This window comes from Crossiella sp. NPDC003009 (assembly GCF_053591555.1).
Genome location: NZ_JBSFUA010000001.1, coordinates 219,648 through 275,675 on the forward strand (window position 1 = coordinate 219,648; position 56,028 = coordinate 275,675).

A 56,028-nucleotide genomic window follows, 5' to 3' on the forward strand; every position below is an offset into this window, starting at 1 on the left:
GGTGGACATCGCCGAGGACGCCTACCGCGGCAAGCCCAACCCGCACGCCTGGATGTCCCCGCTGAACGTGCGCACCTACGCCGACAACATGGCCAAGGCCTTCGGCAAGCTGGCCCCCGCGCACGCCGCCGAGTTCACCGCCAACGCCGAGCGCTACAAGCAGCAGCTCACCTCGGTCCAGGAGCGGCTCACCGGCGCGCTGGGCGCGCTGCCGAAGGAGCAGCGGGCGCTGGTCACCTGCGAGGGCGCGTTCTCCTACCTGGCCAGGGACGCCGGGCTCACCGAGCGCTACCTGTGGGCGGTCAACGCCGAACAACAGGCCACCCCGCAGCAGATCGCGGGCGCGATCGAGTTCGTCCGGCAGAACAAGGTGCCCGCGGTGTTCTGCGAGTCCACCGTCTCGGACGCGCCGATGCAGCAGGTCGTCTCGGCCACCGGGGCCCGCTTCGGCGGGGTGCTCTACGTGGACTCGCTGTCCGAGGCCGGCGGCCCGGTGCCGACCTACCTGGACCTGATCCGGCACGACGTGGACACCATCGTCAGCGGCCTGACCAAGGCGGCGGCATGAGCCCGTCGGTCCGGGTCACCGACGTCACCGTGCACTACGGCGAGGTGCTGGCCCTGGACGGAGTCAGCCTGACCCTGGAGCGGGGGCGGGTGCACGCGCTGATCGGGGTCAACGGCTCCGGCAAGTCCACCCTGTTCAAGACCATCATGGGCGTGCTGCGGCCGGACTCCGGCACGGTGGAGGTCGATGGCGGCAGCCCGGCCAGGGCGCGCAGGTCCGGCGCGATCGGGTACGTGCCGCAGAGCGAGACGGTGGACTGGGCGTTCCCGCTCTCGGTCCGCGATGTGGTGCTCACCGGCCGCTACGGCCACCTCGGCTGCACCCGCCGCCCGCGCCGCGCCGACCACGAGGCGGTGGACGCCGCGCTGGCCAGGGTCGAGCTGACCGACCTGGCCGACCGGCAGATCGGCCAGCTCTCCGGCGGCCAGCGCAAACGCGCCTTCCTGGCCCGCGGCATCGCCCAGCACGCCCGGATCCTGCTGCTGGACGAGCCCTTCGCCGGGGTGGACAAGCCCTCGGAGGCCACCATCACCCGGCAGCTGCGCGCGCTGGCCGCCGACGGGGTGACCATCCTGATCTCCACCCATGACCTGGCCGCGGTGCCCGGCCTGGCCGACGAGGCGCTGCTGCTGATGCGCCGGATCCTGGCCCACGGCGACCCGGCCGAGGTGCTCGCCCCGGACAAGCTGGCCCTGGCCTTCGGTCTCGACGTCTCGCAGGAGGCGGTGTGAACCTGATCGACCTGCTGGCCGAGCCGCTCAGCTACGGCTTCATGGTCCGCGCCCTGATCGCCACCGTGGTCGCCGCGGTGGTGTGTGCGGTGCTGTCCTGCTGGCTGGTGCTCATCGGCTGGTCGCTGATGGGCGACGCGGTCTCGCACGCGGTGCTGCCGGGCGTGGTGCTGGCCTACGTGGTGGGCGCGCCGTTCGCGTTGGGGGCCTTGGTGTTCGGGTTCCTGGCGGTGGCGCTGATCGGGGTGGTGCGGGACACCAGCCGGATCAAGGAGGACGCGGCCATCGGCATCGTGTTCACCACGCTGTTCGCCCTCGGCCTGGTGCTGATCTCGGTGACGCCGAGCCAGACCGACCTCAACCACATCGTCTTCGGCAACCTGCTCGGCGTGGCCACCAGCGACGTCATTCAAATCGGGGTGCTCGGCGCGGTGGCGCTGACCGTGCTGGTGCTCAAGCGCCGCGACTTCACCCTCTACGCCTTCGACCCCACGCACGCGCACGCCATCGGCCTCAACCCCAAGGTGCTCGGCGCGGCGCTGCTCGGGCTGCTCGCGCTGACCTCGGTGGTGGCGCTGCAGGTGGTCGGGGTGATCCTGGTGGTGGCGATGCTGATCATCCCTGGCGCGACCGCCTACCTGCTGACCAACCGGTTCCAGCGGATGCTGGTGATCGCCCCGGTGCTCTCCGCGCTGGCCGCGGTCACCGGCCTGTACCTGAGCTACTACCTGGACACCGCGTCCGGCGGCATGATCGTCCTGGTGCAGGGCTCGGTGTTCGCGCTGGCCTACCTCTTCGGCCCGGAACACGGGATCTTGGGGCGTCGGCTGGCCGCGCGTCGGCGTGCGGCGGCCCGGGTATGACCATGCGCGGATACCCTGCCCGCATGTCGGTGTCCGAGCTGTCGGAGAGCACCCAGAACTACCTGAAGGTGATCTGGGCGCTGCAGGAGTGGTCCACGGAGCCGGTCACCACCTCGGTGATCGCCCAGCGGCTCGGCCTGCGGCTGTCCTCGGTCTCGGAGTCGGTGCGCAGGCTCACCGAACAGGGCCTGCTGGAGCACCCGCGCTACGGCAGCGTCGGCCTGACCGAGACCGGCCGCGCGCACGCGCTGGCCATGGTCCGCCGGCACCGGCTGATCGAGACCTTCCTGGTCAGCGCGCTGAACTACCGCTGGGACGAGGTGCACGAGGAGGCCGAGCAGCTCGAACACGTGGTCTCGGACCTGTTGGTCAGCCGGATCGACGAGTTCCTCGGCAAACCCACCCGCGACCCGCACGGCGACCCCATCCCGGCCGCCGATGGCACCATCCACCGCCCGGACGCCCGCCAGCTGACCGGCGTGCCGCCCGGCGCGCGGGTGCGGGTGGAGCGGATCTCCGACGCCGACGGCGCGCGGTTGCAGTACTTCGCCGACAACGGCCTGGTCATCGACACCGAGCTGACCGTGCTGGCGTCGGCGGCCGGTTCGGACACCCTGACCGTGCGGGTCGACGGCCGCACCGACCAGCTGAGCCTGGGTCCCGCGGCCACCGACGCGGTGTGGGTGTCGTTGCGCTGACCCGCCTCAGTGCATGGTGACCAGCGGTTTGGTCTGATCGATGACGTAGGTGGAGAGCATCTGGGTGCGGACCGAGCCGACGTTGCGCGCGTTGTGCACGACGCCGTCCGGGATGAGGAACGGGTCGCCGGTGTGCAGCCGCAGCGGTTCGCGGTCCTCGAACTCGATCACCACATCGCCCTGCACGATGTAGCCGACCTCGGGTCCGGGATGGCTGTGGCGGCCGGACTCCTTGCCCTCCGGGATCTCCACCCGGGTCTGCACGATCTCGAAGCCCTTGGCCGGGGCGGTGGAGCGCTGGAGCTCGACCCTGGTGACGCCGTCGGTGGGGCCGGGACCGATCGTGCTGGCAGGCGCGGTGCCGCAGCCGCCGAGGACGGCCAGCCCAAGCGCGGCGAGTGCGAGGATTCGAGTGATCATGGCGTTGAGTGTTCGCCGCGGCTGCGGACGAACTGTGCACGTATTGCGGACGACCGGAGGCGTCAACAATTCGCGCACAGCACGTAGACAGCGCCCTGCCAGGGTCGAGGTGTGCTGAACAGGCGAACTTTCACCAAGATCCTCACGGCCGGGGCCGCCACCGCCTCCCTGTCCGCCGTCCCGGCCCCCGCTTCGCCCGCCCCGGAACCGGCTCGCGCCGACTGGCGCGCTCTCGGCCCGATCCGGCACGTGCGCACCGATTTGCTGGAGATCGCCTACCACGAGGCGGGCCCGGCGGGCGGACCCGTGGTGCTGCTCGGCTACGGCTGGCCGTACTCCCCGCTGGCCTACGCCGAGGTGGTGCCCGCGCTGGTCCGCCGCGGCTATCGGGTGCTCATCCCGTACCTGCGCGGCCAGGGCGGCACCCGCTTCCTGTCCGCGAGCACCCTGCGCTCCGGCCAGCAGGCGGCGCTGGGTGCGGACTGGATCGCCTTCATGGACGCGCTCAAGATCCCCAAGGCCATCTTCGGCGGCTACGACTGGGGCGGCCGGGGCCTGTGCGTGGCCGCCGCGCTGTGGCCGGCACGCTGCCTGGGCCTGGTCTCGGTGAACAACTACCTGGTGCAGAACCTGGCCCTGGCCAAACAGCCGCTGATGCCCTCGATCGAGTCCGCGCAGTGGTACTTCTACTACTTCCTCACCGAACGCGGCCGCGCCGGGCTGACCACCAACACCAAGGAACTGACCAGGGTGGTCTGGACCCGCAACTCGCCGACCTGGCGGTTCACCGAACACGACCTGGACCAGGCGGTCACCCTGTTCACCAACCCCGACTATGTGGACATCGTGTTGCACGTCTACCGCCACCGCCTGCTCACCGAACCCGGCGACCCGCGCTACGACGGCCTGGAGGCCAGGCTGCTCAAACAGCCGCGGATCACCGTGCCCACGGTCACCCTGGACGGCCTGGACGACGGCAACTACCCAGCCACCGACGGCAGCTCCACGGCGCAGTTCTTCGCCGGGCCGCGGGTGCACCACCAGGTCGCCGGAGCCGGGCACAACCTGCCGCAGGAGCAGCCGAAGGCCTTCACCCGCGCGGTGCTGGAGGTCACCCGCCTGCGCTGAGCCGGGCTGCGGGATGACCCCGGCACACCACCCTAGGCCGCCCCTGACCCGCCGGGGTCTCCCAGGCCGATCTCGACGAGGTCTTCGCGCTTGCCGGACCGGGAGGACTTCCTGGGCATCCCGCAGGAGATCATCGCGGCCCGGGACCGCCGCCCGCTTCCGCCACCGCCTTGAGGTGCTGGTTGCGGGTGCTGATCAGCCGTCGCAGGTAGCGGTCCAGCGCCACCCACTCGGCAACTCGTCCCAGCGGCCCAAGCGGCGCGGCGAACTCGACCACGTCCCGCATCAGCGTGCCACCCCGCCCGTCCGGCTCGAAGTGGTGCGCGTGCCACCAGCGCCGGAACGGCCCGCGCACCTGCTCGTCCACGAAGTAGCCAGGCTCGTCCAGCGCGCTCACCCGCGAGGTCATCCGCCACGGCAACCCGAAGTGCCTGGCCTGCCAGGTCACCGTGTCGCCGAGCCCCAGCTTGCCCGAGGTCACCCCGCCCACCGCCCGCTCGGCGGACCCGGCCATCGACCCGGTGTGCACCTCCACCGCCAGCGAGAGCTCGAAGACCCGTTGTGGCGGGGCGGCGATGCTGGTGCTGACCTCGAACCGCGGCATACCGCGACCCTACGTCCGGCTGCGCCGACCGCGACCCTACGTCCGGCCGCGCCCAGCGGGACCCCCTAGGTTCGGCCGCGCCGGGTCGGCCGGTGCAGCAGCCCGAACCGCGCCCACTGCGCCTCGGCCGCTTCCACCGCCGCCTTGGTGCGCCCGGGATCCAGCATGGCCAGCTCGGCGACCACGGCCTGCACCAGCGCCATCGCCGCAGTGAGCGAGGGGAAGAACGAAATGCCCTCGGTCGGCACCAACAGGATCCGCTCGGCCGCCGTGGCCAGCGCCGGACTGGCCGCATCGGTGATCACGAACACCCGCGCGCCCTTGGCGGCGGCTTCCTCGGCGGCGACCACCGCGCTCTCGTTCAACCGCCAGAAGCTGACCACCACCAACACGTCCTGCCCGGTCAGCTGGGCGATCGTGTTGGCCGGTCCGCCACCGCCGTAGCCCGCGGCGAGCTGCGTGTCGTACCCGGCGAGCTGAGCGTTGTGCGCCAACGCGATCCCGACCGAGGTGTAGCTGCCGGCCGCCACCACCACTGTCCGCCGCGCCTGCCCGATCGCCGCGGCCAGCTCCCGCGCCGCCGCGATGTCCACGCTCCTGGTGAGCAGCGCGACGTTGTCCAGGTCCCGCCGCAGCGAGGCCGAGGCCGGGCTGCCCGTCACCACGGCGTCGGCGTGCTCGGCCGCGACCTCGGGCGCGCTGAGCGCGGAGAGGTATCGAGCCCGCAACTCCTGCTGCAACGTGGGCCAGCCGCTGAACCCGAGCGCCTGTGCCGTCCTGATCACGGTGGCCACATTGGCCCCGGCCAGCTCCGCCAGCTCGGCCGCTGAACTGTAGGAGGCCCGCCGCGGCTGCGCGAGCAAGGTCTCCAGCACCGCCGCCGCCTTGGCCTGCAACCCCCGCTCCGGCACCCGCCCCCGCAGCCATCCCTCGAAGTCATCAGCCTCGCTCGACCCGGCGCTCACCGCCACCTCCCATCCGCGGATGCAGCATCCATTGCATCTCACCCAGACGCAACATACGCTGCCTGAACCGTTGCCCTCGGGAGGCCCGATGACACTCCTGGCACGCCTGGACCGCCTACCACTGAGTCGCCCGCACTACGCCCTGCTGGTCATCGGCGGCCTCGGCTACACCTTCGACGCCATGGACGCCGCGATCGTCGCGTTCCTGCTGCCCAGCGCCCGCCAGGAATGGGGCCTGAGCAACGAGCTCCTCGGCCTGATCGGCTCCGCCACCCCCTTCGGCTACCTCTTTGGCGCCACCATCGCAGGCCTGCTCGGCGACCGAATCGGCCGCCGCAAGGTCATGATGTACGCCCTGGCCTTCTACGCCGTCTTCTCGGTAGCCGCCGCCCTGGCTCCGAACTACGAAACCTTCCTCGCCGCCCGAGTCCTCGCCGGCGTGGGCACCGGCGCCGAAAGCGCGATCATCGCCCCCTTCCTCGCCGAGTTCGTGCCAGCCGCCCGCCGAGGCTGGTTCATCGGCGCCCTGGCGGGTTTCTTCTCGTTCGGGTTCGTGGCCGCGGCCGTGCTCGGCAGACTCGTGGTGCCGACCTTCCCGGACGGCTGGCGAATCGCCCAGCTGATCACCGCACTGCCGATCCTGATGTTGCTGTGGTGGCGCCGCTCGCTACCGGAGTCCCCACGCTTCCTGCTGGCCACCGGCCGCGTGCGGGAGGCGGAGGAGGTGGTCGCCGACTTCGAACGCCGCACCGAAGCCGCAACCGGCAAACCCCTGCCCCCGGTAGTCATCCCGCCCCATCCCAGCCCCGCCCCAGATTCATCGCCGCCGGCCTCCGGCAACAGTTCTCCCATCGCCCCGGCGCGCGGGGTTGGGCTGGTCTCGGCGCTGAAGATCCTGTGGGGCAAGGAGTTGCGCAGGCGGACCGCGATCACCTGGCTGATCTGGTTCGTGATCACCTTCTCCTACTACGGGTTCTTCTCCTGGATTCCCACCCTGCTGGTGGAACGCGGCATCACCATCACCCAGAGCTTCGAGTTCACCATCATCATCTACCTCGCCCAGGTGCCCGGGTACTACTCCGCGGCCTGGCTCGGGGAGAGGCTCGACCGCAAGAACACCATCGCGCTGTACCTGGCCGGTTCCGCGGCCAGCGCCTACTGGCTGTCCCAGCTCAGCGATCCGGTGGCGATCACGGTTGCCGGGGCCGTGCTGTCCTTCTTCCTCAACGGAACCTACGCGGGCGTCTACTCCTACACACCCGAGGTGTTCCCGACCTGGATCAGGGCCACCGGCATGGGGATCTCCAGCGCGGTGGGCCGGATCGGCAGCATCCTGGCACCGTTGATCATCGGCACGTTCGCGGGCACCCTGGGCTTCGCCGGGGTCTTCGGCCTGACCACCGCGGTGCTGGTGGTCGGCGTGCTGTGCACCGTCGTGTTCGGACTCGCCACCGCGGGCCGATCACTGGAAGAACTCGCCGAACCGAGTGGGAGGTCCGACCGATGACCGATCTGCTGCTGCGGGACGGACTGGTGCTGGACGTGCGCACCGGCGAGTACCGCGAGGCCAGCATCCGCTGTGCCGACGGCCGGATTGCCGAGATCGCACCCCGGCTGACCGCCCCGAACCAGGTCCGGGTGCTCGACCTGGCCGGTGCGGTGGTGCTACCCGGCCTGATCGACGCGCACGTGCACGTCACCGCGGCCACCGCCGCCCTCAACGAGCTGCCAACCTGGTCTCCCTCCTATGTGGCCGCCCACGCGGCTCGGATCATGCGTTCCATGCTGTTGCGAGGCTTCACCACCGTCCGCGACGCCGCCGGCGCCGACTACGGCCTCGCCGACGCCCAGGCCGAGGGCCTGATCACCGGCCCGCGCCTGGCCTTCTGCGGTAAGGCACTGAGCCAGACCGGCGGCCACGGCGACCTGCGTGGCCGCGGCACGGCACAGGCCGACGACCACCCGTGCTGCGCCGGACTCGGCCGGGTCGCCGACGGTGTCGACGCCGTCCGGGTCGCGGCCCGCGACGAGCTGCGCAAGGGAGCCCACCACCTCAAGGTGATGGCCTCCGGCGGGGTCGCCTCGCCGACCGACCGGATCGACTCCACCCAGTACTCCCCGGCCGAACTGCGCGCCGTGGTCGAGGAGGCCGAGGCCGCCAACCGGTACGTGGCCGCGCACGCCTACACCGCGCGCGCGGTCAACCGGGCCCTGGAAGCGGGTGTCCGCTCCATCGAGCACGGCAACCTCATCGACGACCGCAGCGTCGAGCTCTTCCGCGAGCACGAGGCATTCCTCGTGCCCACCTTGGTCACCTACTGGGCACTCAAGCAGGAAGGCGCCGCTCACGGCCTGCCCGAACCCAGCCAGCGCAAGATCGACGAGGTGCTCAACGGCGGGCTCCGCGCGCTGGAACGGGCCGCCCGTGGCGGGGTGCAGCTGGTCTACGGTAGCGACCTGCTCGGCGGCATGCACCGGCACCAGAACCACGAGTTCCGGCTCCGACGTGAGGTGCAGCAACCGATCGACATCATCCGCGCGGCCACCACCACCGCCGCGGACCTACTGTGCCTGCCCGGTGAAATTGGCACAGTCGACGTCGGCGCCCATGCCGACCTGCTTGTCCTGGACCGGGACCCGCTGGTCGACATCGGCGCGCTGGCCGATCCCACACACATCATGCAGGTGATCCAGGGCGGCGCCATCATCTCCGACGGCAGACCCGCATAGGCGGAAAGTCGTACCCAGCTCCGCCGTCCCCGCCGATGCCCAACGCCCCGCAGAAGACGATCGTTGACCCCGGGCTTCGGACGGAGGACAACAGTGATCATCGCGCAGGGCTTGACCAAACAGTACGGCCACGACACCGGGGTGGCCGACCTGTCCTTCACTGTGCGCCCAGGCGTGGTGACCGGCTTCCTGGGCCCCAACGGCGCGGGCAAGTCCACCACGATCAAGCTCATGCTCGGCCTGGTGCACGGCGCGGGCCGCACCACCTTCGCCGACCGCACCTACGCCGAACTGACCGATCCGCTGCGCACGGTCGGCGTGCTGGTCGACCCCAGCGCGGTCCACCCGGCCCGCTCGGCGGCGGCGCACCTGCACATGATCGCGGCGGGCGGCGGCCTGCCACCGCGCCGGGTCCGCGAGGTGCTGGCCCTGGTCGGCCTGAACTCGGTGGGGGACAAGGCGGTCGGCAAGTTCAGCCTGGGCATGCGCCAGCGTCTGGGACTGGCCGCCGCCCTGCTCGGCGACCCCGAGTACCTCATCCTGGACGAGCCTGCCAACGGCCTCGACCCGGACGGCGTGCGCTGGATCCGCCAGTTCCTGCGTGACCTGGCCGCCCAGGGCCGCACCGTGCTCGCCTCCTCCCACTTACTGGCCGAGATGTCCCAGCTGGCCGACGACCTGCTCGTCATCGGCGCGGGCCGCCTGATCTCGGCGGGCCCACTGGCCGAGTTCGTCGACCAGCACACCCGCAGCTCCGTCGTGGTCCGCGGTCCAGCCGCTCCCCAGCTGCTGATCGCACTGAGCCGCCAGGGCTTACGCGTCCGTCAGGAGACCGCGGAGGAACTGGTCGTCGACACCCACGACACCGAACAGGTCGCCACCGCCGCCACCCACGCCGGCCTGCCGATCCGCGAGCTCTTCCTCCGCCGCTCCGGCCTGGAAGAGGCGTTCATGGCCGCCACCGCGCACACCGTCCGCCACCGAGGAGAACCGTCATGAGCGCCACCCCGCGCTGGTGGCGCCACAGCACCACTCCCGTTCCGGACCCAGGCGCGCACAGCCACCACCCCCACTGCTCATCCCCAGAGGGAGCCCCCATGACGACGTCACCACCGCTACCCAGCACCTCCCCAATCCCGGGCGAGGTACCCCCGCCACGGCGTTGCGCTGGAGCCATCCGCAGCCCCCGCGATGACCACCGCTCCGCCCCGCGAGATCCGTCATGACCACCCCCGGGAAAGCCAGATCCCGCATCCCGTTGCCAGGCACGCGAGGCATGGCGCTTGTGCGCACGGAAGACGAGCGTGCTCGCCACCGCATCGACCTGCCACCACCGTGGGGTGCCGTCCCGGCCGCTCCGGTGGCGGGGGATGCGGCATGACCACCGTCCGCCACAGGCACCAGGCAACCGCGCGCTCCGCCGCCGCCCGCCGACGAGAACCAGCATGATCCTCGCCAGCGCCAGCGCCCAGCCGATCTGCATGCAGACCCGGCCGCGGCGAGCCAGGGCCGCATCCAGCGGGGCTGCATCCAGCCCTGCTACTCCTAGTCCGGCCGCATCCAGGCCGGCCACATCAGCCTTGCCGCTCCCAGTCCGGCCGCGTAAGCCGGCGGTGGGCGGCACGGCGGCGGGCGGCCCTGCCGAGTGCGGCGGCTCGGCTGCGTGCAGCCAGGTCTGCACGCAGCTGGGCCGCACGCAGTCTCGTCCAGCCCAGCCTCTCCGCCCGCGCAACCGAGCGGAGTCGACCCACGCCGGAGCCGAGAGTCGCACCTGGTCCGCGTACGGATCCGGCCGGGCTGCGCCTGCTCGCCCGCGGCGCTTCAACCTGCCCTTCCCACTCCCGCGATCACCAAGGAGAACCGTCGTGAACACCGCTGTCGCCTATGAGTGGCACCGGGCCCGCAGTCTGCGCTCGACCTGGGTGTTGCTGGTCGCGGCCGGGGTGCTCGCGCTGGTCTCCGGGCTGTACTGGGGGGCCAAACGCGACCTGGGCACCATGGACGCCTTCGACTCCTCCCTCGGCATCGCCCTGACCCTGGGCATGGCGTTGGTGGCGGCGGTGGGGGTGTGCGCGTTCGGGCTGGACTACCAGCACGGCACGATCCTCACCACCCGCCTGGTGCTGCGGTTTCCGGCCCGGATCGTCGCAGCCAAGGCCGTGGTGGTCGGTGGGCTGAGCCTGCTCGGGGGTGTGCTGATTTCCGGGCTCGCGCTGGCCGGGGTGCTGCTCGCCGGTGGCACGGCCGGTGGCGGGGCGGGGCACGTGTTACTGCGCGGCGTAGGTGTGCTGCTGCTGGCGCTGTTGTCCGGACTGACCGGGCTGGCGCTGGGCGGGTTGTTAGGGCACACCGCGATCGGGACCGGGGTGTTCCTGGCCTGGACGCTGGTGGCTGAGACGGCGCTGGGCTCGGTGCTGGACGTGCCGACGTCACGGTTGCCGTTCCGGGGGACCGAGACGCTGTTCGCGGGTGGATCACCGCAGTGGTTGGCGCCGGTGTTGTTCGCCCTGGTGGCGGCGGCTGGGTTGACCGCGGTGGGATTCACCCTGGCTCGTCGGGACAGCTGAGCCGTAATGATCACTTGGCCGCCTAGAGTGTTCGTGATGCGGCCAGAGGAACGCGTGCGGCGAGGTCACCTCATCTGGTGGGACGGCCGGGTGAGTCTGCTCGTGCTGGACCTCGCGGTGTTCACGGCCGTGTGTTACCTCGAGCTGCACAGCGCCGTGGTGCAGGACAAGCTGAGCAGCCCGCTCTACCTGGCGGCGCTGGTCGCGTTCATCTTGACGTTCGCGCCGCTGCGTCGCCGGTTCCCGGTGTTGGTGCTGGTGGTGGCGCTGGCGGGCATTCCAGCCGGGCTGACCCTGGGGCCTGCCACGGTGGCGGTGTACACGGTCGCGGTCCGGCACGGGCTGGGCTGGATCACCGGCGGCTGCATGGTGCTGACGCTGATCGTGGAGTTCGGGCTCCGGTGGCGGTACCGGCTCGATGAGCTGCCCGCGGTCGCGCTCTCGGCGGCCCTGTTCGTGTTCGCGCCGGTGCTCGCCGGGTTGTGGATGAATCAGCGGGCCGCCCTGCTCGCTGTGTTGCGCGGCCGCGCGGAGGAGGCCGAGCGCACCCGCACCCTGCTCGCCGAGCAGGCCGTCTCCGCGGAGCGGCGGCGCATCGCCAGGGAGATGCACGACGTGGTCGCGCACCGGGTCACCGCGATCGCCTTGCAAGCCGGTGCGTTGTCGGTGACCGCGCCGGATGAGCACACCGGGCGCACCGCGGAGACCATCCGCTCGGTCAGCGTGACCGCGCTGGATGAGCTGCGCGGCATCCTGCGGGTGCTGCGCGACGAGGCCGAGGAAGGCGAACCACCGCCGTCGCGGCCGACCGGCGCGGGCCTGCTCGGCTCGGTCGAACAGTTGGTGGCCGGGGCGCTGGCCACCGGTGCGCGAGTCGAGCTTCAACTGCCGGACCCGCTGCCCATGGTGCCCGAACAGGTCGAGCGCGCGGTGTACCGGGTGGTCCAGGAGGCGCTGACCAACGCCGGGAAACACGCGCCGCACGCCGCCATCCAAGTCGGGATCACCGCGACCAAGGACTCGCTGATCGTGGAGGTGTGCAACCGGCTCAGCCCGCGACCGGCGAACGTGCCCGGTTCCGGCTACGGTCTGCTCGGCATGCGGGAACGGGTGGAGCTGGCCGGAGGACGGCTCACCGCGGGTCACGCCGACGGTGGCGTGTTCCGGGTGACCGCGCGTTTTCCGTTGGAGGAGAAGACATCGTGACGGTGAAGGTGCTGCTGCTGGAGGATGAGGAAATCGTCCGCAGCGGGGTCAGGATGATCCTGGAGTCGGCGCCGGACATCGAGATCGTGGCCGAGGACGCCGACGGTTCGCGGGCCGTGGAGCTGACCGACCGGTTCCGGCCGGACGTGGTGCTCACCGACATCCAGATGCCCAAGGTGGACGGCATCGAGGTCACCCGGCGGCTGACCGGGCGGCCCCAGGCGCCCGCAGTGGTCATCCTCACCACCTTCGACATCGACGAGTACGTGCACGCCGCCCTGCGTCACGGTGCGGCCGGCTTCCTGCTCAAGGACAGCCCGCCGCAGGAGCTAATCACCGCGGTCCGGGTGATCGCCTCCGGTGAGGCCATGATCTCGCCGCGCATCACCAAACGCCTGTTGTCCCGCTTCGCCGCCGGCGCCGCCGAAGAAGCCGCCCTGTCCCGCCTGGCCACCCTGACGGCGAGGGAACGGGAGGTCGCGATCCAGATCGGCCACGGACTGAGCAACGCCCAGATCGGCACCACCTTGTTCCTGAGCGAGTCGACCGTGAAGGTCCACATCGGACGGATCAAGTCCAAACTGAACGCGGCCAACCGGACCCAGGTAGCCATCCTGGTGCACGACGCGGGCCTGCTCTGACCCGACGAGCGCGCCGAGCGGCGTCAGCGGTGCGCTGGATAGGACCTGGCGTTGCCGCGGCCGATCAGGAACCACAGAACTGGGCCCAGGAACGGCGCGCAGAAGGCGAAGATGATCCAGACCAGCACCATGCCGCCGGTGAGGGGGCTGCGCAGCATGCTGATCAGGGCGGCCAGGAAGAACAGGAAGCCGGACAGGATGACCAGGATGATCGCGGCGGAGGCGCCGAAGGCCCAGAACTGGTCGGTCATGGAGTGTCTCCTTCACGGTGGGGACGTTGTGCCTGGGGGAGGGAAGGGGCGCTGGGGCTGGCCCGGTCGTCGGTCACGCGGAGACCGCTGATGAGACCGGAGAACCCGGGGTGGGAGCGCGGACGCCAGGCGAACAGCAGGGCCGCTACCGGGAGCAGGTTGGCCAGGCTCGCGGCGGCCGGTGCGTAGTGGCCGAGGCCAGTGAACAGGTAGTAGCCGAAGGTGCCGAACAGCAGTGCCGGGATGATCCTGGCTCCGGGCGCGGTGCCGTCGGGGCGGATCCGGCGGAGGCGGACTGCTCGTTGGCCCAGGGTCGCGGCGTTGGGGCCGAGGGCGGGCAGGGCCAACAGGAGTGTGGCGGGCAGCCAGGTGGTCAGGGCGGTCAGCAGGAAGTTGCCCCAGGGGCGCTCGGCCAGCCAGAGGTCAAAACCGTAGTGGCCCACCAGGTTCGCGGTGGTGCCCAGGACGCCGCCGAGGACCAGTACGGACAGCAGGTCCACCAGCATGCCGAGGAGACGGCGGGTGGTGGTGACCGGGCGGGGGAGCTCGGCGTTGGTCCCACGGCGGCGGTCGAACAGGCGCAGCACCGGAGCGCACAGGACACCGACGGCGGTGCCCAGGGTGTTGGTGAGCAGGTCGTCGACGTCGAACAGGCGGTACGGGCAGGGGAACAGGAACCAGTTGCCGGTGAGCTGGGTGCACTCGATCAGCAGGGACACCGCGGCGCCGAGCAGGATGATCACCAGGGCGTTGCGGCGGAGGTAGTGGCGCAGGTAGGCGCCCAGCGGGACGAACAGGGCCACGTTGAACAGGAGTTGCTGGACCGCCGGGTTGGTCAGCAGGCCGGTCAGGCCGGGGGTGCGCTGTTCCTTGGCGACGTCGGTGAGGAAGCGCAACGGGTTCAGCTGGGGCTGGGTGGCGGCGGCGTGGGCGGCGCACCAGGCGTCATCCAGTTGTGGCACCGGGAAAAGGGTGTAGGCGACCAGGGCCAGCGCGTAGACCAGGGAGCCGAAGGCGAGCAGGGCGTGGCCGGGGCCGAGCTCGCCGCGGCGTCGATAGCTGCGATAGACGAAGGGCGCGAGCAGGAGGACGGCGAGGACGATCCCGCCGACGACCGCCAGCACGGCAGGCAGCAGCCTGGTCGAGATCAAGCTCGGGGCTCCGTTTCGCGGGTTGGTGGGGTGATGTGGCCAGCATTCGCTGGTGGGGGAGGGGGCGCATCAGACGTAGCGGCAGGGTGGGTAGTACCAGAGTCGTAGGGGGAGGTGGCCTGGTGGTGATGTGTGGCGTGGGGGTTCACTCGTTGGGGCGAGGGGCGAGGGGCGAGGGGCGAGGGGCGAGGGGCGAGGGGCGAGGGGCGAGGGGCGAGGGGCGAGGGGCGAGGGGCGAGGGGCGAGGGGCGAGGCTGGGCGCACGGGAAGAGGCGGGGCGGGGCGCGCTGGGACCGGTCCCGGGTGGGGTTTTTAGGGTGCGTGGGGTGAGTCGGATGGCTGAGCGGGTGCCCGAGGGCCGGTGGACGGCGGGGCGGGTTGTGGTGTGGGTGGTCGGTGGGGTGATTACCCTGGCGGCGGGGACCGTGGTGGTGGGGCTGGTCCTTCAGTGGCTGTTGCCGGGTGTGTTTGGGCCCGGGGTGGGGCCGATGTTGCCGCACGGTGTCGGTTTTGGGCTTACCGCGCTCTACCTGGCGTGGCTGGTGGCCAGGGCGGTGCGGCGGGGCGGTTAGCCGGGCCAGTTGCCGCGTTCGGCCAGCAGGAGGACCAGGGCGGCGATGTTCCACGAGTCGTCGTCGCCGCGGTGGTGCCTGCCCTCCATTGGGAGGCCGGCGATCTTCAGCGCTTGTGCCATGCCTACTGGTCTGCGCAGCTCCAACGCGGCGGCGAAGACGGCTTTCGCGTTGGTGTGGCTGGAACTGAACGGGTAGGGCGTGGTGGTGCACTGGCGCTGGAACTGTTTGCGGTCGTAGTCGCCCCAGCTGGTCCAGTTCCGTTCGCCCGCCTCGTGTTCAGCGGTCAGCTGGGCGCAGGCTTCGGGGAAGGTGAGGCCGGTGTCCACTTCGGACTGGGTGAGGCCGGTCAGCTCAGTGCAGAAGTCGCTGACCGTGGACTGCTGGGGGCGGACCAGGATCCGGTGTTTGGCGAGGCGGGTTCGGGTGGTCAGGTCGACTACCGTCAGGCCGATCTCGATGATTTCGCTGACCTGGTCCGGGGGTGGGGTGCTGGGCCAGCAGGTGGCTTCGACGTCGATGACGTTCAGCAGGTGGGGCCCCCTCATGGGGGCAGGCTAGCGAGTGGGTGCTGTCCGGAACCAGTCAAATACGGGCCGACATCGCTGACACAGCGCGTGGTCCGGTTGAAAGCTCCGCTGGTGCCGGATCCGGCCGCCTACGTGGATCCTTTTATCGGCACCGGATTGGCCAACGCGGCCGCTGTTGAGATCAACAACTTTTCCAGTCCTTCGGTGCCGTTCGGCATGATGCAGTTCTCGCCGGACACCCTCGGCTCCTACGCCGGGTACCAGTACCACAATGACAAGATCCGAGGTTTCAGTCTCACCCATGCCAGTGTCGGGTGCAGTGCGTTCGGCGACGTGCCGATCCTGCCGGTGACCGGCGAGCTGGGCGCGAAGCCGTGGGAGCGGGTCGAGCGCTACCAGCACAGCAGTGAGCAGGCCGAACCCGGCTACTACGCGGTGGCCCTGGCCGGCTCCCAGGTCCGCGCGGAGCTGACCGCGACCACCCGCACCGGGCTGGCCACGTTCACCCTGCCCGCCGACGGGCACGTGCTGGTCAAGGGCCGGGCGAGCCTGTCGGGTAACTCCGGCGCGCGGGTCACCATCGAGAACGACACCACGGCCACCGGGTCGGCCAGCACTGGGACGCGGGGCGGGTCCGGCAGGACACCAGGGCGAAGTGGCGGGCCGAGCTGGGCAAGATCCGGGTGGCCGGGACCGGCGGGTTCGGCCAGGACGGGTTCGACGAGGGCAACGCGGTGCAGTACACCTGGATAGTTCCGCGCAACCCAGCCGGGCTGATCACCGCGATGGGTGGCCGAGAGGCCGCTGCGGCGCGGCTGGACGCCTTCAGCGCCAAGCTCAACGCTGGTCCGCTCCAGCCCTACATGTGGGCCGGCAACGAGCCCGCGTTCGGGATTCCCTGGCTGTACAACCACACCGGGCGGCCCTGGCGCACCCAGCAGGTGGTCCGGCAGATCATGACCACCCTGTTCAACGCCACCCCGGACGGCGAGTCCGGCAACGACGACCTCGGCGCCCAGTCCTCCTGGTACGTCTGGGCCGCGCTCGGCCTCTACCCGGGCACTCCCGGCACCTCGGACCTGGCCGTGCACAGCCCGCTGTTCCCGCGCGCCGTGCTCGACCTGCCCGGTCGCGACCAGGCCCACCGTCCTATCGCGACGGTGAGCACGACTTCCTGGCCAGTGCCAACAGCATGATCACCGTGGGCCCGGCGGCAGTGCGGAGCTCACCGTGTCGGCGCGCAGGATGGCCGGGAAGGACCGCGAACTCACCGTCACCGCGACACTCCCTGCCGGGATCACCGTCAGCGGGCCGGAGCGGTTCCGGCTGGATGACGGGCAGGCGCGGTACCAGGTGAGCGCGTCCGCGCCGGAGGGCTACTACGACATCCCGGTGACCATTGCGGGTGAGCACCGCACGGTGCACACCACGGTCACCGTGCTGGTCGCGCCGGAGGGCAGCCTGGTCATCCGTTACGGCAACACCGGGATCGCCGATGACAACGACAAGTCGCAGGCCAACCTGGACGGTGGCGGCAACAGCCACCCGCGGCAGGCCCTGGCCGAGGCCGGGCTCACCGGCGGCAAACAGGTCGAGGTCGCGGGCACCACGTTCACCTGGCCCGCCGCGCCAGCAGGGCGTCCGGACAACGTGGCCGCCGACGGCCAGACCGTCTCGCTCACGGGGCAGCCGCGCAGGCGGACCACAATCAGCTGCACCTGTTCGCGATCGGCACCGGCTGAACCAGAACCTACTGTTCAACCGCTCTTTCCGGGCGGTGCACCTTGTCCTGACAGGGTCCGGGCATGGACCGTAGATCGTTTCTGCTCGCCTCCGCCGTGGCCGTGGGCGCCACCACCGCAAGCGCACCGACGGCCACGGCCGGTGCCGAACCGCTGACCCGGTTCAACGTGATCAGCGACATCCAGGGCGACCTGGCCGACTTCGGTACCGCGCTGGCCGACATGCGCCGGACCAACCCGCGCAGCGCCGGGCTGGCGGTGGCCGGGGACATCACCCCGCGCGGCTACGACTTCGAGTACGCCCAGGTCCAGGCCGAACTGGCCAAGCACAGCCATCCCGGTATCGCCTGGGCGATCGGCAACCACGAGTTCTACGTGCCCAAGTGGCGCGATCCGCAGACCCTGGCCCAGGACACCTGGCCCAACGGCACCACCGAGGACTCGCTGTTCCGCAGCTTCTACCGCTTCGCCAAGCGCAACACCGTCTTCAGCGAGCACCTCTTCGGCGGCATCCCGGTGCTGTGCATCGGCACCGAGAAGTACATGCACTACCACGACAAGGCGCTCTGGGACGAGGTGTGGCTGAGCGAGGAGCAGTTCAGCTGGCTGGAGCGGCGGCTCGCACACTGGGCGCGCTGGCGCAAGCCGGTCATGGTGATCACCCACCACCCGCTGCCGAACACCGTCTCCGGTACCCGAAACAAGCTCTACCTGCGCGACTACCTCCAGGCCGACCGGCTGCTGAACCTGCTGGGGCGCTACAAAGACGTGTTCCTGTTCTCCGGGCACACGCACTGGAACCTGGACCTCTCCGACTGGTTCGTCCGCCGCGTGGTCCCCGGCACGGCCAACCCCGAGGGCTTCCCGGTGATCAACACCGGTGCAATCCAGACCGGGTGGACCGACAACGGCCAGGGTGGCGAGGTGACCGTGCCCGGCAAGTTCAACCAGGGGCTCCAGGTGGAGGTCTTCCTGGACCGGGTGGTGGTCCGGGCCCGTGACTTCGCCGCAGGCTCCTGGCTGAAGCAGGTCACGGTGCCGCTGCACACCTGGCTGTGACGAAGCCCGGCAACGCCTTCAGCTCGCCGAGCAGCATGGCGGTCACCGCCACCGGGTAGTCGTCGAGGGCGAACCGGTGCGGTCCGATGTGGACCTGCACCGGGGTGTCGCCCTTGTGTGCCAACAGGGTCTGCTTCAGCTCCAGCACGATCGACTCGGTGACCCGCTCCGGCACAGCCCGCAGTACCAGCGGTTCCGTGCCGGGGGCGGTGAGGTCGAGCGGAACCAGGTCGCCGCCGAAGACCGACATCCGGTCCTCCCGCCAGTTGACCCTGCCCTTGACCAGCACCGCGTTGTCCTCCACCAGTGCGGAGGCGAACAACGCATAAGCCTTGGGGAAGAACAGCACCTCCAGCGCGGCGTCCATATCGGCGACCGTGCAGATCGCCCACGGCTCGCCCTTCTTGTTGACCCGCCGTTCCAGCGCGGTGATCAGCCCGGCCAGCTGGAGCTCACCCTCGCGCGGCGGGTTGTCCAGGATCGCCGCGATCGGCTGCCGGGCGTGCCTGCGCAGGATCGGCTCCGCGCCGTCCAGCGGGTGCGCCGAGACGTAGAGCCCGAGCATCTCCCGCTCATAGGAAAGGAGTTGCTTGCGCGGCCACTCCTCCGCGCTGAACCGCAGGTGCGCCAACGGGGAGGAGGTGGCGGGCTGTTCCGGCCCGGGGCCGAACAGGTCGAACTGGCCCATCGCCTCCTGCCGCTTCAACGGGACCACCGCGTCCACCGCCTCCTCGTGCACCTGGCACACCGCCAGCCTGGTGTGGCCCAGCGCGTCGAAGGCACCCGCCTTGGCCAGCGACTCCAGCACCCGCTTCTGGCACACCACCAGCTCGGACTTGGCCAGGAAGTCCGGGAAGGACTCGTACTTCCCTTTCACCGCACGGGTCCGGATGATCGACTCGACCACGTTCGCGCCGACGTTGCGCACCGCGCCCAGCCCGAACCGGATCGACTCGCCCACCGCGGCGAAGCGCACCTCCGAGGAGTTCACCTCCGGCGGCAGCACCCGGATGCCCAGCCTGCGGCACTCGGAGAGGTAGATCGCCGACTTGTCCTTGTTGTCGCCCACCGAGGTCAGCAGCGCCGCCATGTACTCCGCCGGGTAGTTCGCCTTGAGGTAGGCCGTCCAGTAGCCGACCAGCGCGTATCCGGCCGCGTGCGACTTGTTGAAGGCGTAGCCGGCGAACGGCAGGATGGTGTCCCACAGCGCCCGCACCGCCTCGGCGGAGAAACCGTTGCCGCGCATGCCGTTCTCGAAGCCCTCGAACTCCTGTTCCAGCACTTCTTTCTTCTTCTTGCCCATGGCCCTGCGCAGCACGTCGGCCCGGCCCATCGAGTACCCGGCGACCTGTTGCGCGATCTGCATGATCTGCTCCTGGTAGACCACCAGGCCGTGCGTCTCGGCCAGGATCTCGCGCAGCGGCTCGGCCAGCTCGGGGTGGATCGGGGTGACCGGCTGGCGGCCGTTCTTGCGGTCGGCGTAGTTGTTGTGCGTGTTCATCGCCATCGGGCCCGGCCGGTACAGCGCGTTGACCGCGATGATGTCGGCGAACTCGGTGGGGCGCATGCGGCGCAACAGCTCCCGCATCGCGCCGCCGTCGAGCTGGAACACGCCGAGGCTGTCCCCGCGTCCGAGCAGCTGGTAGGCGGCGGGATCCTCGACCCCGAGGCGGTCCAGGTCGACCTCCTCGCCGCGGTTGGCCCGGATGTTGTCGATGGCGTCGCCGATCACGGTCAGGTTGCGCAGGCCGAGGAAGTCCATCTTCAGCAGGCCGATGGCCTCGCAGGAGGGGTAGTCCCAGCCGGTGATCACCGAGCCGTCCTCGCGCTGCCACAACGGGATCGTGGCCAGCAGCGGCTCGCTGGACATGATCACCGCACAGGCGTGCACGCCCGCGTTGCGGATCAGCCCCTCCAGGCCGCGGGCGGTGGCGAAGATCTGCTGGCTCTCGGGGTCGGAGTCCAGCAGGGCGCGCACCTCGGCCGCCTCGCCGTGCCGCTCGTGCGCTGGGTCCACGATGCCGGAGAGGGGGATGTCCTTGGCGGCCACCGGCGGCGGCAGTGCCTTGGCGATCCGGTCCGCGATGGCGTAGCCGGGCTGTCCGAAGTGGACCCTGGCCGCGTCCTTGATCGCCGCCTTGGTCTTGATGGTGCCGAAGGTGATCACCTGCGCCACCCGGTCCGCGCCGTACTTCTCGGTGGCGTAGCGGATCATCTCGCCGCGGCGGCGGTCGTCGAAGTCGATGTCGATATCGGGCATGGACACCCGCTCCGGGTTGAGGAACCGCTCGAAGAGCAGGCCCAGCCGGATCGGGTCCAGGTTGGTGATGCCCAGCGCGTAGGCCACCAGCGAACCCGCGGCCGAACCGCGGCCGGGACCGACCCGGATGCCGATCTCCCTGGCGTGCTCGATCAGGTCCGCGGTGACCAGGAAGTAGGACGGGAAACCCTTCTGCGCGATGACTTCCAGCTCGAACTCGGCGCGCGGCAGGTAGTCCGCCGGGATGCCGTCGGGGAACCGGCGGCGCAGCCCGGCCAGCACCTGGTGGCGCAGCCAGCTGGCCTCGGTGTGGCCGTCGGGGACGGCGAAGCGGGGCATCCGGTCGCGGTGGGCGTACACCTCGTCGTAGGGCTGGACCCGCTCGGTGATCAGCAGGGTCGAGTCGCAGGCGCCGGGGACCTCGGTGTCCCAGTAGGCGCGCATCTCCTGCGCCGACTTGAGGTAGTAGCCGTCGCCGTCGAAGGCGAACCGGTTGGGGTCGTTGAGGGTCTTGCCGGACTGCACGCACAGCAGCGCCGCGTGCGCCTCCGCCTGGTCCCTGGTGACGTAGTGCGAGTCGTTGGTGGCCAACGGTTTCAGTCCCAGTCGGCGGCCGATGTCGAGCAGGCCCTCGCGCACCGAGCGTTCGATGGTCAGGCCGTGGTCCATGAGCTCCAGGAAGAAGTTGTCCGGGCCGAAGATGTCCCGGTGGTCCGCGGCCGCGCGCAGCGCCTCGGCGGGCTGACCCAGGCGAAGCCGGGTCTGCACCTCGCCGGAGGGGCAGCCGGTGGTGGCGATGATCCCCTCGGCGTGCTCCGCGATCAGCTCGCGGTCCATCCGGGGCTTGCGGTAGTAGCCCTCCATCGAGGCCAGCGAGGACAGCCGGAACAGGTTGCGCAGGCCGGTGGCGTTCTCCGCCAGCATGGTCAGGTGGGTGTAGGCGCCGCTGCCTGCCACGTCGTTGCCGCGCTGGCCCGCCTGGCCCCAGAACACCGGTTTCTTGTGCGCGCGGCTGCCCGGCGCCACGTACGCCTCGATGCCGATGATCGGCTTGAGCCCGGTCTTGACCGCCTGCCGGTAGAACTCGTCCGCGCCGTACATGTTGCCGTGGTCGGTCATGCCGACCGCGGCCATGCCCAGCCGCTTCGCCTCGGCGAACAGCGGTGCGATCTTGGCCGCGCCGTCGAGCATCGAGTACTCGGTGTGCACGTGCAGGTGCGTGAACGACCCCATCCGTCACTCCTCCTGGTTGTACTGTCGTGCCGGGCGGAGTGCATTGGACGGGACCTGGCAAGGGAACGTCCAACAACCGACACGGCCCGTGAACAACCGGTTGTTGTGGGAGGAGCAGGGTGGACCTGGATCTGGGCGCGGTGCGGGCGTTTGTCGCCGTGGCCGACGAGCAGCACTTCGGCGCGGCCGCCGACCAGCTGGGCCTGACCCAGCAGGGCGTGTCCAAGCGGATCGCCAAGCTGGAGGCCGGCCTGGGCGCGGAACTGGTCAGCCGCGGGCGCACCGGCACCGGCCTGACCGAGGACGGCCGGGCCTTCCTGCCGCACGCCAGGGCGCTGCTCGCGCTGGCCGACCAGGCGGTCGGCTCGCTGCGTGCGCGGGACCGGCCGCTGCGGGTGGACGTGCTGGCCACCAGGGTCTGCCCGACTGAGCTGATCAGGTCCTTCCACGAGGCCAACCAGGACGCCAAGATCGACATCATCTCGTCGAAGGGACTGCGGACGGTGCGGTCCGGGCTGCTCAGCGGCGCGATCGACGTGGGCTTCGCCAGGGTGTTCGGCCGCCTGGAACCCGGCATCGAGCACCTCCCGGCCTACCTGGAGCCACACCACCTGCTGGCCGGGCGCAAGCACCGGCTGGCCGGTCGCCGGCGGGTCCGGCCGGACGAGCTGGCCGACTCGATCGCCTGGATGCCCGGCAACGAGCCGGGCAGTGAGTGGGCCGACCTCTACGCCGACTTCCGCCGCGACTTCGGGCTGACCATCAGCACCACGGGGCCGAACTTCGGCTTCGACCACATGCTGGACCAGATCGCCGCCTCCGAGGACCGGTTCACCTTCGGCGGGGAGAAGATGCGGGTGCCCTGGCACCCCGGCATCGCACGCATCCCGCTGGTCGACCCGGTGCCGCTGTACCCGTGGTCCATGCTGTGGCTGCGCGGCAACCGGCATCCGCTGCTGCCCAGGCTCATCGAGCACATCCGGGCCGGTTACACGCCGTTCGACCCGGACCGGCAGTGGCTGCCCACTGCGGACCGGCCACTGTTCGCTTCATGAAGGCTTGCTCATCTTGGACTCATGCTGGCGCCAGGTCGCGCGGCAAAACTGGGTGCCATGACGAACCAACACCGTGCCAAGTTCCTGATCGCGACCGCCGGCGTGCTGGGGGTCCTGCTCAGCGGGTGCGCGGGCGGCGCGGGCGCCGCGCCGGGCGCCGCCGCGCCACTGCCGAACGGCATCGCGGCCCCGAGCTCCGGTACCGCGCAGCCCGGCAACCAGCCCAACCAGCCCGCTCCGGTGTCCTTCCCCAGCACCGAGATCGACGCTGACGACCAGCGCGGCGACGGCGTCAAGGTGCTGATCGAGGAGGCCGAGCTGCCCAAGGCCGGCCACGTCGCCGTCTACGACCAGTCCGGGAAGCTGCTCGGCTCCGCGCCGGTGCCGCCCGGCGCGCACCGCGACCTCGCGGTCACCCTGAACCCGGCGCTCGGCCAGGGCAACCACTCGCTGCGCGCCGTGCTGACCACGGACGACGGCGACGGCAAGTTCGACGCCACCAAGGACGCGCCGGTCCGCGAGTACGACGACGACCAGGACGACGACGACCACGACGACGAGCTGGAGGACGACGGTTTCCGTTACACCGTCGCCTGATCCACCGCGGAACGAGGACGGGGCGCCCGAGCCGGGCGCCCCGTTCGCGCTTACCTGGCCTCGACCCGGCCGAGCTCGGCCGCCAGCTCCGCGCACGCGCTCGGCCAGGCGGAATCGCCCGGGTAGAGCGTGCTGCGCAGGTAGGCCCAGGTGAGCCGCTGGACCGCGGCCACCCGCTCCGGGTGCTCGTCGGTGGTCTCGGCCACGTCGTAGCCGGAGATCCCGCCCAGCCCGTGCTCGGCGCCGAACAGGGTGAGCAGGGCCTTCGGGCCGGGGGAGAGGTGGTAGGGGTCGGCGTGCCAGTCCGGGCCCGCGACCGTCAGGTGCGCCGAAGCGTCCTTGTCCCCGGCGACCACCAGCGCGGGCGTGGTCATGGTGGTGAAGTTGGTGCTGGACAGGAACGGGTAGCTCTCGGCCACGAACTCGGTGAGCGCGTCGCCGCCCCGGCCGACCGAGGCCAGCAGCACGCCCGCCTTGATCCGGGAGTCGGCCAGGTCCACCTCAACGCCGTTGTCCGGATCGGTGAGCCGCGCGCCCAGCAGCAGGCTCGCGGTGTGGCCGCCCATCGAGTGCCCGGCCACCGCGACCCGGTCCGGGTCCAGGCGTCCGCGCAGCTGCGGGACGGCGGCCTCGATCTCGGCCAGCCGGTCCAGGATGAGCGTCATGTCCTCGGCCCTGGAGCGCCAGAACATCGGCGCGCCAAGGGTTTCCGGCGGCAGGCGCAGCGAGCGCGAGCTCAGGTGGGTGGGCTGGAAGACGGCGAAACCGTGTGCGGCCCAGTAGTGGGCGAGCGGCGCGTAGCCGTTGAGCGAGGACAGGTGGTTGGAGTGTCCCTGGCCGTGGGAGAGCAGGATGATCGGCAGGTTCTCGCCGGTGACGGGCACGGAGACGCGGAGCTGGAGGTCCACGGCACGGCCGGGCGCGGGCAGCACCACGGGGCTGACCGAGAGCACGGCGGTCGGTTCACGCATGATGTGTTTTCCCTTGACTGGGTGGATGGCCGAGCGCTCGGCTACGCTCAAACGGAGCGACGTTCCGGAACGATACGGAGCGCTGTTCCGTTTTGTCAACGGGCTCGTGCGGAAGGAGAGCGTGTGTCCACAGCAGGCCAGCCCCGGAGCAAGCGGGCCGACGCGGTGCGCAACCAGCAGACCCTGCTGGCCGCGGCCGCCGCGGTGTTCGTCAGCTCCGGCGTGGACGCGCCGATCCGGGAGATCGCGGCCAAGGCCGAGGTCGGCATGGGCACCATCTACCGCCACTTCCCGACCAGGGCGGACCTGGTCGTGGCGGTCTACCGGCACCAGGTCGAGGCCTGCGCGGAGGCGGGCCCGGCGCTGCTGGCCGAGACCGGCTCACCGCTGGCGGCGCTGCGGAGGTGGGCCGAGCTGTTCGTGGACTTCCTGGTCACCAAGCACGGGCTGGCCAACGCGTTGCAGTCCGACAGCGGCGGGTTCGAGACGCTGCACGCCTACTTCCTGGACCGGCTGGTGCCGGTGTGCGCGCAGCTGCTCGACGCCGCGGTCGAGGCAGGCGAGATCAGGCCCGGCACGCAGGCCTACGAGCTGATGCGTGGCATCGGCAACCTGTGCGCCGGGCGGGACACCGACCCGCGCTACGACCCCAGTCGACTGGTGGAACTGCTGCTCAGAGGCTTGGCGGCCTAGCCGCGCTTGTCCGCCTCTTCCTTCAGCCGGGCCGCCTCGCGGCGCACCTCGGCCTGGGTGGCGCGCTCCTGCTGGAGCCACTCCGGGTTCTCCGTCTTCAGCGCCTCCACCTCGGCGGTGGTGAGCGCCTCGGTGATGCCGCCGCGGGCCAGGCCGCCGATGGAGATGCCCAGCTTGAGCGCGAGGATGGGCCGTGGGTGCGGGCCGTTGCGGCGCAGGTCGCGCAGCCACTCCGGCGGGTCGGTCTGCAGGGCGTTGAGCTCATCGCGCGAGACGACACCCTCCTGGAACTCAGCCGGGGTGGCCGGGAGGTACACGCCCAGCTTCTTCGCCGCGGTCGCGGGCTTCATCGTCTGGGAGGTCTTGCGCGGTGTCATGTGCCCAGGATATCGGCCGGTAATCTGCACACCGTGACTGGTTCGGACACCCCCTCGTCGTTCCGCCTCGGCTACGTCCCCGGCACGACCCCGGCCAAGTGGGTGCGAACCTGGCAGGAGCGCCTGCCCGACGTGCCGCTGAGCCTGGTTGCGGTGCCCGCCGCCGAGGCCGCGGAGCTGCTGCGCGCGGACGCGGCGGACGCGGTGCTGCTGCGGCTGCCGGTGGACCGGGACGGGCTGCACGCCATCCCGCTCTACACCGAGACCACCGTGGTCGTGCTGCCCAAGGAGCACCCGTTCACCGAGGGTGAGGAGATTTCGCGCGAGCAGTTGGACGAGGCCATCGTGCTGCACCCGCTGGATGACACCCTGGACTGGACCGCCCCGCCCGGCCATCCCGCCCGGGAGCGGCCGGAGACCACCGCGATGGCGGTCGAGCTGGTCGCCGCGGGGGTGGGACTGCTGGTGGTGCCGCAGTCGCTGGCCCGGCTGCACCACCGCAAGGACCTCACCTTCCGCCCGCTGACCGAGGCCCCGGCCTCACAGGTGGCGCTGGCCTGGTTGGCGGACGGCGGGACCGAGCTGACCGAGCAGTTCATCGGGATCGTGCGGGGCCGAACGGTCAACAGCACCCGCGGTGTGCCGCAGCCCCCGGCACCGGCGAAGCAGAAGAAGCCGGCGCGGACCCAAGTCGTGCGGCGGGACACCACCCGCGGTGGTGGCCGGAACCGGAAACCTCGGCGCAGCAGGTAACTCCTGTGGGCGAGAACACCAAACCTGGGGCAAACCGCCCGGGCGTGGGTACGTTGGGCCGGGTGCGTACCCAGATCGGCCTGCTGCTGGCCCTGATGCTCGCGGTGGCCGCGGTGGCGACACTGGGCGCGACCGGCCAGGTGACCTTCGTCAACGACCCGATCACCGGCCAGCCACTGGCCCTGGTCGAAGGCATCCCCGGCCCGGAGAAGGGCCCGCCCTGCCAGCTCGACCAGCGCTATGTCGACGAACAGCCCGAGGGCCTGCGTGACGATGTGGCCGCGGCCTGGCAGCGGTTGCGGGACAAGGCCGCGGCGGCGAACGTGAAGCTGTGCGTGCAGGACGGCAAGCGCAGCGTCGGCCAGCAGGAGCGCGAGTTCGCCGACGCGGTACGGCGTTTCGGCACCAAGGAGCTGGCCGCCAAGTACGTGCTGCCGCCGGAGAAGTCCATGCACGTCAAGGGAATCGCGGTGGACATCCAGCCGATCGCTTCCGCGGTCTGGGTGGAGCGCAACGGCCGCGAGGTGGGCTGGTGCCGCCGGTACGCCAACGAGCAGTGGCACTTCGAGTACGACCCGGGCTACGTGAGCGCGGGCTGCCCCGCCCTGCTGCCCAGCGCCACCGGCAGCTGACCGCCCTCAGGTCTTGATCAGCGGCGCGTCCCGGACCAGCTCCCGGAACCCGACGCCGTAGAACAGCCCGCGCGCCCTGGGATGTCCCGGCGCGCCCAGGCAGGCGACCGTCATGTGGGTGGCCCCCGCCGCCCGGGCCAGGTGCATCCCGTGCAGCAGCATCGCCCTGGCCAGCCCCAGCCGCCGGTAGCCAGGGTGCGTGCCGACCGGCTCGAACTCGGCGGTCTTGTTCACCTCGTCGAGCCACATGATCGTCGAGGCCGCCATGGTGCCGTCCGGCGCTTCCACCAGGACGTGCAGGTCGCCGCGATACGGAGCCGTCAGTCGGACGCCCTGGTAGCTCTCGGCGGTGTAGGTGGTGGGAGCCCAGGCGTCCACGTGGGCCTCGACCGCGGCTTCCGGGCCAGCTTCTTCGGCGGTGCGGAAGCGGAACCCGTCCGGCAGCACCGGCGTTTCGATGTGTGTGAGGTCGCGCTCGTTGAGCTGGGTCCAGTCGCCGGTGTCGCCGAGTGCGGCGGCGTCGGGCTGGTAGCCGTGCGCCGCCCACCGGGTCAGGGCGTGCTCGTCGGCGGCGCTGGGCAGCACCGTGCGCTCGAGGCCCGCCGCGGTGCGGTCGTACCAGTCGATCACCTCGTCGACCAGTTCGGCGTGCTCGGGATGGACCTGGTAGGCCAGGTAGGCCCCGGTGATGTCCTTGACCGAGCCGTCGTTCCGCCTGACCTGGCGCGGCAGGTGCGCCCAGCCCCAGGCCACCAGGTCCCCGTCGGCGAACCACAGTTGACGCGGCCAGCTCGCGCCGTCGGCGGCGTGGCCCTTGCCCCAGTTCCAGGCCAGCTCGCCGTAGGAGGCGTCGCTGTTCACCAGTTCGGGGCGGAGGGCGGTGACCCGCTGTGCCAGGCCCTGCATGAGCCGCACGTCCGCGGCGGTCATCAGCTCCACGTTCGCCATGGCGCGGCACTGTACGGGCTTAGACTGCCTCGTATGGGGGATTTTCAGAGCGCGACCGCGGTGACCCGGCGGGCCGGCACGCAGGACTTCGACGTGGTGCTAGACCAGGGCTGGGGGCTGGAGGACATCCCCAACGGCGGCTACCTGCTCGCCGTGCTCGGCCGCGCGGCCACCGAGCTGGCCGGACAGGCGCATCCGCACGTCACCGCGATCAGCGGTTCCTTCCTCCAGCGCGGCGCGCCCGGACCCGCGGTGGTCACCGCCGAGGTGCTGCGGGCAGGCCGCGCCGCGACCCAGGTGCGGGCCCGGCTCAGCCAGGACGGGCTGCCCAGGGTGGAGGCGCTGGTCACCCTGGGGCGGCTCAGCGACGAGGACCCGTTCTGGTCGGCCTCGAAGCCGCCGGCGCTGCCGCCGCTGGCGGAGTGCCCGCGCTCGCCGGTGATGGACCAGCGCGGCGGACTGCGGATCCACATCCTGGAGCAGGTCGAGCAGTACCTCGATCCAGCCGGTCTCGGCTTCCTGACCGGCAACCCCAGCGGCCGGGCCGAGCTGGCCGGGTGGATGCGACTGGCCGACGGCTCGGACTGGGACCCGCTGAGCCTGGTGCTCGCCGTGGACTGCCTGCCGCCGGTGACCTACGACCTCGGCGTGTACGGCTGGACCCCGACCGTGCAGCTGTCCGCCTACCTCCGCGCGCTGCCCGCGCCGGGACCGATCCGGCTGCGGGCCGCGGCGGCGGAGCTCGGCAACGGTCACGTCGATGTGACCGTTGCCGCCTGGGACAGCAAGGACCGGCTGGTCGCCCAGGGCACCCAGATCGCCTCGGTGCGGCTGCCCGGCTGAGCTACACCAGCTGCTCCTGCTCGACGAGCCCGGTCAGCGCCGAGGGCAGCGGGCCCTGGTGCAGCACGCCGAGCCGCTGGGTGGCGCGGGTGAGCGCCACGTACAGCTCGGCCGCGCCGCGCGGGCCGTCGTTGAGGATCCGGTCCGGGTCCACCACCAGCACGGCGTCGAACTCCAGGCCCTTGGTCTCCGAGGCCGGCACCGTGCCCGGCACCCCCGGTGGGCCGATCACCACGCTGGTGCCCTCCCGGCCCGCCTCCGCCCGCACGAACTCCTCGATGGCGGTGGCCAGCTCGTCGCGGGTGACCCGCCGGGACCACGGCCGCACGCCGCAGGCCCGGACCGACTCCGGCGGCTGGACCTCCGGCGCGAACTGGGCCAGCACGGACGCGGCGACGGTCATGATCTCCGCGGGGGTGCGGTAGTTCACCGTCAGCGACCGGTAGACCCAGCGGCCCGGCACGTACCGGTCCAGCATCTCGCCCCAGGAGTTGGCCCCGGCAGGCGAGCGGCGCTGGGCGAGGTCGCCGACGATGGTGAACGAGCGGTTCGGGCAGCGCCGCATCAGGACTCGCCAGTCCATTTCGGACAGTTCCTGGGCTTCGTCGACGACCACGTGCCGGTAGGTCCAGTCCCGGTCCGCGGCGGCGCGTTCGGCCAGGGTGCGGGTGTCCCGCTCGACGAAGCGGTCGGCCAGGTCCTCGTTGTAGAGCATGTCGTGGGCGAAGAGGTGGTCCTCGTCGTCCATCGAGTCCTCGCGGCGCACCAGCATGTCCAGCACCTTGCCGGCGTACTCGGCCTCGGCCTTGCGCGCCCGCTCGGCGGCCTGCTCAGCCGCCAGGTCCGCGGCCTTGTCCCGGCCCAGCAGGTCGACCAGCTCGTCCAGCAGCGGCACGTCCGAGACGGTCCAGGCCGCGCCGTCGGCCCGCCACAGCGCCTGGTCCCCGCCCGCGGCGCGCAGCCGCTCGCGGGAGGACAACAGCGAGGACAGCAGGGACTCCGGGGTGAGCAGCGGCCAGAGCTCCTCAACGGCGGCGGTGAAGGTCTCGTTCGCCAGCAGCTGCTTGGTCAGGACCTTCCGCAGCCGCTCCCACTCCTTGCGGTTCTCCCTGGTCAGCCAGCCCTTGCCGATCCGGGCGATGGCGCGTTCGGTGAGCGCCCAGGTGAGGATCTCGACGAACTTCACCCTGGCCTCGTTGTGCGGCTGCACGCTCGCGCGCGCCTCGTCCCTGGCCCACTCGGCGACCCCGGCGTCGATCCGTACGGTGACGTCGTCGAGCTCGATGGTCACCGGCTCCGCCGGCAGCCGCTGCCGGTCCGTGATCGCCGCGCTGAGCACGTCGACGATCGTGCGCGAACCCTTGAGCCGCGCCACTTCCGGGCCGTCCTCGGCGGTGACGTGCCGGCCGGGCACCAGGTCGCCGGTGGTCATGAACACCGCGTCGGTCTCGCCGAGGGAGGGCAGCACCCGGCCGATGTGGTTGAGGAAGGCCGGGTTGGGGCCGATCACCAGCACACCGTGGCGTTCCATCCGCTCGCGCTGGGTGTAGAGCAGGTAGGCGACCCGGTGCAGCGCCACCACGGTCTTGCCGGTGCCGGGCCCGCCCTCGATCACCACCACGCCGGGGTGGTCCAGCCGGATGATCTCGTCCTGCTCGGCCTGGATGGTGGCCACGATGTCGCGCATGCCCTCGCCGCGCGGCGCGTTCACCGCGGCCAGCAGCGCCGCGTCCCCGCTCTGCGCGCCATCGGGACGGCCCAGCACCTCGTCGGTGAAGGAGAGCACCTCGCGGCCCCTGGTGTGGAACTGGCGGCGCCTGCGGATGTTCTCCGGGTTCGCGCCGGTGGCCACGTAGAACGCGCGCGCGGCCGGGGCCCGCCAGTCCACCAGCACCGGCGTGTACTCGTTGTCCTCGTCGAACAGCCCGATCCGGCCGATGTAGGCGTGCGTGCCGGCCAGGGTGTCCAACCGGCCGAAGCAGAGCCCGTTGTCGGCCACGGACAGCCGCTTGACCTCCCTGGCCCGCGCGCGCACCTCGACATCCCGCTCCATCGGGGTGCCGCCGGTGCCGCCCAGCGCCGCGGTGTACCCGTCCTGCGCGCGCGTGCGCAGCTCGTCCAGCCGCTCGTAGAGACCGGCGACGTAGTCCCGCTCGGAGCGCAGTTCCTCGTCGTAACCCTGAATGGACAAATACCCCTCACAACTGCCGAACTGGACTTCGGTTGCACGGTTCACGCGTTGAGCAGCAGCGACGCGGCCACGGTCACCCCGTCGGTGCGGATCATGCCCGCCACGGCGCGGGCCCTGGCCCGGGTCCCCTCGTTGAGGATCACGCGCAGCGCGCCGGAGAGCGACTCGAAGGTCGGCACCGGACCGTCGTGGGCCGCGCCGACGCCCAGCTCGGCGACCCGGCGGGCCCAGTACGGCTGGTCCCCGCGCTGCGGCACCACCACCTGCGGCACCCCGCCGCGGGCGGCCGTGGTCGTGGTGCCGGCGCCGCCGTGGTGCACCACCGCGGCCACCCGCCCGAACAGCGCCTGCTGGTTGACCTCGCCGACCACGAAGCAGTCTGCCAGGTCCCCGGCCGTGCTCAGCTCGGCCCAGCCGCTGCCCAGAACCACCCGGCGGCCCTGCGCGCGCACCGCGTCCACCACGACCCCGGCCAGGTCGGTGGCATCGAGCATGGGCATGCTGCCGAAACCCACGTACACCGGCGGCTCACCCGCGTCCAGGAACGCCGTCAGCTCAGCCGGCAGCGGCCGGTCGTCCGGCAGCAGCCACGCGCCGGTCTGCACCACGTCCAGGTCGCCGGGCTGCCACGGGTCCAGCACCGGGTCCGAGGCCAGCCAGGGCCGCTTGCCGAGCACGTAGTCCCGCACGCTGTGCACCGGCGGCAGGCCGTGGGCGGCCCGGTTGTCGTTGAGCGCCGCGCCGAAGAGCGCGTTGACGCTGCGGGCGTTGAACTCCCACAGCTCCCGGTTGTCCGTGACGCCCTCGGGCAGCGGCCAGCCCGGGTAGGCCATCGGCGGGTGGTGCGGCGAGGGCAGGTCGAGCTGCTGGAAGGTCACCGACACCGCGGGCACGCCCAGCTTCTCGGCCACCGACAGCGCACCGGCCGCGGCCGGCATCATCCCGGTCACCACCATCGTGTCGCAGTCCCGCGCCGCCTCGGTCACCACCTCGAACTGGGTGGCGATCAGCTCGGCGGCGTAGCGGGGCAGCGATGAGGGCGGCGGCGCGGCCCTGGTCAGCTCGCGCGCGGACGGGCCGACCGGCGTCAGTGCCACGCCGACCCCGGCCAGCCGGTGCGCGAACGCCTCGTCCGGCGGCGCGCACACCCGCACCTCCGCGCCGAGTCCGCGCAACCGCGCCGCGAGTCCCACGAGCGGCTCCACATCCCCGCGCGACCCGTACGTCGACACCAACACTCGCACAGAGCGACTCCATTTTCGCAGGTAACCGGCTTAGGGCGGTGATTGTGCGGCATGAGTGGGGCCTTGCCGCAAGACCCCCGGTGCGCTATAAGTTGAAGGTGGAAAGGAGCGGGCACGCTCCTTTTGTGCGTTGAGGGGGACCATCGCGTCCCGGTTCCGCCGCCACTGCCATGATCACACCCACTGTTCCGCAGGCTCGGCGCCACGCGTCCCGAGCCGCTCCCGTGCGTGGTCCACGGCACCCTCGGACCGTAAACTTGATTCATTCCAGAAAATGCGCAAGACTGCGGCTGTGCCCACCACTTCGGACTTCGAGCGCATGTTGCGGGGAGTGTCACTGCGCGTGACGCGGCCCCGGCTGGCGGTGCTGTCCGCGGTGCACGAGCACCCGCACGCCGACACGGACTCGATCCTCGGTGTTGTGCGGGCCGACCTCGGGGCGGTGTCCCACCAGGCCGTGTACGACGTGCTGCGCGCGCTCACCACGGCCGGACTGCTGCGGCGGATCGAACCGCCGGGGCTGGTGGCCCGCTACGAGGCGCGCGTGGGGGACAACCACCACCACCTCGTGTGCCGGTCCTGTGGCGCGATCGTCGATGTGGACTGCGCCGTCGGCGAGGCGCCCTGCCTGACCGCCGCCGAGGACCACGGGTTCGCCATCGACGAGGCCGAGGTCATCTACTGGGGCGTGTGCCCCGACTGTTCCACCACCAGTTCCTGAGCACCGCTTGAGATTTCGGAAGGATTCCCGTGGCTGACAGCCCAGACGCCGTTGTTGGAGACATGAACGTGGAGGAGGCCGGCGGGTGCCCCGTCGCCCACGGCCGCTTCAGCCATCCGACCGAGGGTGGCAGCAACCGTGACTGGTGGCCGAACCAGCTCAACCTGAGCATCCTGCGCAAGCACTCGCCGGTGGCCAACCCGATGGGCGCGGACTTCGACTACGCCGCGGAGTTCCAGACCGTCGACCTGGACGCCCTGGCCAGGGACGTCGACGAGGTGCTGACCACCTCCAAGGAGTGGTGGCCCGCGGACTTCGGGCACTACGGCCCGTTCATGATCCGGATGGCCTGGCACAGCGCGGGCACCTACCGCGTGCAGGACGGCCGCGGTGGAGCCGGCGCGGGCATGCAGCGCTTCGCCCCGCTGAACAGCTGGCCGGACAACGGCAACCTGGACAAGGCGCGCCGCCTGCTGTGGCCGGTGAAGAAGAAGTACGGCCGCAAGATCTCCTGGGCGGACCTGATGATCTTCACGGGCAACCGCGCCCTGGAGACCATGGGCCTGAAGACCTTCGGCTTCGCCGGTGGCCGCGCGGACGTGTGGGAGCCGGACCAGGACGTGTACTGGGGCCCGGAGCGCACCTGGCTGGGCGATGAGCGCTACACCGGTGACCGCGAGCTGGAGAACCCGCTGGCCGCGGTGCAGATGGGCCTGATCTACGTCAACCCGGAGGGCCCCAACGGCAACCCGGACCCGCTGGCCTCCGCGCGCGACATCCGCGACACCTTCGGCCGGATGGCGATGAACGACGAGGAGACCGTCGCGCTCATCGCCGGTGGCCACACCTTCGGCAAGGCGCACGGCGCGGCCGACCCGAACAAGTACGTCGGGCCCGAGCCCGAGGGCGCAGGCATCGAGGAGCAGGGCCTGGGCTGGAAGAACAGCTTCGGCAGCGGCAAGGGCCGGGACGCGATCACCAGTGGCCTCGAGGTCACCTGGACCGCGACCCCGACCCAGTGGAGCAACGGCTTCTTCCAGAACCTGTTCGGCTACGAGTGGGAGCTGACCAAGAGCCCGGCAGGCGCCTGGCAGTGGCAGCCCAAGGACGGCGCGGGCGCCAACACCGTGCCCGACCCCGAGGACGGTTCGCTGTCCCGGCCGCCGACCATGCTCACCACCGACCTGGCGCTGCGCTTCGACCCGATCTACGAGCCGATCTCCCGGCGCTTCCTGGAGCACCCGGAGGAGTTCGCGGACGCCTTCGCCCGCGCCTGGTTCAAGCTGACCCACCGCGACATGGGCCCGCTGCAGCGCTACCTCGGCCCGCTGGTGCCGCAGGAGAAGCTGCTCTGGCAGGACGTCATCCCCGAGGTCAGCCACCAGCTGATCGAGGCGGCCGACGTGGCCAACCTCAAGGGCCAGATCCTGGCCTCCGAGCTGACCACCGCCGAGCTGGTCTCCACCGCATGGGCCTCGGCCTCCACCTTCCGGATCAGCGACAAGCGGGGTGGCGCGAACGGCGCCCGCATCCGCCTGGAGCCGCAGCGGTCCTGGGAGGTCAACGAGCCGGACACGCTGGCGCGGGTGCTGCGCGTGCTGGAGGGCATCCAGCTGGCGTTCAACAGCGCGCAGACCGGCGGCAAGCAGGTCTCGATGGCCGACCTGATCGTGCTCGGCGGCTGCGCGGCGGTGGAGAAGGCCGCCCGCGACGCCGGTTTCCAGCTGGAGGTGCCCTTCACCCCCGGCCGCGCCGACGCCACCCAGGAGCAGACGGACGTGGAGTCCTTCGCCGCCCTGGAGCCGACCGTGGACGGGTTCCGCAACTACCGCGGCAAGGGCCACCGCCTGCCCACCGAGTACCTGCTGATCGACCGGGCGAACCTGCTCGACCTCAGCGCGCCCGAGCTGACCGTGCTCATCGGCGGCCTGCGCGTGCTGGGCGCCAACTACCAGAAGTCCGAGCTGGGTGTGCTCACCACGACCCCCGGCACGCTGACCAACGACTTCTTCGTGAACCTGCTCGACATGGAGACCGAGTGGAAGTCGGCCTCGGAGGACCAGGAGACCTTCGAGGGCCGCGACCGCACCACCGGCGAGCTGCGCTGGACCGGTAGCCGCGCCGACCTGGTGTTCGGCTCGAACTCCGAGCTGCGCGCGGTCGCCGAGGTCTACGCCAGCGACGACGCGAAGGAGAAGTTCGTCCGCGACTTCGTCGCCGCGTGGGACAAGGTGATGAACGCGGACCGGTACGACCTGGTCTGAGGTTCCTTGGGCGGGGTCCGGGTCGCTGGTCGGCCCGGGCCCCGCTGGGGCAGGCAGGGATTGTCGGGGTGCGCTCATAGGGTCCTCGACATGACGGTGCAGCCGGTCCACGATCCACGTCCGCTGTTCACCCGGTCACTGGACCAGACCGGGCAACTGATCGCGGCGGTACGCCCCGACGAGCTGGGCAACGGCACTCCCTGCGCCGACTACGACGTTCGCGCGCTGCTCGGGCATGTGGTCGGGGTGCTGCACAAGATCGCCCTCGTGGGCACCGGAGCCGGCGCGCACGAGGTCCCCGACGTGATCGACGGCATCGACGATGACGGGTGGGCCGGTGCGTTCGCCCAGGCCCGCGGCGCGGTCGAGCGGGTGTGGGCCGAGGAGGCGGTGCTCGACCGGTTGGTCACGCTGCCCTGGGCCACGCTGCCCGGCCGGGTCGCGCTGGACGCCTACACCCACGAGTTCACCGCCCATTCCTGGGACCTCGCGCACGCCACCGGTCGGCTCGCCGAACTCGATCCCGACCTTGCCGCGCAGGCACTCGAAGCGTTCCCGAAGTTCGCGCCGCCGGAAGAGCGCAGCGGACAGGGTCCGTTCGGGCCTGCCGTGCCGGTGCCCGGCGATGCCGACGTCTACACCCGGCTGGCCGCCTACCTGGGCCGTCGGCCGTAGCCGGTGACCGGGGTGGCAGGCAGGTCGCCCGCCACCCCGGTTCAGCCGTCAGCGGGCCAGGTCCGCGGTCAGGCCGTAGGTGCGGCCGCCGAAGGTCACCCGCCAGTTGCCCGGTGTGGCGATCGGCAGGAAGTAGCGCACCTGTAGCTCCAGCGTGCGGCCCGGTGCGATCGACCGACCGGCCGGCAGGGTGAACGAGGCGTGCTGGAAGTCGCCCTTCAAGCCGCCGATGTTCGGGCCGGTGTGGCCCTTGCGGGTCACGGTCAGGCCGAAGCCGGACTGGTCGTTCATGCTGCCAGGGGCGCTGGTGCCGTAGTCGAACTCCACCTTCGCCCCGGCCGGGATGGTGGTCGTCGACCGGTTGGTCAGGCGCACCTTCGGCGTGATCGGGTAGTTGGCGTCGCCCAGGGCGAAACCGGTCACCTCCACGCCCACGTCCAGCACGTCGGCCGGGCGGGGAGTGGCGGACTTGGTGTTGCCGTAGGGGGCCGCGCCGCGCAGGCCGTCGTTGATCGTGGTGATCAGGTCCTGGCCCATCCGGTACTGCCCGGTCTTGGCGTCCCAGGCCGAGTCACCGGCCAGCTCCCAGATCATCAGGCCGCCGATGCCCTTGTCCGCCACGTACTTCGCCTTGGCCGCCAGGGACTGTTCGTCCTCTGTGGACAGGAACACCTTCTTCTGCTCGTTCCACAGCCACGGGGAGACCAGGGTGGCGTCGTAGTTGCCGGCGTAGGTGCCGGTGAGCTGGTTCTTCGGGTCCTTGGGGTCGAGTCCGTAGGCCTCCAGGTAGTCGGGGGTGATGCCCTCTTCGAGGTTTTTGGCGTGCCACATGGGGTTCACGCCGGAGGGGACCTCGTCACCGGCGGCGGTCTCGTCGTGCCAGAGGTTGTCGATGCCGACCGCGCCGTTGCCGCAGGGCACCTTCGAGCCGACGCTGGATCCGGTGCCGGGTGGGCACTTCGTCTGGTCCGGCAGCGGCGCGGTGCCCCACAAACCGTTGGTGCCACCGGAAACGCCCTGCCAGCCCCTGGTGTAGAAGGGCACGCCGAGGTTGATCCGGCCTGCTGACATGGCGCCGCGGAAGTAGTGGTAGGCCCAGTCGGTGTTGAGGTGTCCGATGCCCTCGTACTGCGGGGTCGTGTAGACCTCCCAGAACTTGAGCTCGGCGTCCTTGCCGTCGTCGAAGAGCGCGGCGTTCGGCCCGGCGTACTGGTTCCAGGAGCCGTGCAGGTCGTAGGTCATCAGGTTGGCGAAGTCCAGGTGCTGGGTCACCTGGTAGGTCTCCGCGCCGCGCAGCAGCCAGCCGGATGCCGATACCGCGGCGGTGAGCAGGTAGTGCTTGCCGTCGGCCGCGCTGGCGGTGTCCAGCTTTTCCCGCAACGTCTTCATCAGCGCGACGTAGCCCTTCATCAGCTCGCCGCGCCGGGCGTTGGAGATCCAGTAGTCGTCCGGGTTGCCCGCGAACGGAGCCGAGGTGGCGTACTCGTAGTCGATGTCCGCCCCGTCGAAACCGTACGTGCGCAAGAAGGTCACCACCGAGTCGGCGAAGGTGTCGATCGCCGCCTGGGTCTGGGTCAGCTGGTAGAAGCCGCCGGTGGCGTCCCGGGTGCCGTCCGGGCGCAGGATGCCGCCGGACTCCGCCCAGCCGCCCACCGAGATCATCGTGCGCACCGAGGGGTGCTGCTTCTTGTGCTTGCTGAGCTGGTTGAAATGTCCCTTGTACGGCAGCGAAGGATCCATTTCCGCGCCCGGCACGCCCGGCCATTCCATGCCGGTGTGCGGGTTGTCCGGACCGTCCGGGCCGACCGAGATCCGGTTGTCCTTGCCCACATGGGCGAAGGCGTGGTTGATGTGGGTCACCTTGTCCCACGGGATGTTGTGCGCCAGGTAGGACGGCGCGCCGTTGCGGCCGGTGCGCCAGCTGGTGAAGTAGCCGATCACGCGCCGGGAGTGCGCGCCCATCTTCTCCCGGCCCTGCGCGTCGTAGACCGTGCAGTAGGGCACGGTGACGCCCGGTTTCTGGTACAGGCCATCAGGACGGCAGTCCTCGGCCGTGGTGCCGGGCTGGGCGGAGGCGACGGGTGCGACGGCCGCGGCCGCGAGCAGGGTGAGCGCGGCCGCCAGCGCGCCCCAGCCCCTCATCGCCTGCCCCCGGTCAGGCCCTCGCGCATCGCGCGGGAGAGCGTGCCGTCGTCCTCGGCCAGGTTCCAGGCGAACGCGCCGCCCAGGCCCTGTTCCTTGATATAGGCGGTCTTGCGGGCGATTGTGGTCTCGTCGTCGAAGGACCAGAAGTCGGTGCCGTCGTAGCCCCAGGTGGCGATCGCGGTGTCGTCGTGGAAGATCTGCGAAGGGTCCAATGTGGACTTCAGGTTGCGGTAGCCGCGCACCCCCGGTTCCTCGGGGAAGTCGCCGGTCGCCGGTCCCTGTGCGGACTGGTACAGGCCGTTGGCCCCGCCGTCCTCGACACCGGTCCAGCCCCTGCCGTAGAAGGGAATGCCGATGAGGATCTTGCTCGCCGGCACCCCGGCGTCGCGGTAGATCTTGACCGCCTGCTCGACGCTGAACCGGCTCGCCGGCGGGTTCGGGTCCTTGGGGTCCTGGTGGATGTTGGCCTGGTGGCCGGTCCGGTTCGGTTCCCAGGACGAGCCGTGGAAGTCGTAGCCCTGCAGGTTGGCGAAGTCCAGGTAGTTGAAGATCTGGTCCAGCTCCAGGCCGCGGTCGATCTTGGCCGGGTCGGAGGCGGTGAACGCGGTCAGCAGCATGCCCTTGCGCACCGCGTCCAGCTGGGTGCGGAACTCCTTGAGCAGCAAGGTGAAGTTCTGCTTGTCGTTGGGGTCGACGTGGTTGACCTCGAGCCCGCCGCCTCCCGGGTACTCCCAGTCCAGGTCGAAGCCGTCGAAGATGCCGGCCCCGGTGCCCGTGCCACCGGCGGGTTTGCCGGTGCCCCAGTCGTCGCGGACCGGCAGGTTGCCGCGGATGTAGAGGTCGATGCAGGAGCGGACGAACTTCTTGCGCGCGGCGTCGGTCTTGGCCACGTCGGCGAAGAACTTGGAGAAGGACCAGCCGCCGATGGACATCAGCACCTTCATCCCGGGGTGCTTGGCCTTGAGCTTCTTGAGCTGGTTGAAGTTGCCGCGCAGCTTGGCCGAGGGGTTGTCGGCCACGCCGTCCACCGACTGCTCGGCGGTGATCACCCGCTGGTAGTTGGCGTGCGCGTCACCCGCGTTGTCCTTCGGGTAGTCCGGATCGGTCGGGTTGCCCACCGAGGCGGTGTTCTCGAAGCAGGTGAGGTTGGTGGCGTGGATGTTGGCGAAGGCGTAGTTGAGCACGGTCAGCCCGTCGGCCGAGCCGTTCTTCTCGAGGTGGCCGAGGTAGACGTTGCGGCCGTACACCGCCCACTGCGGGTAGTAGTTGACGACGTGCGGCGCGGCCACCGGGGCAGGGGGCGGGGCGGCTGAGGCAGGCACGGTGAGACCGGCCAGGGCCAGTCCGCCCGCGGCCGAGGCGGCCAGGAACCGCCGGAATGCAGGGGATCGCATGCAGTCTCCTAGAGGGAGGCCGAGTGGTCTGAACCATTACTGGCTCCCACGATCAACCCTGGAGACCCCGGCAGGCTATGTCACTTCCCCATCCACCGGTCTAATGCGCCCTCCGGGTGACCGGCGCAGCGCGGCGACCAGCTGGGCGCGCGAGCGGACGCCGACCTTGCGGTAGATCCGGGTGAGCCTGCCCTCGACCGTCTTGACGCTGAGGAACAGCCGGGTGGCCGCCTCCCGGTTGCCCAGCCCCTCGGCCACCAGCGCGGCCAGCTCGGCCTCGGCCGCGGTCAGCCCGCGCACGGCGGGCCGGACCGCGGCCGGGGTGCCCAGGCGGTCCAGCTCGGCGGCGGCCAGCGCGGCCCACGGGCGGGCTCCGCGTTGCTGGAAGGCGGTCAGCGCCGCGCGCACCGCCGACCGGGCGGCCGGGCCCCGGCGGCGGCTGCGTTCCAGCCTGCCCAGCGCGAGCAGAGTGCGGCCGTGCTCGATCGGCAGGCCCAGTCCGGCGAAGCGCTCACCCGCGCTGGTGAGCAGCCCGGCCGCGCCGTCGAGATCGCGCCGCGCGATGCGCACCAGGGCCTCGGCCCGGTCCAGCGCGGCCAGCACACCCGGCCGGTCCAGGGCGAGGGCCTGGTGCCGGGTGCGTTCGACCAGGGTGGCGGCCGCGGCCGGATCGCCCGCGCCGACCAGGGCTTCGGCCAGTTCGCCGTGCCAGCGCAGCACGGACGGGTCGGCGATCTGCTGCGCGGTCTCCAGCACGCGCACCCGCTCCAGCGCGGCCACCGCCCGCGCGGCCTCACCGGTGGCCAGCTCGACCGTGCCGAGCACCAGCAGGCTGCGCGGCAGGAACACCACGTCACCCTCCTCCTCGGCCGCCGCCGCGCCGAGCCGGGCCAGCCGGGCTGCTCTGGCGAACTCGCCGCCAGCGGACTCGGCGACGGCCATGGCGTACCAGGACAGTCCGGGTGCCGCGCCCGCCTCGCTGAGCACCCCGGTGAGCCGTCGCGCGTGCTCGATGGCGGCCCGGCAGTGCCCGGCGCGGGCCTCCAGCTCGACCAGGCAGCGCAGCACCTCGGCCAGCTGGGTGGTCGCCCCGGAGTGGGCTACCGGATGTTGCAGCAGTGCCAGGAGTTCCTCCCGCGCCGCGTCCAGGCGGTCGTCGAAGAAGGCGTGCCGGGCGGCCAGGAACCGCGCGGACACCGCGGGCGCGCACTCCAGCGCCCTGGCCAATGTCCGTTCGGCGGCCGGGTCGCCAAGCCCGCGCTGCATCCTGGCCCGCATCAGCAGGGCGAGCTCCAGGGTGCGCGCCGGGCCGCGGCCGGTGGCCAGCGCGGCGGCCAGCCCGGCCTCCTCGGCGGCGCGGCGGGTGTCGCCGTCGGCGATGTGCGCCTTGATCGCCGTGCGCAGGTGCACCTCGGCCAGCAGCTCCGGATCGTCGCCTGCCTCCTCCCGGGCCTTGGCCAGCACCTCCTCGGTGCCGCGCAACCGCTGGCAGGCCGCGTCCAGCAGGGCCAGCCGCACCCGCACCCGGTCGGCGGGCCGGTGCGCGTGCGGCAGCACCCGGTGCGCGGCCTCCCTGGCCAGGTCGGACCGGCCGGCCGCGCCCGCGTCGATGGCCGCCGCGAGCAGGCAGGCCACCAGTTCGGCGTGCTCGCCGGGCGGCAGCCGGCGGGCGGCGAGCAGGCCCAGCTCGGCCGCGAAGGCATGCGCGCCACGGGTTCTGGACTCCTCGGCGGCCGCGCGCAACCGCCGCGCCAGCGCCCGGTCGGGCTCCTGGTGCGCGTGCGCCTGGTGCCAGACCGCGGCCACCGGATCGTCCACCGCGTCGGCCAGCCGGGCGTGCGCCCGCGCCCTGGCATCCGGTCCGGCGTCGGCGGCCAGCACCAGCGGGATCGCCGCGGCGGTGAACCGGATCTCCTCGTGCCGCACCCGCAGCAGCCGCGCCGCCTCCGCGGTGGCCAGCTCCTCGGCGGCCAGGCCGGGGCGGACCCGGTTGAGCACGGTCACCGTCGGGTCCCGGCACAGCGCGGCCAGCACCAGGCAACGCCGCACCGGATCGCTGATCTCGTGCAGCCACAACCGGATCAGCTCGCGCGCGCCGGGAGACGGGGACAGCGGTTCCGGGGGCAGCGCGGCCCGGCCACCGGCCAGCAGCGCGCGGGTGAGCTCCACCGCCAGTGCCGGGTTGCCGCCGCTGTGCGCGAGCACCTGGCCGGTCCACCGGTGCGGCAGGCCGAGGCCGGTGACCAGGTCCACCAGCGCGTCCGGGGTCAGCGCGGGCATCGGCACCGGCCAGCTCTCCTGGCACAGCTCGTGCCCGGCCACCGGGGCGGTGGCCCTGCGCTCGGTGGTGAGCAGCCGCAGACCGGGCGAGCGCACCGCCCGCAGCGCGCCGCGCAGGGCGTCCCGGCTGTCCGGGTCCAGCCACTGCACGCCGTCGAGCACCACCAGCACCCCGTCCCGCGCGGCGAGCGCGTCCAGCAGTTCGGCCAGGGCAAGGCGCACCGCCAGGGGGTCCGTGCCCCTGGCGGGCGCCGGGCCGCGGCGCACCAGCGCCGACAGCACCTCCCTGCGGTCCCCGGTGACCATCGCCAGCGACGGCGGAGCCAGCGAGGCGAGCAGCTCCGCCAGTCCACTGTGGACGATCGCCGGGTCTTCGGCGCAGGGGCTGGAGCGCATCACCAGTGCGCCGCCCCTGGCCGCCGCGGCGGCCACCCCGTGGGCCACCTCGGTCTTGCCGGAGCCCGCCGGTCCGAACAGCGCGACCCGGCCGTGCCGGTGCAGCGCCGCCAGGACCTCCGGCAGTGGCTCCGCTCCGCTCACCCCGCTTTCCGGCACGTGCCGACCGGAGGGAGGGCGGGGTGCGCCTGCGGGTGCTGGTCCCACCAGCGCGCGTACCCCGGACTGGCCGCCACCAGTTCCAGGTAGGCGCGACCCAGCTCGGCGCGAAGTCGCCGGGCCGCGGCCAGGTGCGCGTGATCGCTGGCCAGCACCACCCGCTGCGCGAGCGGCGTGCCCCGAACCGGCTTGAGCACCACCCCCTCCCTCGGTTGGTCCACCGGGAAGAAACAGCCCAGCGCGCGACCGGCCGCCACCAGCGCCGCCGACATCTCCCAGTTGCCGCACCAGTACGTGACCCTCGGCGTGAACCCGGCCTCGGCGCACCGCTGCCGGAAGTAGGCAGGCCACGGTCCGCTGTCCGACGGGTCGTCCACCCATTCGTGCCCGGCCAGCTCGGCCAGCTCCAGCTCGGCGCGCGCGGCCAGCGGACCGTCCGCGGCCACCCCGATGTAGACCGGTTCGCACTCGATGAGCACCTGCCGGACCCCGGTCGCCCGCGACGCGACCGGGGGCAGGTCAGGCTCCAGGTACAGCGCGAGGTCCAGCGCACCGGAGTCCAGCAGCGCGGTGAGCGTGCCGCAGCCGGGATCCACCCGCAGCAGCACCCTGGCGAAGGGCAGCACCGACCCCAGCCGCCCGGCCACCCGCCCGGTCAGCGGGCAGGCCTGCAAGCCGATCCGCAGCACCGGCGAGTCCGGCCGCTCGCGCGGGGGAGCCAGCACCAGGTCCAGGTCGTCGAGCCCGGCCAGGATCGCCCTGGCCCTGGTGGCCACCTCCGCGCCGACTGGGGTGAGCGTGACGCCGCCGGGGGTGCGCACGAACAGCTGGGTGCCGAGGTGGCTTTCCACCCGGCGCAGCATGGTGCTCACCGCGGGCTGGGTCAGGTCGAGCTGGATGGCGGCCTTGCTGATGCTCCGGGCCGAGGCGATGGCGTCGATCATCCGGAGGTGTTGAGGCCCCAGGTCCATCGCTCCTCCTGACCCCGTTTTCCGCTTCCGCCCAGGCTAACGACGGGGGAGTGGGCGGGGTAACGAGGGAAAACCCTTGCTCGCGGCAGACTTGAGCCCGCTGAGTAGATATGCGGATGTCCCGGCTGCCGTCCGCTGTGCGAATGTCTCCGCGTGTCCGAGATCATCGAGCCGGCACCCCGGCGACCTCTGTCCAGGGTGCTCGGGCAGCTGGCCACCGCCGGGTTCTTCGGCACGGTGATCATGCCGTTCGGCCTCATCTCGGTCCTCGGGGCACTCTTCGGCGGCGGCCTGCCCGCGTTGGGGATGACCGTGGCGGCGGCGCTGGCCGGGTTCGCGATCCTGTACGGCGCGGCCGCGCTGGCGCCAGGGGAGTCCTGGCTCGGCGGCAGCCGGGTCGGCCGGTGCTGCTGGGCGGTCCTGGTGGGCGGGTTCGGCGGGCTCGGGTGGTGGCTGGGCTGGGCGGTGACCAACGAGCTGGGGCTGGCGGTCAGCCGCCCGCCGTTGGGGCTGCTCGCGGGCGCGGTGCCGTTCGTGTTGGTGGCCGGGCTGTTGCTGCGCGGGTGGTACCTGGCCGTGGGCTCGCTGGCGGTCACCGTGGCACTGGGCGGCTGGCTGCTCGCCGGGCTGGCCGCGCTGCCACCGGACCCGGCCGAGGTCAGCCGCAGGCTCGCCGCCACCAGCGTCGACCGCACCCAGTTGTTCGCCACCGAACTGCCCGGCTACCGCATCAGGCGCGATTCGGCCGGCTGGCGTCTGGCCCCACCCGGCGAACCGCGCGGTGCCAAGGACGTCGAGGTCACCGCGGTGCCGCCGGGAACAGCCACCGAGGCGTGCGCGGCCAGCCTGGAGTGCGCCGAGGACGCCCCCGGCCTGCGCTACCAGCGCACCGCGGGCCAGCACGGCTACGTTCACCAGCGGGAGCGGCTGGCGGTGCGGGTGCTCGGCAGCCTTGGCGTGGACCGGAAACTGCTGCGCGAGGCCGCTCTCGCTGCCCGCCCGGCCACCGACGCGGAGCTGCTGGACATCCTGCCGCCCGACCGGCGGCACCAGCCCTCACCGCTGGACCGGCTGCGGCAGTTCGCCAGGTCGTTTGCCGGATAAGCTGTCCCGGTGCTCGTCGCCGTCCTCGCCGACACCCATGCCCCGCGCCGCTGGAAGGGCTGCCCGCCCGCGGTCGCCGAACACCTGCGCGCGGCGGAGCTGATCCTGCACGCCGGTGACGTGTGCACCGCCGAGGTGCTCGACGAGCTGTCCGCCTTCGCCCCGGTGCACGCGGTGCTGGGCAACAACGACGGCCCGGATGTCGCCGCCTGGGGCGCGCCGGAGACCCTGGAGCTGGACCTGGACGGCCTGCGGGTGGCGATGATCCACGACAGCGGCCAGGCCAAGGGCCGCACCGCGCGGATGCGCCGCCTGTTCCCCGATGCGGACCTGGTCGTCTTCGGGCATTCGCACATCCCGATGGACGTCACCGGCGACGGCGTGCGGATCTTCAACCCGGGCTCGCCCACCGACCGCCGCCGTCAGCCGCAGGGCACCATGGGCCTGTTGCGGATCGAGCGCGGCGAACTGGCCGAAGCCCGGATCATCCCGGTGACCTAGCCAGCCCAGTCCGCGCGCAGCAGCTCGTACTCGACCTCGCCCTGCTCGGTGCCCGGCAGCGGATCGTCGAAGTGCGGGAAGAAGGTCCGCACGTGCTTGAGCCCGGCGCGCTCCATCACCCGGCGGGAGGCGGTGTTAACCGCCATCGTCTGCGCCCACACCCGCTGCACGCCCAGGTCGGTGAAACCCTTGCGCACCAACGCCCGCGCCCCCTCGGTGGCATAGCCCTTGCCCCAGAACCGGGCCTGGAACCGGTAGCCGAGCTCCACCTCGGTGGCGCTGCCGTCGGCTGGCGGTTCCAAGGCCAGCCAGCCGATGAACTCGCCGGTGGCGCGCTCGATGGTGGCCCAGGTCCCGGCGGGGCCGAGCTCGTAGTGGGAGAGCAGCTTGGGCAGCACCTCGTGCTCGATCACCGCGCGCGGAGTCGGCTCGCCGGTGAGGAAGCGCATCACCTCGGGATCGCTGTCCAGCTGCACCAGGTTGTCCACATCGGACTCGGTGAACCGGCGCAGCAGCAGCCGGTCGGTTTCCAGGAAGATCCGCACCCGGGCCATCCTGGGCGGCCCGGGTGCGGGTGTCCACCGGATTTAGCCGCGCGCCTGGGTGGCGGCGAAGGTGCTGAGCAGGTCGGAGATGTGCTCTGGCCTGCCGGTGTTCTGGCGGTAGGCGGCGGTCAGGGTGTCGATGTGGGTGTAGCCGGGCGCGAGGGTGGTGCCCTTGGGGAAGAACAGCTTCAGCGGGGCGCCGATCGCCGAGTCGGTGGCGCCGATGATCAGCGTCGGCTTGGCCTTGGCGGCCGCGGCGTGCCGGAGGTTGACCAGCTCGCCGTCCCGGGAACCGGCCAGGGCCAGGCCGAAGTCCACCAGGGTGCGCACCGAGTGGTAGTACTCCCAGGAGTTGATGCCGGGGTTGCCGAACTGGCGGGCAAGGTCAGGCAGGCTGCTCACCTCGTGCCCCGGTGAGGTGTAGTCCACGCCCTGGACGTTGTCGTGGTTGCGCCAGCCGTAGAGGGCCTTCTTGTCGGTGGGGCCCACCCTGGGGTTCGGGCCGGTGACCGTGGCCAGCCAGTCGCCGACCAGGGGCAGGCCGCTGACCTGGCCGGGCAGCGGGAAGGTCTTGGGGGCGACCGGGCCGCCGGTGTAGGCCCCCATGCCGACCTGCAGGATGCCGAGGTTGGCGGTGTTGTTGTCCATGAGGGTGCCCAGCAGGGCGGCGTTGGTGAAGCGGAACTCGCGGATGTCGTTGGCGCCGCTGAGGAAGTCGAAGTAGCTGCGGGCGAACAGCAGGCGCAGCGCGGTGTCGGTGACCGGGTTGGCCGGCAGCCTGCGGTGCAGGTCGGTTTCCGCGCCGGGCTCGAAGTGCGCGCCGATGCCCACGATGCCGAGGGCGTTGAACAGCTCGGCGTTCACCCCCGGCACGCTCACCAGCGACCGCGGCAGCACCCCGGACCGCAGCAGCTGGACCGCCACGTCGTGGGTCTTGCCGACCACCAGGTTGGCCGCCCACTTCAGCAGCGGATTCGTCTGCAGCCCAACGGGATCACTGGTGACCAGGGTGTCCAGGCCGAAGAACGCGCCGCACTGCCGGTGCCCGGCGTCGGCGGTGGTGGCCGGGTCGCCGTCGAAGTCCCAGGCGGCGAAGAAACCGGTCATCAGCCCGGCCATGGACGCGCCGCCGCAGACCGTCCTGGTGCGCCGGAACTCCGGGTCGGGCAGCTCGTGCAGCATCAGGTCGTACTGGTCGCGCACGGTCTGCTCGACCCCGATCTCGGCCAGGAAGCCGAGTTCGCTGTCCTTCTTGAAGCCCTCGAACTTGCGGCCGCCGATGACCTTGCCCTGGTAGTAGTAGTCGAAGGCCCCCCGCCAGTCCCGCGCGGCCCACCCGGCGCGCAGCCCGGTGTTGTCGGTGAGGCAGTTGGGCCTGCGGGCCTGCGCCCAGAACTCCACCCGCTGCCCCTTGCCCAGCGCCGAGCGGACGGTGTTGCGGGCCAGGCTGTCGCTGTTGTCCGCGCTGCCGAAGGAACCCGGCTGCTCGACGAAGACCGAGTCGGCCCGCTGCGGATCGGCAGGCCCACCGGCCGGTCGGTAGCGCAGGTAGCTGATCCACTCACACGCCTCCGGCCGGGGGCCGGCCGCCGAGGGCAGCGGCGAGCGCAGGTCCACCCGGCTGACCAGCACACCGTCGCCGACCTCGTCCGGCAGTGCGGTCTCCACCCGGCGCTCCACCCGGCTCGTCGAGCCCGGTGCGGCCAGGGCGACCGGGCTGAGCAGGGTGCCGGTGATCGCGGTGGTGGCGGCCAGCGCCGACCACCGGTGCGTGCTGCGCTTCATGCCGCCTCCAATGGAAAATGATGGTGACCAGATTCACGGTAGGGAGTGCGCGAGCACGCGGGCAAGGTGATCTGACACGGCCCCCTTTCCCACCTTTCGGCTGGTTGACGTTTCGGCTGTAGGCGAGCCGGATATCTCCAGCCCAGCAGCGGTACCGGCCGGTGCTGCTTTGGAGAGGGGACCGACCGCCATGTCCTCGACCTCGGATTCGGCCGCCGCCGACGGCCACCACGACCTGGTCGGCCAGCCGCACGACGAGCAGCGGGAGGGTCCGCTGGCGCATGCGGAGGCCGAGGCGGCGCGGATCAGCGAACCCGGCGCGCCACTGGGCGCCCTCGGTCCGCGCTTCGACCGGCGCTCGCCGTTCCTGATCGGGCTGGCCGCGGCCGCCGGGGTCGCGGTCACCTACGGGCTGGTGCTGGTGCTGGCCGACCTGCGCGGGGTGCTGATCGTCATCGGCCTCGCGCTGTTCCTGGCCATCGGGATCGAGCCGCTGGTCTCCTGGCTGGTGAACCGGCGCTTCCCGCGCTGGCTGGCGGTCACCGCGGTGTTCCTGGCCGGGTTCGGGGTGGTCGGCGGCTTCCTGGCGGTGGCCATCCCGGTGCTGGTGGAGCAGGGTGTCCAGTTCGCCGAGCGGGCGCCCGCGTACCTGCGCCAGGCGGTGGCGGAGCACTCCTGGCTGGCCCGGCTCAACGAACGGGTCGAGCTGCGGCAGGTGCTGGAACAGGTGCTCAGCGGCAGCGCCGGCCTGGTGCAGGCCGGGCTGGCGGTGTTCAGCACCCTGACCGACCTGGTGATCCTGCTCGTGCTGACCGTCTACTTCACCGTTGAGCTGCCGAGGGTGCGCGCCGGGCTGTACCGGTTCGTCCCGCACTCGCGGCGGCCGAGGACGATCCTGATCAGCGACCAGATCTGCGTCAAGGTCGGCGGCTACGTGCTGGGCAACCTGCTGGTCTCCCTCGTCTGCGGGGTGCTCACCCTCATCTGGCTGCTGGTCTTCAACGTGCCCTACGCCCTGCTGCTGGCGCTCACCGTGGCGCTGCTGGACCTGATCCCGGTGGTCGGCTCGATCGCGGGCGGGGTGTTGATCAGCCTGGTCGCGCTGACGGTCTCGGTACCGGTGGGCCTGGCCACCGTCGGTTTTGTCATCGCCTACCGGTTGGTCGAGGACTACCTGCTGATCCCGAAGATCATCGGACGCACGGTGCGGGTGCCCGCCCTGGTCACGGTGGTGGCGGTGGTGCTGGGCGGGGCACTGCTCGGCGTGGTCGGCGCACTGGTGGCCATCCCGGTGGCCGCCGCGCTGCTGCTGATCACCCAGGAGGTCGTGTATCCCAGACTGGATCGGACCTAGGCCAGCTGAGCGTCCACAGTGGATGGATCGAACACCGCGTCCGCGGCCAGCCCGGCCAGCCCGATCAACGGAGCCTTCTCGCCCAGGCGGGCCGGGGTGATCTCGCGCAGCCCCAGCAGCGCCACCGGGTGCGCCTGGTCCAGCACGGCCGTGCGGACCGCGTCGGCGAACCGCGGCAGCGCGCCGATCGGGCCGCCGAGGCGGAGGTGCTGCGGGTTGACGATGCTGACCACCGTGGCCAGCACGCCGCCGAGCTGCCGTCCCGCCTCGGTCACCGCGGTGACCGCCTCCTGACGGCCCTGTGCCACCTGGCGCACCACGTCAGCGAGGGTGCGCACGCCGCTGGGGCGGAGCAGGCGGAGCAGGGCGCGGCCGCTGGCCACCGCGGCCAGGCAGCCGGTGCGGCCGCAGGCGCAGCGCTCCTCGTGACCGGCGAGCTTGATGTGGCCGATCTCGCCGACGCTGCCGGTGACGCCCCGGTACGGGCGGCCGTTGATCACCACGCCGCTGCCGATGCCGGTGCCGACCTTCACCCCGAGCATGGTGGTGGCCGGGGCGCCGTCGGCCAGGTGCTCGCCGAAGGCCAGCGCGTTCGCGTCGTTCTCCACCACCACCGGCACCCGCACCCTGGCCGCGATGGCGTCGTGCACCGCGGTGCCGGACCAGCCCGGCATGCTCGGCGGCGCGGTGTTCGCGCCCGAGGTCGGGTCCACCTGGCCGGGGATGCCCGCGGCCAGCACGCAGAAGTCCTCCATGCGGCCGGTCTCGGCGAGCAGCTCCGCGCCGATGGCCAGCACCCGCTCCAGCACCGCCGCCGGTTCCTGCCGGGCGGGCACCTTCTCCCGGCGCACCGCCAGCACGGTGGCGGTCAGGTCGGCGACCGCGACCGCCAGGTGGCTGACCCCGATGTCGGCGACCAGGGCACAGCGCCCGGCCTCGTCGGCGGCCAGCAGCTCGGCGGGCCTGCCGCCGCTGGAGGCCTGGCGGCCCGCCGTGCGCAGCAGCTTCAGGCTGCTCAGCGCGTCCAGGCGTTCCACCATGGTGGCGCGGGAGAGCCCGACCCTGGCCTGGAGCTCCTGCCGGGTCATCGGGCCGTCCCTGCGCAACACCGCCAGGATCCAGCCGGGGGACAACGGTCTTGATGTGGCGTTGACGTCCACCTGCACGCCCCCTATCTTGAGCCACCCGTACTTATGTCTAGCGACTAGACGGAAGTCTCGCAACGAGGAGGTGGCTGTGGCCGGGTTCTCCCGCCGATCGCTGCTGCGCGGCGCGCTGGCCGCGGGCGCGGGGGCGGCGGCCGCACCGCTGCTGGGCGGCTGCGTCGGCTTCGCCACCTCCGGCACCTCGGGCCTGACCTTCCTGTCCACCCAGTTCACCCCGGTGGAGGAGGCGGAGCGGTTCCGCGCGCTGCTGCGCCGCAGCTTCGACGCCGAGGTCGGTTACGTCACCAGCGACCCCGGGCAGTTCACCACTCAGGTGCGCAGCCAGGTCGAGGCGGGCAACGTGCGGGTCGCGCTGCTCGGCGGCCTGCACGGCGACCTGGCCCCGCTCGCCCCGGACTGCCTGACCGACCTCACCGACCTGGTGGCCGACTTCAGCGCGCTCGGCTGGCCGCCGGAGTACCTGGAACTGGCCAAGGCGGGCACCGACCGCACCTGGTACGTGCCATGGGCGCAGGCCAGCTACCTGCTCGCCGCGCACGTGGACGCGTTGGCCCACCTGCCCTCCGGCGCCGATCCCGAGGACCTGAGCTACGAGCAGTTCCTGGACTGGGCGGTGAACGCCCGCCGCGCCAACGGAAACCGGCCGATGCTCGGCCTGCCCGGCGGTCCCAAGGGCCTGCTGCACCGGTTCCTCCAGGGTTACCTGCTGCCCTCCTTCACCGGCGGGCAGATCACCACCTTCAACTCCCCGGAGGCCATCACCGCCTGGGAGTACCTGCGCGAGCTCTGGCGCAACTGCGCCCCGGCCAGCACCAACTACGACTTCATGCAGGACCCGCTGGAGGCCGGTGAGGTGCGCTTCGCCTGGGACCACGTGGCCCGGCTGGTCAACGTGCCCAAGCGCGAACCGGACCGCTGGCGGATGCTGCCCGCCCCGCGCGGGCCCAAGGGCCGCGGCTACATGGCCGTGCTCACCGGCCTGGCCATCCCCAGGGGCGCGCCGCACCAGGACCAGGCGCGCCGGTTGATCGCCACCCTGAGCAAGGCGCAGGCCCAGATCGAACTGTTGCGCGCCAACGCCTTCTTCCCCACCGTGCGCACCCCGATCCCGGAGGACCTGCCGCCGGCGATCCGGCTGGAGGCCGCCGCGGTGGCCAAGCAGCGGCAGCTGCCCGGCGCGCTGCTGTCCCTGCCACCGGTCGGGCTGGGCAGCCGCGAAGGGGAGCTGGGCAAGGCGTTCCGGGACTGCTTCCAGTCCATCGTGCTCGGTGGCGCCGACATCAGGTCCACTGTGGACAGACAGACCAGTGTGCTGGCCAAGGTGCTGGCCGAGGCCAAGGTGCCGTGCTGGGCGCCGGATCCGCGCGGCGACGGCGTGTGCGAGGTGGGCTGAGATGACCGGGCGGACGCCGTGGCTGCTGCTGGCCCCCTCCACCGTGCTGCTGGCGCTGTTGTTCGGCTGGCCGCTGGTGCAGGGGGTGCTGGCCGCCTTCCAGGACGGCAGCGGGTTCACCCTGGCCCATTGGCAACGGCTGTTCACCGACCCGTACTTCGGGCAGGCGCTGCGCAACACGGTGCTGCTCATCGTGATCGTGGTGCCGATCCAGCTGGTGCTCGCGGTCGGCATGACCTTGCTGATCCAGGCCAAACCGCGCTTCGCCGGGGTGCACTTCTACCTGTGGGCCATCCCGCTGGCCATCTCCGACCTGGCCGCCGGACTGGTGTGGCTCACCGTCTTCGCCGACCGCGGCTACCTCAACTCGCTGCTGATCACCCTCGGCCTGTCCGAGCACGGCATCGCCTGGCTCAGCTACGACAGTCCGGGCACCATGCTGTTCGCGGTGGTGGTCGCGGAGGTCTGGCGGGCCACCTCGATGGTGTTCGTGATCGTGGTGGCCGGGGCGCAGATGCTGCCGCCGGACTACGACGAGGCCGCCCAGGTCTTCGGCGCCACCGCCTGGCAACGGCTCTGGCACGTCACGCTGCCACTGCTGCGGCCCAGCCTCCAGGTGGCGCTGATCCTGCGCACAATTCTCGCCCTGCAAGCCTTCGCGGTCGCCCAGGCGCTGACCGGGCGCGACTTCCCGCTGCTGGTGGGGGAGACCTACCAATGGCACGTCACACTGCAGAACCCATCGGTGGCCAGCGCGGTCGCCCTGGTCGTGCTCGCGCTGTCGCTGGGCACCGCGGTCCTGTACCTGCGCGCCCTGCGCCAGCCGGCCGGGGGAGGCGCCAGGTGAACCGGCTACCGATCGACCTGGCCCCGCTGCGCAGGCGGCGGCAGCGGCGGATCCTGGTGCAGCTGGCCTGCATCGGCGTCTCGGCGTTCCTGCTGCTGCCGATCGTCCTCATCGGACTGTCCGCGCTGTCCTCGCGCTCGGCGCTCACCGAGTTCCCGAAACCGTTGCTGCCCAGCGAGTTCGACACCGAGAGCGTGCTCGGCTTCATCGGCGGCACCGGGGTGGTCCCGGCCTTCGGCAACTCGGTGCTGGCCGGGGTGTACACGGTGCTGCTCGCGCTGCTGCTGGGCGCACCGGCCGGCTATGCCCTCTCCCGCTTCGACTTCCGCGGCCGGGATGCCTACCAGGTGCTGATCCTGCTGGTGCGGGCGCTGCCGATCGTGGTGCTGTCGGTGCCGCTGGCCACCATGTTCCTGCGGGCAGGCGTGGACGACACGGTGTTCGCGGTGACCCTGGTGCACACCGCGCTCGCGTTGCCCACCACCATCCTGATCACCGCCAGCATCTTCGTCGGTGTGCCACGGGATGTGGAGGAGGCCGCGCTGGTCTTCGGCTGCACCCCGTTGCAGGCTATGCGGCGGGTGGTGCTGCCGATGGCGCTGCCCGGGCTGGCCGCCTCCTCGGTGTTCACCTTCGTGCTGTCCTGGAACGAGGTGCTCGGCGCGGCCGTGCTGACCCTGGGCCACCGGACGCTGCCCGCGCAGGTGCTGGCCTCGCTGGCCGACTCGCCCAACGCCTACCGCTTCGCAGGCGGTTTTGTGCTGGTGCTGCCCGCGCTGCTGTTCATCTTCCTGATGCGCCGCTACCTGCTGAACATGTGGGGCACCACCCTGCGCTGAGCCGCCCGACCCGCCGAGACGAGAGCGCCCATCCCGATGGCAGAGATCGCACTGCACAACCTGGTCAAGACCTACCCCGGCGGCACCACAAAGGCCACCGACGAGGTCAGCCTGCACGTGGCCGACGGCGAGTTCATGGTGCTGCTCGGCCCCTCCGGCTGCGGCAAGACCACGTTGCTGCGCATGGTGGCCGGGCTGGAGCTGCCCGACGGCGGGCAGATCGTCATCGGCGGCAAGGACGTCACCTACCTGGAACCGCGCAGGCGCAACCTGTCCATGGTGTTCCAGTCCTACGCGGTGTTCCCGCACCGCAGGGTCGCCGACAACATCGGCTTCGGGCTGCGCATGCGCGGGACCGACCCGGCCGAGATCAAGCGCAAGGTGGCCTGGGCGGCCGAGGTGCTCCAGCTGACCCCGTACCTGGACCGCTACCCGGCCAAGCTCTCCGGCGGGCAGCGGCAGCGGGTGGCGGTGGCGCGGGCCATCGTGATGGACGCCGAGGTGCTGCTGATGGACGAGCCACTGTCCAATTTGGACGCTCTGCTGCGGCTGTCCTTCCGGGCCGAGCTGAAGAAGCTGGTCGCCGAACTGGGCACCACCACGCTCTACGTCACCCACGACCAGGTGGAGGCGCTCTCCCTGGGCGACCGGGTGGCGGTGATGCGGCAGGGCCGGATCGTGCAGTGCGACGCGCCCACCACCGTCTACGACCAGCCTGCCGAGGAGTTCGTCGGCGGCTTCATCGGCAGCCCGCCGATGAACTTCCTCACCGGCACCGTGGTGCGGGACAGCGCGGGCGCGCTCCGGCTCGACCTCGGCGCGCACACCGTGGCCGTGCCGGAATCCTTGCGCGGCTACACCGGCCGCGTGCTGAGACTGGGGGTCCGGCCCGAGGCCTTCGGGGTCGCCACTGGGGGTGCCCCCGAAGGCCTCGGCGCCGAGCTGGAGGTCTTCGAACCGCTGGGTTCCGCGGTGCTGCTGACCCTGACCTTGTCCGGCCACCAGCTCAAGGTGCAGGCCCCTGCCGACTTCCGCGCCACCCCCGGCGACCGCCTGACGCTGACCCTGCCCGCCGAGCGCTGCCGCTGGTACGACCCGGAAACCCACCTGCTGCTGGAGACCGCGTGATCCTCGCCCCGCCGCTGACCGCCCGCGCGGCCTACGTGTTGCGCGGCAACGACACCGGCGCGCTGGTCACCGCCGCGCCGCAGCTGTACCCGCACATGTGGAGCTGGGACGCGGCCTTCATCGCCATCGGCCTGGCCCACCTGGACGTCGGCCGCGCCTGCGCCGAGCTGGACACCCTGTTCGCCGCCCAGTGGCGCGGCGGGATGCTGCCGCACATCGTGTACAGCCAGCAGGCCGCGGACTACTTCCCCGGACCGGACCGCTGGGGCGCGCAGGAGCTCAGCGCGCAGGCCCCGCGCCGGGTGCGCACCTCCGGCATCTGCCAGCCGCCGGTGCACGCCATCGCGGTGCACCGGCTGCTGGAGATCGCCCGCGGCCGCGGCGGCCTCGACCGGGCGGTGGCCGAGGACTTCGTATGGCGGGCCTGGCCGAAGCTGTTCGCCTGGCACCACTGGCTGGCCGAGCACCGCGACCCCGGTGGCGAGGGCCTGCTGGCGATCGTGCACGGCTGGGAGTCCGGTATGGACAACTCGCCGCGCTGGGACCCCGCCTACGCCAACGTGCGCCCCGGTCCCGACCTGCCGCCCTACGTCCGCCGGGACCTGCGCCTGGTCGAGGCCGGGATGCGGCCCTCCGACGCCGAGTACGACCGCTACCTGTGGCTGGTGGAGGAGATGCGCCGGGTCGGCTACCACCCCGGCCGGGTGGTGCGCGGCTCGAGCTTCCTGGTCGGCGACGTCTTCTTCACCGCGATCTTCGCCCTGGCCTGCGAGGTGCTCGCGGAGCTGGGCGAGCAGATCGGCCAGCCCGCGAGCATGGTCGCGGAGCTGGCAGGCTGGGCCCACCGTAGCCGTGCCGCCGTCGCGGCCACGGTGGACCCGGCCACCGGCCTGGCCAGGGACCGGGACTTCCGCACCGGCGAGTGGATCGCCACCCGCACCCTCGCCGGTTTCGCCCCACTGCTCTGCGGCGGCCTTGACGGCCAAGCGGAACAGCACCTGCTGTCCATTGTGGACGGACCAGACTGGTGCGGGCACCCGGACCTGGCCGCCGCCGTGCTGCCCTCCACCGCGCCCTCGGACCCGGCGTTCCGGCCCCGCCAGTACTGGCGCGGTCCACAGTGGCCGGTGATGGCCTGGCTGTTCAGCTGGGCCTTCGCCAGGCGCGGCTGGACCGAACAGGCGGAGAAGCAGCGCGCCGAGGGCATCCGGCTGTGCGCGGACGGCACCTTCGCCGAGTACTACCACCCGCTCACCGGCCGACCCCTGGGCAGCCTGGACCAGTCCTGGACCGCGGCGGTGGTCCTGGACTGGCTCTGCTAGGCGGGAGCCGCCTCCACCAGGCTCAGCCCGTCCTCGCGAACCACCTCGGTCACCACCAGTCCCGCGTCCGAACAGAGCCGCTCGAACTCCGTCCTGGTGCGCTCCCGGCCGCCGTAGAGCACCAGCATGCTGAGGTCCTTCAGCGCCGGATCCCTTGGCTGGCCCGGGTTGCCGCGTTCGGGGAGCACGTCGTCCACGATGAGCACCCGGCCGTGCGCGGGCAGCGCGGCCCGGCAGTTGGCCAGGATCCGGGTGGCCGCCTCGTCATCCCAGTCGTGCAAGATCCACTTGAGCACCAGCAGGTCCGAACCCTGGGGCACCGCCTCGAAGAAGTCCCCGGCCTGGGTGCCGCAGCGGTCCGCCAGCCCGGCCCTGCGCACCGCCCTGGCCGCCTGCGGGATGGCGGTCTCGGTGTCGAAGACCAGGCCGCGCAACGAAGGGAAGTGGCGGAGCAGGGTGATCAGCAGGGTGCCGTCGCCGCCGCCGACGTCGGTGACCGAGCTGAACCGGCCGAAGTCGTAGTGGGCGGGCAGTGACTCGGCGATGTGCCGGGTGGGCTGGCCCATCGCGGTGTTGTAGAGCGCGGCCAGCTCCGGGTCGGCGGCGAAGTGCTCGAACACCCCGCGCCCGAACACCTCGGGGAAGGCCGCGCGGCCGGTGCGCAGGCTGAACTCCAGGCGGGACAGGGGTTCCAGCGCGGTGGGGTGGCTGGCCAGCAGGGCGTAGGCGTGCAGTGAACCGTCCACATCGGACCGCAGCAGGTCGCCGTCCTCGGTGGCGGTGAAGCCGCGGTCGTGCTCCACGCACAGGCCGAGG

At 71.6% G+C, this 56,028-nt stretch carries 53 protein-coding genes (2 of these 53 running past the window's edge); 33 read left to right on the forward strand and 20 right to left on the reverse strand.

The window, feature by feature from the left end; translation table 11 throughout:
• The 4 genes in view from ACWDY5_RS01095 to ACWDY5_RS01110 are tightly spaced (at most 23 nt apart) and all read left to right on the forward strand, a layout consistent with a single transcriptional unit that may run on beyond the window.
• Window positions 1–568, forward strand: partial view of a metal ABC transporter substrate-binding protein gene (locus ACWDY5_RS01095; RefSeq protein ID WP_449720332.1) — the 3' portion only. The gene continues 365 nt to the left of window position 1, outside the view; the window shows 568 of its 933 coding nt (coding positions 366–933); the start codon falls outside the window, past its left edge; its stop codon occupies window positions 566–568.
• Window positions 565–1,299: a metal ABC transporter ATP-binding protein gene (locus ACWDY5_RS01100; protein ID WP_449720333.1), complete on the forward strand. Its 735-nt coding sequence runs from the start codon at window positions 565–567 to the stop codon at window positions 1,297–1,299. The genes ACWDY5_RS01095 and ACWDY5_RS01100 overlap by 4 nt, the downstream gene beginning before the upstream one ends.
• Window positions 1,296–2,162 carry a metal ABC transporter permease gene (locus tag ACWDY5_RS01105; RefSeq protein WP_449720334.1) on the forward strand — a complete coding sequence of 289 codons (867 nt, stop codon included), beginning with the start codon at window positions 1,296–1,298 and terminating at the stop codon, window positions 2,160–2,162. The genes ACWDY5_RS01100 and ACWDY5_RS01105 overlap by 4 nt, the downstream gene beginning before the upstream one ends.
• A gap of 23 nt (window positions 2,163–2,185) precedes the next feature.
• Complete coding sequence (locus ACWDY5_RS01110; RefSeq protein WP_449720335.1) at window positions 2,186–2,860, forward strand: metal-dependent transcriptional regulator; 675 nt, start codon at window positions 2,186–2,188, stop codon at window positions 2,858–2,860.
• 6 nt (window positions 2,861–2,866) lie between these two features.
• On the opposite strand, the gene ACWDY5_RS01115 is transcribed toward ACWDY5_RS01110, so the two are convergent.
• Window positions 2,867–3,280, reverse strand: a complete 414-nt coding sequence (locus ACWDY5_RS01115) for a cupin domain-containing protein (protein ID WP_449720336.1) — start codon at window positions 3,278–3,280, stop codon at window positions 2,867–2,869.
• 111 nt (window positions 3,281–3,391) lie between these two features.
• Here ACWDY5_RS01115 and ACWDY5_RS01120 point away from each other — a divergent pair, with 111 nt between their 5' ends.
• Window positions 3,392–4,408, forward strand: a complete 1,017-nt coding sequence (locus tag ACWDY5_RS01120; RefSeq protein WP_449720337.1) for an alpha/beta fold hydrolase — start codon at window positions 3,392–3,394, stop codon at window positions 4,406–4,408.
• A 130-nt stretch (window positions 4,409–4,538) separates the two neighbouring features.
• Here the strand turns inward: ACWDY5_RS01120 and ACWDY5_RS01125 are convergent, their stop codons facing one another.
• Together ACWDY5_RS01125 and ACWDY5_RS01130 are read right to left on the reverse strand one after the other, a co-directional pair.
• Window positions 4,539–5,012, reverse strand: coding sequence for an SRPBCC family protein (locus tag ACWDY5_RS01125; RefSeq protein WP_449720338.1), 474 nt, complete (start codon window positions 5,010–5,012; stop codon window positions 4,539–4,541).
• Between the two features lie 65 nt (window positions 5,013–5,077).
• A complete protein-coding gene (locus ACWDY5_RS01130) occupies window positions 5,078–5,977 on the reverse strand; it encodes a MurR/RpiR family transcriptional regulator (RefSeq protein ID WP_449720339.1) in 900 nt (299 codons plus the stop codon).
• 88 nt (window positions 5,978–6,065) lie between these two features.
• Here ACWDY5_RS01130 and ACWDY5_RS01135 point away from each other — a divergent pair, with 88 nt between their 5' ends.
• The 6 genes from ACWDY5_RS01135 to ACWDY5_RS01160 all read left to right on the forward strand — a co-directional run bounded on the left by ACWDY5_RS01135 (window position 6,066) and on the right by ACWDY5_RS01160 (window position 13,121).
• Complete coding sequence (locus ACWDY5_RS01135) at window positions 6,066–7,484, forward strand: MFS transporter (RefSeq protein WP_449720340.1); 1,419 nt, start codon at window positions 6,066–6,068, stop codon at window positions 7,482–7,484.
• The gene (locus ACWDY5_RS01140) at window positions 7,481–8,707 is read left to right on the forward strand and encodes an amidohydrolase family protein (RefSeq protein WP_449720341.1); all 1,227 of its coding nucleotides are present in this window, start codon (window positions 7,481–7,483) and stop codon (window positions 8,705–8,707) included. Before ACWDY5_RS01135 ends, ACWDY5_RS01140 begins: the two co-directional genes overlap by 4 nt.
• Before the next feature lie 93 nt (window positions 8,708–8,800).
• Window positions 8,801–9,706: an ATP-binding cassette domain-containing protein gene (locus ACWDY5_RS01145; protein WP_449720342.1), complete on the forward strand. Its 906-nt coding sequence runs from the start codon at window positions 8,801–8,803 to the stop codon at window positions 9,704–9,706.
• An 866-nt stretch (window positions 9,707–10,572) separates the two neighbouring features.
• The gene (locus ACWDY5_RS01150; RefSeq protein ID WP_449720343.1) at window positions 10,573–11,274 is read left to right on the forward strand and encodes a hypothetical protein; all 702 of its coding nucleotides are present in this window, start codon (window positions 10,573–10,575) and stop codon (window positions 11,272–11,274) included.
• Between the two features lie 36 nt (window positions 11,275–11,310).
• Window positions 11,311–12,480 carry a sensor histidine kinase gene (locus ACWDY5_RS01155; RefSeq protein ID WP_449720344.1) on the forward strand — a complete coding sequence of 390 codons (1,170 nt, stop codon included), beginning with the start codon at window positions 11,311–11,313 and terminating at the stop codon, window positions 12,478–12,480.
• Window positions 12,477–13,121 carry a response regulator gene (locus ACWDY5_RS01160; protein WP_449720345.1) on the forward strand — a complete coding sequence of 215 codons (645 nt, stop codon included), beginning with the start codon at window positions 12,477–12,479 and terminating at the stop codon, window positions 13,119–13,121. Before ACWDY5_RS01155 ends, ACWDY5_RS01160 begins: the two co-directional genes overlap by 4 nt.
• Before the next feature lie 23 nt (window positions 13,122–13,144).
• Here ACWDY5_RS01160 and ACWDY5_RS01165 read toward each other — a convergent pair whose 3' ends face one another.
• Both ACWDY5_RS01165 and ACWDY5_RS01170 read right to left on the reverse strand, forming a co-directional pair.
• Window positions 13,145–13,372: a PLDc N-terminal domain-containing protein gene (locus ACWDY5_RS01165; RefSeq protein WP_449720346.1), complete on the reverse strand. Its 228-nt coding sequence runs from the start codon at window positions 13,370–13,372 to the stop codon at window positions 13,145–13,147.
• The gene (locus ACWDY5_RS01170) at window positions 13,369–14,523 is read right to left on the reverse strand and encodes a VanZ family protein (RefSeq protein WP_449720347.1); all 1,155 of its coding nucleotides are present in this window, start codon (window positions 14,521–14,523) and stop codon (window positions 13,369–13,371) included. The genes ACWDY5_RS01165 and ACWDY5_RS01170 overlap by 4 nt, the downstream gene beginning before the upstream one ends.
• A gap of 335 nt (window positions 14,524–14,858) precedes the next feature.
• On the opposite strand from ACWDY5_RS01170, the gene ACWDY5_RS01175 reads away from it, so the two are divergent.
• The gene (locus tag ACWDY5_RS01175) at window positions 14,859–15,095 is read left to right on the forward strand and encodes a hypothetical protein (RefSeq protein WP_449720348.1); all 237 of its coding nucleotides are present in this window, start codon (window positions 14,859–14,861) and stop codon (window positions 15,093–15,095) included.
• Here ACWDY5_RS01175 and ACWDY5_RS01180 read toward each other — a convergent pair.
• Window positions 15,092–15,643 carry an exonuclease domain-containing protein gene (locus ACWDY5_RS01180; protein ID WP_449720349.1) on the reverse strand — a complete coding sequence of 184 codons (552 nt, stop codon included), beginning with the start codon at window positions 15,641–15,643 and terminating at the stop codon, window positions 15,092–15,094. The genes ACWDY5_RS01175 and ACWDY5_RS01180 overlap by 4 nt on opposite strands.
• Window positions 15,644–15,736: 93 nt before the next feature.
• Between ACWDY5_RS01180 and ACWDY5_RS01185 the strand changes: the two genes are divergently transcribed.
• The 4 genes from ACWDY5_RS01185 to ACWDY5_RS01200 are packed head-to-tail and all read left to right on the forward strand — an operon-like array spanning window position 15,737 to window position 18,426.
• Complete coding sequence (locus ACWDY5_RS01185) at window positions 15,737–16,378, forward strand: hypothetical protein (RefSeq protein ID WP_449720350.1); 642 nt, start codon at window positions 15,737–15,739, stop codon at window positions 16,376–16,378.
• Window positions 16,309–16,821 (forward strand): glycoside hydrolase domain-containing protein, encoded by a 513-nt coding sequence (locus ACWDY5_RS01190; RefSeq protein ID WP_449720351.1) that lies wholly within the window; start codon window positions 16,309–16,311, stop codon window positions 16,819–16,821. Before ACWDY5_RS01185 ends, ACWDY5_RS01190 begins: the two co-directional genes overlap by 70 nt.
• A 34-nt stretch (window positions 16,822–16,855) precedes the next feature.
• Window positions 16,856–17,524: a hypothetical protein gene (locus ACWDY5_RS01195; RefSeq protein WP_449720352.1), complete on the forward strand. Its 669-nt coding sequence runs from the start codon at window positions 16,856–16,858 to the stop codon at window positions 17,522–17,524.
• On the forward strand, window positions 17,431–18,426 hold the full coding sequence (locus tag ACWDY5_RS01200) for a metallophosphoesterase family protein (protein WP_449720353.1): 996 nt from the start codon (window positions 17,431–17,433) through the stop codon (window positions 18,424–18,426). Before ACWDY5_RS01195 ends, ACWDY5_RS01200 begins: the two co-directional genes overlap by 94 nt.
• Here ACWDY5_RS01200 and dnaE read toward each other — a convergent pair.
• Window positions 18,398–21,919: a DNA polymerase III subunit alpha gene (gene dnaE, locus ACWDY5_RS01205; protein WP_449720354.1), complete on the reverse strand. Its 3,522-nt coding sequence runs from the start codon at window positions 21,917–21,919 to the stop codon at window positions 18,398–18,400. The genes ACWDY5_RS01200 and dnaE overlap by 29 nt on opposite strands.
• A 119-nt stretch (window positions 21,920–22,038) precedes the next feature.
• Between dnaE and ACWDY5_RS01210 the strand changes: the two genes are divergently transcribed.
• Both ACWDY5_RS01210 and ACWDY5_RS01215 read left to right on the forward strand, forming a co-directional pair.
• Window positions 22,039–22,974 (forward strand): LysR family transcriptional regulator, encoded by a 936-nt coding sequence (locus tag ACWDY5_RS01210; protein WP_449720355.1) that lies wholly within the window; start codon window positions 22,039–22,041, stop codon window positions 22,972–22,974.
• A 57-nt stretch (window positions 22,975–23,031) separates the two neighbouring features.
• Window positions 23,032–23,571, forward strand: coding sequence for a DUF7282 domain-containing protein (locus tag ACWDY5_RS01215; RefSeq protein ID WP_449720356.1), 540 nt, complete (start codon window positions 23,032–23,034; stop codon window positions 23,569–23,571).
• A 50-nt stretch (window positions 23,572–23,621) separates the two neighbouring features.
• On the opposite strand, the gene ACWDY5_RS01220 is transcribed toward ACWDY5_RS01215, so the two are convergent.
• Window positions 23,622–24,542, reverse strand: a complete 921-nt coding sequence (locus tag ACWDY5_RS01220; RefSeq protein ID WP_449720357.1) for an alpha/beta hydrolase family protein — start codon at window positions 24,540–24,542, stop codon at window positions 23,622–23,624.
• A gap of 123 nt (window positions 24,543–24,665) precedes the next feature.
• On the opposite strand from ACWDY5_RS01220, the gene ACWDY5_RS01225 reads away from it, so the two are divergent.
• The gene (locus ACWDY5_RS01225) at window positions 24,666–25,235 is read left to right on the forward strand and encodes a TetR/AcrR family transcriptional regulator (protein WP_449720358.1); all 570 of its coding nucleotides are present in this window, start codon (window positions 24,666–24,668) and stop codon (window positions 25,233–25,235) included.
• On the opposite strand, the gene ACWDY5_RS01230 is transcribed toward ACWDY5_RS01225, so the two are convergent.
• Window positions 25,232–25,612, reverse strand: a complete 381-nt coding sequence (locus ACWDY5_RS01230; RefSeq protein WP_449720359.1) for a DUF5997 family protein — start codon at window positions 25,610–25,612, stop codon at window positions 25,232–25,234. The genes ACWDY5_RS01225 and ACWDY5_RS01230 overlap by 4 nt on opposite strands.
• 33 nt (window positions 25,613–25,645) lie before the next feature.
• Here ACWDY5_RS01230 and ACWDY5_RS01235 point away from each other — a divergent pair, with 33 nt between their 5' ends.
• A complete protein-coding gene (locus ACWDY5_RS01235) occupies window positions 25,646–26,365 on the forward strand; it encodes a LysR substrate-binding domain-containing protein (RefSeq protein WP_449720360.1) in 720 nt (239 codons plus the stop codon).
• Between the two features lie 62 nt (window positions 26,366–26,427).
• Window positions 26,428–26,997 (forward strand): D-alanyl-D-alanine carboxypeptidase family protein, encoded by a 570-nt coding sequence (locus tag ACWDY5_RS01240; protein ID WP_449720361.1) that lies wholly within the window; start codon window positions 26,428–26,430, stop codon window positions 26,995–26,997.
• A gap of 6 nt (window positions 26,998–27,003) precedes the next feature.
• On the opposite strand, the gene ACWDY5_RS01245 is transcribed toward ACWDY5_RS01240, so the two are convergent.
• Window positions 27,004–27,945: a GNAT family N-acetyltransferase gene (locus tag ACWDY5_RS01245; protein WP_449720362.1), complete on the reverse strand. Its 942-nt coding sequence runs from the start codon at window positions 27,943–27,945 to the stop codon at window positions 27,004–27,006.
• 33 nt (window positions 27,946–27,978) lie between these two features.
• Here ACWDY5_RS01245 and ACWDY5_RS01250 point away from each other — a divergent pair, with 33 nt between their 5' ends.
• Window positions 27,979–28,788: a thioesterase family protein gene (locus ACWDY5_RS01250; protein ID WP_449720363.1), complete on the forward strand. Its 810-nt coding sequence runs from the start codon at window positions 27,979–27,981 to the stop codon at window positions 28,786–28,788.
• Window position 28,789: 1 nt separating this feature from the next.
• Here the strand turns inward: ACWDY5_RS01250 and helR are convergent, their stop codons facing one another.
• Entirely contained in the window at window positions 28,790–30,979 is a 2,190-nt protein-coding gene (helR, locus tag ACWDY5_RS01255; RefSeq protein ID WP_449720364.1) for an RNA polymerase recycling motor ATPase HelR, read from the reverse strand.
• Window positions 30,980–31,020: 41 nt separating this feature from the next.
• A complete protein-coding gene (locus tag ACWDY5_RS01260) occupies window positions 31,021–32,223 on the reverse strand; it encodes a glycosyltransferase (RefSeq protein ID WP_449720365.1) in 1,203 nt (400 codons plus the stop codon).
• A 292-nt stretch (window positions 32,224–32,515) separates the two neighbouring features.
• Between ACWDY5_RS01260 and ACWDY5_RS01265 the strand changes: the two genes are divergently transcribed.
• From ACWDY5_RS01265 to ACWDY5_RS01275, 3 genes are all read left to right on the forward strand, one after another.
• Window positions 32,516–32,944, forward strand: coding sequence for a transcriptional repressor (locus tag ACWDY5_RS01265; protein ID WP_252478889.1), 429 nt, complete (start codon window positions 32,516–32,518; stop codon window positions 32,942–32,944).
• Between the two features lie 62 nt (window positions 32,945–33,006).
• Complete coding sequence (gene katG / locus ACWDY5_RS01270; protein WP_449720366.1) at window positions 33,007–35,208, forward strand: catalase/peroxidase HPI; 2,202 nt, start codon at window positions 33,007–33,009, stop codon at window positions 35,206–35,208.
• A gap of 90 nt (window positions 35,209–35,298) precedes the next feature.
• Complete coding sequence (locus ACWDY5_RS01275; protein ID WP_449720367.1) at window positions 35,299–35,883, forward strand: TIGR03086 family metal-binding protein; 585 nt, start codon at window positions 35,299–35,301, stop codon at window positions 35,881–35,883.
• Between the two features lie 48 nt (window positions 35,884–35,931).
• Here the strand turns inward: ACWDY5_RS01275 and ACWDY5_RS01280 are convergent, their stop codons facing one another.
• The 4 genes from ACWDY5_RS01280 to ACWDY5_RS01295 all read right to left on the reverse strand — a co-directional run bounded on the left by ACWDY5_RS01280 (window position 35,932) and on the right by ACWDY5_RS01295 (window position 43,228).
• Complete coding sequence (locus ACWDY5_RS01280) at window positions 35,932–38,025, reverse strand: chitinase C-terminal domain-containing protein (RefSeq protein ID WP_449720368.1); 2,094 nt, start codon at window positions 38,023–38,025, stop codon at window positions 35,932–35,934.
• Window positions 38,022–39,422 carry a glycoside hydrolase family 18 protein gene (locus ACWDY5_RS01285; RefSeq protein ID WP_449720369.1) on the reverse strand — a complete coding sequence of 467 codons (1,401 nt, stop codon included), beginning with the start codon at window positions 39,420–39,422 and terminating at the stop codon, window positions 38,022–38,024. Before ACWDY5_RS01285 ends, ACWDY5_RS01280 begins: the two co-directional genes overlap by 4 nt.
• 75 nt (window positions 39,423–39,497) lie before the next feature.
• Window positions 39,498–42,242: an AAA family ATPase gene (locus tag ACWDY5_RS01290; protein WP_449720370.1), complete on the reverse strand. Its 2,745-nt coding sequence runs from the start codon at window positions 42,240–42,242 to the stop codon at window positions 39,498–39,500.
• Entirely contained in the window at window positions 42,239–43,228 is a 990-nt protein-coding gene (locus ACWDY5_RS01295) for a LysR family transcriptional regulator (RefSeq protein WP_449720371.1), read from the reverse strand. Before ACWDY5_RS01295 ends, ACWDY5_RS01290 begins: the two co-directional genes overlap by 4 nt.
• 153 nt (window positions 43,229–43,381) lie before the next feature.
• Between ACWDY5_RS01295 and ACWDY5_RS01300 the strand changes: the two genes are divergently transcribed.
• Both ACWDY5_RS01300 and ACWDY5_RS01305 read left to right on the forward strand, forming a co-directional pair.
• Window positions 43,382–44,332 carry a hypothetical protein gene (locus ACWDY5_RS01300; RefSeq protein ID WP_449720372.1) on the forward strand — a complete coding sequence of 317 codons (951 nt, stop codon included), beginning with the start codon at window positions 43,382–43,384 and terminating at the stop codon, window positions 44,330–44,332.
• Between the two features lie 9 nt (window positions 44,333–44,341).
• Window positions 44,342–44,833 (forward strand): metallophosphoesterase family protein, encoded by a 492-nt coding sequence (locus ACWDY5_RS01305; protein ID WP_449720373.1) that lies wholly within the window; start codon window positions 44,342–44,344, stop codon window positions 44,831–44,833.
• On the opposite strand, the gene ACWDY5_RS01310 is transcribed toward ACWDY5_RS01305, so the two are convergent.
• Both ACWDY5_RS01310 and ACWDY5_RS01315 read right to left on the reverse strand, forming a co-directional pair.
• Window positions 44,830–45,378 (reverse strand): GNAT family N-acetyltransferase, encoded by a 549-nt coding sequence (locus ACWDY5_RS01310; protein ID WP_449720374.1) that lies wholly within the window; start codon window positions 45,376–45,378, stop codon window positions 44,830–44,832. The two genes, ACWDY5_RS01305 and ACWDY5_RS01310, sit on opposite strands and share 4 nt — an antisense overlap.
• A gap of 42 nt (window positions 45,379–45,420) precedes the next feature.
• Entirely contained in the window at window positions 45,421–47,163 is a 1,743-nt protein-coding gene (locus tag ACWDY5_RS01315; RefSeq protein ID WP_449720375.1) for a hypothetical protein, read from the reverse strand.
• 190 nt (window positions 47,164–47,353) lie between these two features.
• Here ACWDY5_RS01315 and ACWDY5_RS01320 point away from each other — a divergent pair, with 190 nt between their 5' ends.
• Entirely contained in the window at window positions 47,354–48,517 is a 1,164-nt protein-coding gene (locus ACWDY5_RS01320; RefSeq protein WP_449720376.1) for an AI-2E family transporter, read from the forward strand.
• Here the strand turns inward: ACWDY5_RS01320 and ACWDY5_RS01325 are convergent.
• Window positions 48,514–49,683: an ROK family protein gene (locus ACWDY5_RS01325; protein WP_449720377.1), complete on the reverse strand. Its 1,170-nt coding sequence runs from the start codon at window positions 49,681–49,683 to the stop codon at window positions 48,514–48,516. The two genes, ACWDY5_RS01320 and ACWDY5_RS01325, sit on opposite strands and share 4 nt — an antisense overlap.
• A gap of 70 nt (window positions 49,684–49,753) precedes the next feature.
• Here ACWDY5_RS01325 and ACWDY5_RS01330 point away from each other — a divergent pair, with 70 nt between their 5' ends.
• The 5 genes from ACWDY5_RS01330 to ggh are packed head-to-tail and all read left to right on the forward strand — an operon-like array spanning window position 49,754 to window position 55,212.
• The gene (locus ACWDY5_RS01330; RefSeq protein ID WP_449720378.1) at window positions 49,754–51,076 is read left to right on the forward strand and encodes an ABC transporter substrate-binding protein; all 1,323 of its coding nucleotides are present in this window, start codon (window positions 49,754–49,756) and stop codon (window positions 51,074–51,076) included.
• Between the two features lies 1 nt (window position 51,077).
• Window positions 51,078–51,923: a carbohydrate ABC transporter permease gene (locus ACWDY5_RS01335; protein ID WP_449720379.1), complete on the forward strand. Its 846-nt coding sequence runs from the start codon at window positions 51,078–51,080 to the stop codon at window positions 51,921–51,923.
• A complete protein-coding gene (locus tag ACWDY5_RS01340) occupies window positions 51,920–52,762 on the forward strand; it encodes a carbohydrate ABC transporter permease (RefSeq protein WP_449720380.1) in 843 nt (280 codons plus the stop codon). The genes ACWDY5_RS01335 and ACWDY5_RS01340 overlap by 4 nt, the downstream gene beginning before the upstream one ends.
• Before the next feature lie 36 nt (window positions 52,763–52,798).
• Window positions 52,799–53,890: an ABC transporter ATP-binding protein gene (locus ACWDY5_RS01345; protein ID WP_449720381.1), complete on the forward strand. Its 1,092-nt coding sequence runs from the start codon at window positions 52,799–52,801 to the stop codon at window positions 53,888–53,890.
• Window positions 53,887–55,212 (forward strand): glucosylglycerate hydrolase, encoded by a 1,326-nt coding sequence (gene ggh, locus ACWDY5_RS01350; RefSeq protein WP_449720382.1) that lies wholly within the window; start codon window positions 53,887–53,889, stop codon window positions 55,210–55,212. Before ACWDY5_RS01345 ends, ggh begins: the two co-directional genes overlap by 4 nt.
• Here ggh and ACWDY5_RS01355 read toward each other — a convergent pair.
• Window positions 55,209–56,028: the 3' portion of a methyltransferase gene (locus tag ACWDY5_RS01355; RefSeq protein WP_449720383.1), read on the reverse strand. Its footprint extends 182 nt past the window's final position; only the last 820 of its 1,002 coding nucleotides appear in the window; the start codon falls outside the window, past its right edge; it ends in the stop codon at window positions 55,209–55,211. The genes ggh and ACWDY5_RS01355 overlap by 4 nt on opposite strands.

Coding starts and splice junctions, on each gene's coding strand:
- ACWDY5_RS01335 (WP_449720379.1), top strand. CDS start 51,078: ATGACCGGGCGGACGCCGTGGCTGCTGCTGGCCCCCTCCACCGTGCTG.
- ACWDY5_RS01280 (WP_449720368.1), bottom strand. CDS start 38,025: ATGAGGGGCTGGGGCGCGCTGGCGGCCGCGCTCACCCTGCTCGCGGCC.
- ACWDY5_RS01245 (WP_449720362.1), bottom strand. CDS start 27,945: ATGGCGAACGTGGAGCTGATGACCGCCGCGGACGTGCGGCTCATGCAG.
- ACWDY5_RS01345 (WP_449720381.1), top strand. CDS start 52,799: ATGGCAGAGATCGCACTGCACAACCTGGTCAAGACCTACCCCGGCGGC.
- ACWDY5_RS01295 (WP_449720371.1), bottom strand. CDS start 43,228: ATGGACCTGGGGCCTCAACACCTCCGGATGATCGACGCCATCGCCTCG.
- ACWDY5_RS01275 (WP_449720367.1), top strand. CDS start 35,299: ATGACGGTGCAGCCGGTCCACGATCCACGTCCGCTGTTCACCCGGTCA.
- ACWDY5_RS01250 (WP_449720363.1), top strand. CDS start 27,979: ATGGGGGATTTTCAGAGCGCGACCGCGGTGACCCGGCGGGCCGGCACG.
- ACWDY5_RS01155 (WP_449720344.1), top strand. CDS start 11,311: ATGCGGCCAGAGGAACGCGTGCGGCGAGGTCACCTCATCTGGTGGGAC.
- ACWDY5_RS01135 (WP_449720340.1), top strand. CDS start 6,066: ATGACACTCCTGGCACGCCTGGACCGCCTACCACTGAGTCGCCCGCAC.
- ACWDY5_RS01320 (WP_449720376.1), top strand. CDS start 47,354: ATGTCCTCGACCTCGGATTCGGCCGCCGCCGACGGCCACCACGACCTG.
- katG (WP_449720366.1), top strand. CDS start 33,007: ATGAACGTGGAGGAGGCCGGCGGGTGCCCCGTCGCCCACGGCCGCTTC.
- dnaE (WP_449720354.1), bottom strand. CDS start 21,919: ATGGGGTCGTTCACGCACCTGCACGTGCACACCGAGTACTCGATGCTC.
- ACWDY5_RS01230 (WP_449720359.1), bottom strand. CDS start 25,612: ATGACACCGCGCAAGACCTCCCAGACGATGAAGCCCGCGACCGCGGCG.
- ACWDY5_RS01140 (WP_449720341.1), top strand. CDS start 7,481: ATGACCGATCTGCTGCTGCGGGACGGACTGGTGCTGGACGTGCGCACC.
- ACWDY5_RS01180 (WP_449720349.1), bottom strand. CDS start 15,643: ATGAGGGGGCCCCACCTGCTGAACGTCATCGACGTCGAAGCCACCTGC.
- ACWDY5_RS01200 (WP_449720353.1), top strand. CDS start 17,431: ATGGACCGTAGATCGTTTCTGCTCGCCTCCGCCGTGGCCGTGGGCGCC.
- ACWDY5_RS01285 (WP_449720369.1), bottom strand. CDS start 39,422: ATGCGATCCCCTGCATTCCGGCGGTTCCTGGCCGCCTCGGCCGCGGGC.
- ACWDY5_RS01220 (WP_449720357.1), bottom strand. CDS start 24,542: ATGCGTGAACCGACCGCCGTGCTCTCGGTCAGCCCCGTGGTGCTGCCC.
- ACWDY5_RS01215 (WP_449720356.1), top strand. CDS start 23,032: ATGACGAACCAACACCGTGCCAAGTTCCTGATCGCGACCGCCGGCGTG.
- ACWDY5_RS01100 (WP_449720333.1), top strand. CDS start 565: ATGAGCCCGTCGGTCCGGGTCACCGACGTCACCGTGCACTACGGCGAG.
- ACWDY5_RS01125 (WP_449720338.1), bottom strand. CDS start 5,012: ATGCCGCGGTTCGAGGTCAGCACCAGCATCGCCGCCCCGCCACAACGG.
- ACWDY5_RS01110 (WP_449720335.1), top strand. CDS start 2,186: ATGTCGGTGTCCGAGCTGTCGGAGAGCACCCAGAACTACCTGAAGGTG.
- ACWDY5_RS01315 (WP_449720375.1), bottom strand. CDS start 47,163: ATGAAGCGCAGCACGCACCGGTGGTCGGCGCTGGCCGCCACCACCGCG.
- ACWDY5_RS01165 (WP_449720346.1), bottom strand. CDS start 13,372: ATGACCGACCAGTTCTGGGCCTTCGGCGCCTCCGCCGCGATCATCCTG.
- ACWDY5_RS01175 (WP_449720348.1), top strand. CDS start 14,859: ATGGCTGAGCGGGTGCCCGAGGGCCGGTGGACGGCGGGGCGGGTTGTG.
- ACWDY5_RS01115 (WP_449720336.1), bottom strand. CDS start 3,280: ATGATCACTCGAATCCTCGCACTCGCCGCGCTTGGGCTGGCCGTCCTC.